The following is a 57,671-nucleotide window of genomic DNA, read 5'->3' as shown; positions in this document are numbered from 1 at the left end:
CGAAAATCCCGCTCAGCAGCGAATATCGCCACCGGCGCGATCCCCCAGATGGCAGACCGGGCAATCAGCAGCTCGTTTTTCACGAATACCGAGCGATGATCACGACCGAATTAATGCCCAGCATGCCGAACGAGTTGTTGAGAACATAATCCACCTGACAACCTTCTTTGGGCTCATTGAGAACCAAGCCGGGCAGCCGACAGCCCTCATCAAGCTGATCCACGTTGATCGTCGGATGGATCACGCCGTCGTCAAACGAAGCCAAATTCCCAGCCAACTCCAGTGCACCAGCGGCACCCATCGCGTGACCGATGTAGCTCTTGGTGTTGTTGATGTGCACCGTTTCACACTCGCCAAAAACCTTTCGCAAGGCGGCACATTCCTGGAGATCACCGCTGCTGGTGCCGGTGGCGTGCGTGCTGACAATGTCGATGTCTTCGGCTTGAATTCCAGCACGCTGAAGCGCCATCTGCACGCACTGGGCCTGACGTTCGGGATTCGGCAGGACAAAGTCCGTCGCATCGGTGTTCATGCCATAGCCGACGAGTTCGCCGATAATAGTGGCCCCGCGTTTCTTGGCGTCGCTGAGACGTTCCAACGTGTACAAACAACCTCCTTCGGAAACCACAATGCCGTTGCGATCAACATCGAACGGGCGTGATGCCTTGGTTGGATCCTCGTGAGTCGCCAGCGCGTTCTGGCTGTTGAAACTGGCAAAAATGCCGAAGGTGTGAACGCTTTCACTGGTACCACCCGCGATCGCCAAGTCACATTCGCCAAGACGCAACATCTGTGCACCCTGAATCAATCCTGCGTTACCCGCCGCACAGGCCGCTCCGATCGTATAGTGCGGCCCGGTGATGCTCATGTTCAAAGCAATTTCACCGGCCGGATTGTTAGCGACCGTCCGAGGGTTATGGTGATGCGACCAGCAGCTGGTGTCGTAATCAAAGCCTTTGATGATGTAGATTTCGTTCTCGGTTTCCACATTACCGTGCTCGGTCACGCCAACATAAATGCCCACGCGCGACTTATCGGTATTTTCCCAATCGATGCCGGAATTCTTGACCGCCTCATTGGCAGCGTAGACCCCCACGCTGCCAGCCCGTGTCCCGCGACGGATGTCTTTTTTGGACTGATAACGCTTGGCGTCAAAATCACAGATCCCAGCAAGCGTCTCGCCAAAGTAGCGAATTTCGTACGGCTGCACGCCACTTTGCTTGTTCAGCAGCGCTTCGCGATAGCTTCCCCAATCGTTGCCGTTGGGCGCCGTCAAACCAATTCCAGTGATGACAATGCGTTGTTCGTCAGGAAGCTTGGAGGCCAAATTTGGTGCGATCACGGATGCGATTTTTCGTTAGATGGGTCAGTTCGGTCTGCTGCAGGCATTGAGCACACGCGGAAATCCAAATGCAGCCCGCAAAACGCCGCCTAAACAGGGCCGAAAGCCCCGGAATTGGCCGGTTCTGCAGTCGCTCGCGATGCTTTGCACTCATCAACCGTGAGCCTACCAACACGGAAGCCTGGCAGCAAGCGCCACTCGCCACTCGCCACTCGCCACTCGCCACTCGCCACTCGCCACTCGCCACTCGCCACTCGCCACTCGCCACTCGCCACTCGCCACTCGCCACTCGCCACTCGCCACTCGCCACTCGAAAGCACTGACGGCGCTCTAGCCGGGGCGACTATACTAATACCATGGCATCGACAATTCCTTCCACCGAAATGACGGCTCTCGGGCAGTCGCCCCCTGGCGCTGACCCGCCCCAGCAAACATCAGCCAGCCAGAATCATCTAAATGACGCCCGCGATGAAGCTCGCCGAGCATTGGATGTCGTGCGTCACGAACTGCTTATTGAGCGAAACGAACAGGGCCACTGGGAAGGTGAACTGGCCGCCAGCGCACTGAGCACCGCGACCGCGATCAGCGCCTTTACTGCTGTACTTTTATCTGATCAAACCGCTAAAACAACGACTGATCAACACAACGATTTACCACATCTGATCAGCCGAGGCATCGCCTACCTGCAACAGCAACAGAACGATGATGGCGGCTTTGGCGATACCGATCGCAGCCATTCCAACATTGCCACCAGTTACCTCGCCGTCGCTGCATCGACGCTGGCAGAGAAGATTGGCCGACCAGGGCTCAGCGAGCAGAGTTTAAAACGACTGAACGCCTACATCGAACGCGCCGGGAAACTCGATGGCCTAAGGCGACGTTACGGCAAGGATAAAACCTTTGTGGTTCCGATCATGAACAACTTGGCGATTGCCGGGTTGATCTCCTGGGATCAAGTGCCAGCGCTGCCCTTTGAAGCCGCCGTGTTCCCTCAAAGTCTGTATCGCTTTTTAAGCATGCCTGTGGTTAGTTACGCGATTCCGGCTTTGGTTGCCATTGGCCAGGCTCGGCATTTACTGGGCCGCAAAACTTGGTTCCCCCTGCGCGTGATTCGCAACCTGAGCATCAACCCAACGCTCAAGGTGCTTCGTCGGATGCAGCCGGAAAGCGGTGGTTATTTAGAAGCCACGCCTCTGACCGCGTTTGTTGTGATGAGCCTCGCGGCCACCGGACGAACATCGCTGAGCGTCGTTCAGGAGGGCCTGAAGTTCTTGCGCGACTCGATGCGCGATGAAGGCAGCTGGCCCATTGATACCAATTTGGCAACTTGGGTCACCTCACTTTCGATGCATGCCCTGGCGTGTGACCCAGAGGACGATCGAAGCTGGTGCGATGAAGCACTTATTCGCTGGCATCTGTCGTGCCAGCATCTCAAACCGCATCCGTTTACGGGGGCAAGACCGGGCGGCTGGGGATGGACGGATCTCTCGGGCGCCGTGCCCGACAGCGATGACACTCCGGCGGCAATCCTGGCCCTGCTGTTGTCCAAACCTTCTTGCTCAGCAGAACTCAATGCCGAAATCGATCAAGCCACCCTGCTGGCCGGGCGCTGGTTGTTGCAACTCCAAAATCGCAACGGAGGCTGGCCTACGTTCTGTCGGGGCTGGGGCAAGCTGCCTTTTGACCGCAGCAGCACGGACTTAACGGCACATGCCATGCGAGCGCTCCAGCAACTTGCCCCGGACGCGTCGCTGCGATCGCACAAAGCAGTCCAACAAGGCATTCGTTTTCTGGATCGGCAACAACAAACAGACGGCAGCTGGAACCCACTGTGGTTTGGCAACCAAGATCGGGACGACGAATCAAATCCGATTTACGGCACGGCAAAGGTGCTGATGGCGTCTCAATTGCCACCTGCAGCACAGCAACTGGCGGCAGAATTCCTGATTAAAAATCAGAATCCCGACGGCGGCTGGGGGGGCGGCAATAGCATGGTTGAGAAACTCGCCAGAGCATCCGAAAACCAGGCTCCCGACGAGTCCTCTGCCCACACACTTATCCCAGAAGGCCTAATCAGTAGCGTTGAAGAAACCGCGTTGGCGGTCGACGCCTTGGCAACCGTGATTCTGCGGCTGAGAGACAAATCCCAACAAGAATACCGGTCCGATGTGTCCGCCAAAGGGTTTGAAACTGCTGAGCGCAGTCGACCGCCTGAAACGAACTCGCTGGAAACCTCGGGATTTGCCTGGCATCCAGGCGATGACAGTGAGACTCAGGCATTGCTGGCGGCTATACTGTCCGGAGTGACATTTTTGGTACAGAGTGTTGACGACCGGCGCCACCGGATCTCGTGGCCCATCGGTTTTTACTTTGCCAAATTATGGTACCATGAGCGACTTTACCCCAGCATTTTTACTGCCGCTGCGTTGGGAAAGTTCCTGCGTTGTACCGCCCCGCAACACGACCCCGAATGGCCTCAATAACAACTCCGCAGCGATCGCCCCGCAACGTCTCAATCGGCGCTGCCGATCGGTCAATGGGGCCACGAGCGCGTCCGCGATTGCCTGAACATCACTGAACGCTGCTAGAGCACTCAAAACGTTTTACAAACTGTTTTGACGACACCGCGCGCCACACACCCACCTTACTGCCCAACGCAGCGACCACGACTTGTCCATCGCTGCTCGGGCTTGTCACAAACAGCATCACCAAGTTCACCGCCCAGAGGTCATTGGTTTGTCGACAGGAATCAGCAACACCGCCCCCAGTGCTTCTTCAGGTAGCAAGCGACGTCGCAAGACAAGCCACTTGAAAGAAGTCCCGCCAACGCAAGAACTGCGTGATTCGTTACGTGCACGTTGTGAAGCGGTCGCTGATCGTTTAGACCGCAGTGTCCCCATGAGCAAGGACGAATTGGAGCAGATCTCCCGTCGCACCTTGGAAGAAGCCGATCTGCCAGAAAGCTATCTCGGCTGGATCATGGTCATGATCAGTGGCTCATTTTGGCGGCACGAGCTTCAGGCGGTTCCCCCGGAACGACGTCTGTTTCTGTTACCGCACTGCTTGAAACATGCCGAAGGCTGTCCAGCGGAATACGACGAATTCGGAATGAACTGCAAAGAGTGCGGCGCGTGCAGCATCGCGGACTTTCGCGGACTGGCCGAAGACATGGGCTATCGCGTTCTGGTCGCCGAAGGCTCTCCAGTCGTGATGAAAATCATTGTCGGTGGCTATGTGGACGCTGTAATTGGTGTCGCCTGCTTGAACGTTTTGGAAAAGGCCATCGATAAAGTCTTGTTGGCCGGAATTCCCTGCATGGCGGTTCCATTGCTGAGCAGTGATTGTCGTAACACCAAGGTGGACGAACCTTGGGTCGACCAAATGATTCGCACGCCGTATGTGCCAGCCAAGCAACAGACTCGTAGCTATGTGCACTTGATGCGTGCTGCCAGCGATCTGTTTCAACCCGAACATCTGGACGATGTTGTTCCGCGTGTGCGAGAGAAACAACCCGTCGGCGGCGATCCATTGACTGCCCAGGCGGTTGCCGAGATGGACGCTGTCAGCGCGACCGAACACATCGCCTATGACTTCCTGACACGGGGCGGCAAGCACTCCCGTCCCTTTATCACGCTAGCGGCCTACGATGCAATGGCCGGCGGTGATTGCACGGGTCACGAAGCGGCCAAGTCGCTGGCGGAACTACCCGAGAGCGTTCGCCGGGCTGCGATGAGCATCGAAACGTTCCACAAAGCCAGCTTGGTCCACGATGACATCGAAGATGACGATGCGTTCCGATATGGCCAACCCTCGCTGCACAAGACCTTTGGTACGCCGACGGCAATCAACGTGGGCGATTATCTGGTTGGCCTGGGTTATCGCATGATCAGCGATCGGCCGGGAATGTCTGCTTCAAGCTCTGAAGCGCAACTCGATGTGCTCGATTGCTTGGCTGCCGCCCACATGCGTCTGGGTGAAGGGCAGGGCGCTGAACTGCTGTGGCGTGACGGAACCGAGCTCCACCTGACACCGCTCGATGCGCTCAAGATCTACGCACTCAAGACCTCGCCGGCCTTCGAAGCCGCCCTGTTCAGCGGTATCCGCTTGGGTTGCGATAAGGTGCCAGATGCAGATCCCAAAGAATACCGTGACGCGATTCGCACCTTCAGTCGAAACCTGGGCGTGGCTTTCCAAATCCTGAACGACTTGGGCGACTTTGCCGGTGACGATCACAACAAAATGATGGCCGGCCAAGACCTCTTCGGTGGACGCCCCACCTTGCTGTGGGCGTTGGCGCTGGAATCCCTGAATCCAACGTCCAAAGACAAACTGCTCGCCCTGGCGTCGCCAGAGTGTGAGTTGCCAGCCGCAGCACGATTGAACCAAGTCCGAGCGTTGTACGACAAAGCAGGCGTCTTCGAAACCGCGCTGCGACTGGTCGACAAACACCAGCAACGCGCCGAACAGGTTGCCGATCAAATCGAACCCGAGGCACTGCGGCGTCTGTTATATTATTTGGTCGATACCGTCCTGGAACGTCTTGAGATGCCAGCCCCCGCCGTGGTGCCCTTGCAAGTCACCGTGCCGTTGGCCTGATTCACTGCGGCTGAATCACCGCGTACTCGCCGAGTGGCTTCAGCAGCCACATTCCATCTCGGGACTGACTGACACACGATTCACTGCCTGCGCGAGTCAGTGAATCCATCCATCACGTTGACTTGGTTCCTGAACGCAGATTTTTTTTATGGCTGGCCTGATTCCTCAAGACGATGCACGCGTTGACATTCAATTGTTGCTGGCCGAATTTTATGATGCGGCAAATCAATTCAGTCAGCTAGGCAAGTGTGAGGCAACCGATGCACCGCCAGAGCCTTACAACAAACTGCTCAATCATCACGCTCATATGACCGTGACGGTCGAGTCCCATCATCAGGATTCAGTGGATGTCGTCGTTCACCGACACCATCGCCATCAAGATCAGGGACACGACTGGTACTCGCGCGAAATCACGCTAAAAACGCACCGCAGCGGGAAAGTCGTCCAGTACGGGATCGTCAGACTGGACGTCAACACCTTGGCGCCACAAGTCTGGGCGGAAATTGAATCCCGCCAGATTCCTCTTGGCCGAGTGTTGATTCAACACAACGTGCTGCGTGAAGTCCAGTTGTGCGGGCTGTGGAAATTTTCCGCTGGCCCACAATTGGCAACCCACCTTGCGTGCCAGGAAGGCGATACACTGTTTGGCCGCACGGCCCTGATTTATTGCGATGGTGAACCGGCGATCGAGTTGCTGGAAATCGTTGCGCAATAAGCAACATCGCTGAGTTCAGGGACCTCCGCAGTACGCCAGCTCCCGCGCACCAACACGTAGGCTGCCGTGCACCCGCGCACCAAAACGTCGACTGCCGTGCTTGCACGCACCCGACGAACCCACCTCACCTCCTCCTCAGGCTCTTTCATGACAGCCCCCAATAGCCACTTCCCTACTGTCACGTTTTGCTTTTCTGTCCTGCTAGCCACGACCAGCATGGTGCTGCCCTCGGCAACCTGCCTGGCTCAGGAAGTGGGCGAAGCGCAACAGGAAGAAGCGGTGCAGGATTTAGCCTCCCAACTGGTCATGCTGCGTGATGCTCAAAACCTGTTGCAGAAACGGGAGTATGTCCAGGCCGGTGCCCTGGCAAAGAAACTCAGCGAGACCACAAAGAACGAGCGTCTCAAACTGAACGCCAGCGATCTTTTGTTGCAGTGCGGCTTGGTGGAAGAATCGTTGCCGGGTTTTGATGCCTATGCCAAAGCGCACCCGGATCGCAAACCGTTTCTCTGGCAACGCGGGATCGCACTGTATTTCGTCGAGCGATACAAGGACGGCGTCGAGCAGTTTGAAATTCACCGCGAAGTCAATCCGAACGATGTTGAGAACGCCGCTTGGCACTATCTGTGCTTGGCCAAGCATCAATCACCCGAAAAAGCGGACCAGGAGGTCTTACCCGCGCCGAACGATCCTCGCCCAACCATGGAACAAGTGTTGCAAATGTTTAAAACGGGCAACACTCAGGCGGTTCAGGATGAAATCGATCGGCTCAAAGACTCGCCACGCAGCACCACGGCTCAGTTCTATGGCTATTTTTACTTGGGCCTGTATGCCGACGCCCAGGGAAACACAAAGCCCGCGTTGAAGTACATGACCCAGTCAGCGGAGGTTGCACCGGCGAACTACATGGGACATATCGCCGAGCAATACAAGCGATTTCTGGCGGCCCAGCTAGCCAAGTAGGGCATCTGCTTGCTTTGCCCATCAATGCCTACCATTGTCCTCTATTGCAAAGCCGATCTTTGATTTATCTTGTAGGGACGTAGACTACAATTGTCCGCAACCGCCCCGCCAAACCGAGCGATCCGCTGGCCACCCTCCAGGCAGCCAGTTCCCATGATCTGCTCGCTTGACCATCGCACTGAAAGAGAGAACCGGTCGCATGAAAGCGATGCTGCTAACTGAGTACAAGAACCTTGAGGTTACTGAAGTCGACGATCCGACGGTCGGTGAAAAGGACTTGCTGATCGATGTCCGTGCCTGCGGGATCTGTGGAAGCGATATCCACGGCTACGACGGTAGCAGCGGACGGCGCATTCCCCCCTTGGTGATGGGTCACGAGGCAGCCGGTGTTGTCAAAGCCGTTGGCAGCGAAGTGCAAGACTTTGCCGTTGGCGATCATGTGACCTTCGATTCAACGGTCTCTTGTGGTGACTGCTTTTATTGCCGTAAAGGTGACATCAACCTGTGCGACAATCGCATGGTCCTGGGTGTGTCGTGTGGCGAGTATCGCCGTCATGGCGCGTTTGCAGAACTGGTCTCGGTGCCGCAGCACATTTGCTACAAGCTGCCCGAAGGCATGCCTTTTGAACATGCGGCCTTGATTGAAGCCGTGTCGATTGCCGTCCATGCCGCCAACCGAACACCTGTCACACTTGGTGACACAGCGGTGGTCGTCGGCAGCGGGATGATTGGCTTGCTAACCATTCAAGCGATTCGGCTCGCTGGATGCAGCAAGGTCATTGCAGTGGATCTAGACCAAAATCGTCTCGAGACAGCGCTGTCTTTGGGTGCTGATCATGTGCTTAAGGCGGACGAGGTCGATGTACCGGCCGAGGTGAAGAAGCTGACCGGTGGTCGCGGTGCTGATGTTGCCTTGGAAGTCGTGGGCGCCACGGTCACGATCGAGACGGCAATCGAATCGGTGCGCAAAGGCGGTTCAATCACGCTGGTCGGCAACCTGGCGCCACGAGTGGAAGTCCCGCTCCAGGCGATTGTTACCCGCGAATTGAGCGTTTTCGGTACATGCGCCTCCAAAGGCGAGTATCCTGCATGCATTGATTTGATCGCTAGCGGGGCCATCAAAGTGGAACCACTGATCACCGCCACAGCGACGCTGGACGAAGGACCGGAATGGTTCTCGCGTTTATACGCTGGCGAACCCGGTGCCATGAAAGTGATTTTACAACCACAGTGATCGCTGACGCGACCTGTTGGACACCAGTATTGTCTCCGTACGCCGCAAGCACAGCGACTCGCGGCTCATCCTTTCACATCATCCCACCCCCACATCCCTGCCATGATTGCTCGACGCACACTGACTGTGTTCTCATTGCTGTTTGCACTCTTTGCCGGCCAAACGCTTCAACAGGCGGCAGCCGTCGAAGTCGAAACCAGCGGTGACATTCAGTATTACACCCTGACAAACCAACAGGGCTTGAAAGTCAAGCTCACCAACTTTGGCGCCATCATCATGTCGATCATGGTGCCAGATCGCAACGGAAAACTGGGCGACGTGGCACTTGGATACGACAACATGGCATCGTATCTAAACGCCGTTGACAAACCGTACTTTGGTGCGATCGTTGGTCGCTATGGAAACCGCATCGCCAAAGGCAAGTTCGTGATCGCCGGCAGCGAATACAGCCTAGCGATCAACAACCCACCAAACAGCCTTCACGGTGGTGTCATCGGATTCGACAAGGTTGTTTGGACTGGCAAAGTCGCTGACGAAGGCGAGGCGGTTGTGCTGTCTTACCTGTCAAAAGATGGCGAAGAAGGCTATCCGGGGAATTTGAATTGCCAAGTCACCTACACACTCACCGACGACAATGAGATCGTGGTCGACTACTTGGCAACAACCGATAAAGCCACGCCAATTAACTTAACACAGCACACTTACTTTAACCTCAAAGGTGAAGGCAACGGCAACATCCTTGGCCATCAACTGATGCTAAACGCCAATCGTTACACACCTGTAAACGAGACGCTGATCCCAACCGGCAAGACTCCCGAGGTCCAAGGCACGCCCTTCGACTTCACCAAGCCAAAAGCGATCGGCAAAGACATCAACAAGGAAAACGAGCAGTTGACCTTTGGTGGCGGCTACGACCACAACTGGGTGTTGGATAAAGGTGGCAAGACCGGCGAACTGACCTTGGCCGCCAAGGTGTACGAACCAACCACCGGACGCCAACTGGAGATCAGCACCACAGAACCAGGGATTCAATTTTACTGTGGTAACTTCTTAGACGGCCGACTGAAGGGCAAGTCCGGCAAACCCTACGTGCATCGTGGTGGATTCTGCCTGGAAACACAACACTTTCCCGACAGCCCAAACCAGCCCAGCTTCCCAAGCACGATCCTGCAACCTGAAGACGAATACGTCAGCCAGACGGTCTTCAAGTTCTCTGCCAAGTAGCCAATCGGCTAGTCTTGTAGCCAAGGCGTGATGTCGGCTTTCATCCGATTGCGGACCGCCGGTGGCATCGGCACTTGATAATCTGGCGGCCGCATTGATCCATCATTGTGGCCGATGTCCCCTTGGGGAAAGGGATCATGAATGGTGGCATTTGCCTGCTGATACAGCACGGAACCTGGGGGCGAGATCAAATTTCGCCCATGCAAAGCCTGGCAACCGCCGACCGCCAACACGCAGATTCCAGCGAAGGCACACTGCGCCCAATGGACGCCAGGCTTCTTCAGCCCGCGTGGTTCAGTAGTGCTTGCTTTTGATCCATCCGGCATGGTGCAGCTGTCCAACGAGAATCCTTGATCGTGTCCGTTCACAGACGAACGGTCCAACTACTAGCAAACTCTGGTTGACGGCCGAAAGTCCAATTCACCCGGCATTCACTTCCCCATCGCCTCGCGCCGCTGATTCTCACACCCGCGGGTCCAGATCGAGGGCATCCAGTCAAATCTCTTGGATTGACGATCGAGTGGTTTATAGTTTCGCAGACGCTGTTGTTTCCTGTCTGAATGCAGACGGCATCGTGTCTGATTTGAACCAACGACCCAAGTCGTACTAACCAGGAAAGAACAGGGCCCAAGATGTCAAACACAAGCAATGACGGCAGCGCGCTGATTCCCAGCTCAGCCCCCCTCGCCGAACTAGCCCACTGCCAACGCCAGTGGTGGTGCTTGGTGGCTCTGGGCGTCTTACTTTCGATTTGCGGTTTTATCGCCATTGCCTTTCCGCTGGCTTCATCGGTTGGCGTGACGGTTGCTTTTGGCGTTGTGCTGATGATCTCCGGATTAGCGCTGATTATCAGTGCATTCTGGACCGGGAACTGGAGTGCGTTTCTGGTCCACTTGCTGGCGGGCATCATCTACACCGTCACCGGTTTCATGGTGTCTGAAGCTCCTCTGCAATCGACGGCGGTCATCACCATGCTGGCCGCATCGATGTTTTGCGTGATCGGGGTGTTTCGCATCGCCTCGGCAATCAGCATGCGTTACTCGCAGTGGGGCTGGGGACTGCTAAACGGCTGCGTCACCTTGCTGCTAGGGGTGATGGTTTTCAAACAGTTCCCAGAAAGCGCGCTGTGGTTGATCGGCACGTTGTTCGGCGTTGACATGATCTTTAATGGGATCACCTGGAGCGCGATCGGGTTGGCCTTGAAAAACGCCGACGTCGATCAAGATGCGGCGACGGGAACGGTTGCGGCGACGAATTAGCGAGCACTGCAGCACTGCAGCACTGGCTGAATTCCGACGCGCGAACGTCTATAATGAGGGCTGATTGTTATCATCCCTCATTCGTTCGGTAGTTTCATGAATCGCTCCCCGTCTCGTCGTGACTTCTTACGCAACAGCTCACTGGCTGGCTTTGGCATTGCCACCGCCGCCTCTTCACGAGCGTTCGGATTTCAAAACGCGAACGATCGCCCGCGCGTCGCCGTTGTGGGTTGTGGCAGTCGTTGGGATCAGCGCGCCACCGGCCTGAAAAGCAGCTATGGGCTTGGCAAGGACTTCCCCAAGTTCGCTGACATTGTTGCCGTCTGCGATGTGGACTCTGACCGCACGGAGCGCGCAGCAGGTTTGGTCAAAGACTGGCTGGGAACCGCACCCGATCAGTCGACTGACTATCGCAGCATCATTGATCGCGACGACATCGACCTCGTGCATATCGTAACGCCGGATCACTGGCACGCCAAAGTGTTGATCGAAGCAATGCTGTCGGGCAAGGACGCTTACTGCGAAAAACCGATGACGCTGACGATCGAAGAAGGCCAGCTCGTTGACAAGGTTTGTAAGCAGACAAACCAGATCGTCCAAGTGGGCACCCAACAACGAAGCATGCGTCAAATCCTGACTGCAATCGCGTTGATCCAATCCGGTCGCTTGGGCAAACTGACGCGCGCAACCTGTGCCATCGGTGGCGGCCCCACTAGTCCAGCGCTGCCGATCGCAACGCCACCGAAGAACTTTGACTGGGATCGCTGGTTGGGACCGGCTCCGAAAACCGACTTTCGCCTCCTGGCCGGCGCGCCGAACGAGGTCAAAGCTTGGTCTCGAACGCATTACGATTTCCGTTGGTGGTACGAATACTCCGGTGGCAAACTGACTGACTGGGGAGCTCACCACGCTGACATCGCGACCTGGGGCTTGGGCAAAACAGAAACCGGCCCCGTCACCGTTGACCCAATCATGGTCAAACACCCGGTGGAATTCAAAGATGGTTATCCGGTTGAAGCTGATCGTTACAACACGCCGACGGCATTCAATATCAAATCAACCTTTGCTGATGGCGTCGAATTGGTGCTTCGTCACGACACAGACAATGGCATTTTGTTTGAAGGCACCGAGGGAAGAATTTTCGTCAACCGTGGTCGCTTGACCGGTGCCCCGGCAGACGCACTGAAGACCAATCCGCTCCCCGATGGCGCACTCGACGAAGTTTACAAAGGCAAAGCGTTGACCAGCCATCTGGAAAACTTCTTTCAATGTGTCGCCGATCGTAGCGAACCAATCTCCGATGTGTTCAGCCATCACCGAGCCCTGTCCACCTGCCATTTGTCCGGGATCGCAGCCCGATTAGGACGCAAGCTGAAATGGGATCCCGAAAAGCAAGCTGTGATTGACGATGACCAAGCCAACGCACTTGTCAATCGCCAGAAACGCAAAGGTTACGAGATCGAACTCAGCTAGCCTTACTGCTTAGGCGTCACTGCATAGTTGTCAACCTTTGCCGACGAACGCGGTGTTCCCATCGTGGACAAGGCCGCCTTCCGCGACGCTCGGCGATAGTGCCGACTGAGCGCGAAGGTGGCAAAGAAATACAGCGAGCCAAACATCAATGGCGAAAACTCCGGGTACCAAATGGCAAGCGGTGACATCAGGAAAAAGACGACGCCAATTAGCGCCGACCCCGCCCAAATGTGCCCCGCCATTGCGATGAACGCAAACCCGCTCAACGCACAAGCCAACGGAAACATTGTGACCTGGGGCACATCGCTAATCATGATCAGCACGTTGATCACCGCCAACGCTGAAAGGTAGCCAATCCAAATGGACCACACCGGTCGCTCCGCATTGCGACGTGGTGAGATGGTTCCGCCGCGAACATGGTAGATCGTTCCAGCGATACTCAGAAACATCAACGCTCGCGGAACCCAGTAAGCCAGCACGTGCGGTGCACCAAGTTGTATCAGTCCAAAAATGGTTAAGTGCGTGGCAAAAATGATGCTACCAAGGATCATCAATGTCGTGTGCCAAGGCTGAAACTGCTTGCCATGCGTGTCTTTATTGAATGCCGAAGCGAGGTTGCGGAACAAGTTCTTGCGGTTGCCGGCGGAGACGGGTTCGCCATCCAGAAAGCGGTCCAATTCGTCGGCTAATTCCGTACCAGACTGATACCGGCGTTCAGGTTCACGCGACATCGCCTGCATACAGATTGCATCAAGGTCTCGGGCGATCCCGGGATCGTGTGACCGAGGTGGAAAGGGATCATCGCAGAGCACGCTGTTAAGGATTTCGGCGGTGTTCTCCCCTTGATGCGGTGGCACGCCGGTCAACAGAGCAAACAAGATCGCTCCCAACGAATAGATGTCTGCACTGGCCCCGACGTCGTCCGCTGCTCGCGCTTGTTCGGGACTCATGTAATGAGGCGTCCCCAGCAATTGCCCCGTTCGCGTCAACGTTGCGCCATCACGTTGCCATTTGGCCAACCCAAAGTCCACAACCACGGGACAGTCGTTCTCTTTGATCAAAACGTTTTCGGGCTTTAAATCGCGATGCACAATCCCGACTTGATGCGCCTGCCCAACCGCTCGAGCGATGTCACGCACCATGCGAGCCGCATCTTCCTGACTGAGAGACAAGTCGCCAACAAACTGATTCAGTGACGGACCTTCGATCAACGGCATCGAGTAATACTCGTGACCATTCCACTGGCCAATGTCATAAATCGCAATGATGCCCGGATGATCGAGTTTGGCAACCGCCTCGGCCTCCTGCCGAAACCGTTGACGCTCCTCGTCGCCAGCTAACACGCCGGTACTGATGACTTTGATGGCCACGTCGCGATGCAGTTCATTTTGCTTGGCGCGGTAAACCACCCCCATCCCACCGCGTGCCAATTCACTGATGACTTGATAAGAACCGATCGTTTGCCCACACAATGATGCCGGCTCGGGAAGTTCCTCACCCGCCATCCAAAAGTGATTGCGAAAAAACGAACGGAGCTCTGCCTGGTGTTGCGGGTACTGCTTGACGAAGGTTGCCGGGTCGGGATCTTGTCCGCCGTCTACTTGGTCAAAATATCGCGTCAGCACGCTATCGAAACTTGGCGCATCCGATGCTTCGCCGGCTTTGTCGCCTGTTTCAAGACTGCCCTCCGCTGAACCAGAAACCGGTACATCATCTGACGGGTCCTGCTGGCTCATTCAACTTTCCTTAATAATCCGCTCCACTGCAATGTCGATGCCGCGAGCGGTCATCAGCTCCGCCAACACTGGCCGCCGGCACTGGCGCCGGCACGCTCAGAGACTAGCCGCTGGCAAAACCAACCACTGGTCGCTGGCAACGTCGCCCCTTCTGCTAGAACAAGACAGCAGCATAGGCAAGATGCATGCCCGGCGACTCAATCTGCCAACGCTTAGTGTAGCAAATCACCGCCTCAGGGGGCGACCGATTGCAGGTATCCCATCAAATCCAAGACCTCTTCTTTGCTAAATTGATCCATCAAAGCCTTGGGCATCAGGGAGGTGGGACTGCGTTTGATGAACTCAATCTCATCCTGCAACACGATGGTCGGCTCTTTGGCGTCAGGACTGGTCAGCAGCGTAATCGTCTCGTCGTCCTCTTGGACAACGATCCCGCTGTAGGTCTGTCCTTCAATTGTCAGCACCGTTTGGGTGACATACTTAGGGTCAATCTGATGCGAGGGATCAAGGATTTCACGCAGGATGCCTTGCTTATTGCCCTTCCACTTCTTGAAGATCTCAGTCAACTCAGGTCCGACGGCACCACCAGCGTTCTTGATTTCGTGACAGGCAACACAAGACGCCTCGTTGAACACCTTTTCGCCCGCCGCAGCGTCTCGCGACGCCAGCGACTCTTGCAGTTCAGCCTTGAAATCATCAACCGTCCAGGCCTGTACGAAACTACGGTTGCTGCCCAGCGGATTGGCGGGCTCCACCGGATTCTTATTCCACGCATCCAAGTCTTCGACGACAACCATGACGCCATACATACGATACCAGTGCTGGGGAAAGGTACAGACATACGGATATTCACCGGGCTCATCGGGCGCGGTAATCGTCAAGCGAATCGATTGATCCGGCGCGATCATTTTCGTGGCTGCCAAAACCGCCTCCGATTCTGGCACATAGGGCAAGCCATCGGTGCCCGTTGGTCCAGCGGTCAGCCCGGCCATGGCAACGCTTTTCAGCGAACCTGGCGTCGTAAAGACCAAGTTGTGCGGCATCAGGTCATGATTTTCCAACAGAATTTGCACCGGACGACCCGCTTCGACAGCGAAGTAAGGGACGTCGTAACGCATCTCCTCTTCAACCGTCCCAATCTTGATTACACGGACATAGACATCACGCAACCGAGTCCGCATGGCTTTAGCATCGGCTGAAGCCAGCACAGATAAGCATCGATCGACCAATCGCATTTGATCAACAAAGTCATCACTCGTCCGTTGGTTGGCCGGCGTACTTTCAGCCATCACCAGCAACTTCTCGGCAATGGCTTTGGAGACAGCAGCGTCAAACCCTTTCGAAGGCACGCGCAGCAAGGCCCGTGCAACTTCGACTCGCAACGTGTCTTCAGCTAGTAAGGGCTGCAACAACTCAAAGGTGCCCGCTGGATCCGCCGCGATCTTGGACAGTGCATGCAACGCAGCTTTTCGGACAAGATCCGACTGATCGCCGCCTAAGTTGGCAACGGCGAACGAACGCAACGCTTGCTGTTGATCCTTGGGCAATAACTCGATGGCATCAAGCAACGCGACACGCTGCGAATCGTCGGTGGCAGCCGCTTTCGCCACCTCGGTTTGCTCCGCACGCAACAACGCTGCCATTGCGGCAACATTCAGAGGTGCATCCTCGCTCTCTGCGGCTTCAACCAGTTGTTCTTTAATCGCCACCAATGCTTGGCCGTCTTGTTTTAGCAAGTCACGGATCAGATAGTCGGCCAGACGATCACCGTCTGAATCACTGGACTTGATCGCTGCGACTGCCTGCAGAATCTCGGCCGCGACAGAGGTCTCATTCAGCGTTGCCAACGCCTGAAATGATTCCTCGCGAATCCCGCTTGGAATCGCCAAACGCCCGACAATCGCCTGATAAATCGGAACGTATTTCACATCATCGGAAGAACGTTCCACCAATAACAGACGCTCATCACTGAGCCGTTTCAACTGGTACTGGATCACACGTGGTGATTTATCCAAATAGATTTTGGGAGCCTGCGAGTCGTCGGCAATCGCGGCCGCACCCGGCAGGACACAAGTCACAACACAGGGCATCACCCCCGCTGTAACGACCAGGAAAGCTAACAAGTTTTTCAATGAGAACAGTGGCATGGTCGCGGTCAAAATCATTCACAGTGTGATGGGTTCAAAACCGGCAGGCGATCACGCCTGCCGGGACATCGCTCGATTTGATGCTGCACTCGTTGACACAGGAGATCAACACGGGCAGCATCCTCCCTGAGACCGCAGCACACTAACCGGCGTAACATGCTGGGCGAAACAGACAGGGTTAAACAGACAAACTGGCGTTCAGCGATTACTGTTCCAGTTGTCGCATGGTTTCATCAAGGGTGTACTGTAAGTAATCGTCCATCTCATACTCAAGGACTCCCAAGACCATCTCAATCGCTTCTTCGCCGTCCAGGAAGCTCGCCGCGCGAACGCCTTCCAGGCGTACCGTGGGGTGCTGATCATGGATAGCCTTTTCGAAGATCGCCGGGGCATCTTCAATGGCATCCATCATGTGGCAAGCCAGACGAACACAAGCGGCTCGAGCCCGCCAGTTGTCGCTCTTGAGCAATTGATCAAGCAATGGACGGTTCACTCGGTTGTGGGTTTGATACATCCACAGAGCTTCCATCTGCTGGTGCTCAACATTGGGATCAGAAGCATCCAGATCAGCGACCCATTTGTCCAACCCGGCTAGCACGTCTTTGCTGGGCCGAGCGGCCAGTTCGCGACGGGCACGGTACCGAGTTCGGTCTTCTGGAACCTTCAAAAGTTCCAACAAATCATCAATGGGTTGACCATCGATCTTGGCAGGTGTGACCAATGGATTGCCTTTGTAGGTCACTCGCCAGATGCGACCATGGGAATGGTCACGACTTGGGTCACGCAGGTTGTGCTGCAAGTGTCCAATCAAAGCATTGTGCCAGTCAACGATGTAAAGCGAACCATCGGGCGCGAATTGCAAATCGACCGGTCGGAAATTTCCATCACGGCAGGAAAGCAATGGCTTGACCTCCTGGCCAACGAAGCCGCTTCCCTCAGCTGGTCGAACCTCGTGATTCAAAATCGCTCGCTCGCCGATCACGTTGGTGACCAAGAAATTCCCCTGCATGCTTTCGGGGAAGTGTCGGCTGCTAACCATGGCACAACCGGACAGCGGCCGAATGCGTTTTTTGTAGAACGTCGGGTGACGATACTTTGGATCACCACCTGCCATCGCAGCGACGCGGCGATGCTGGCTACCACCGGGGTGCTTATTGGGAAACTCGACATGACCGGTAATGGGCGCGGCCCAGTAAGCGTTTCCTGGAGAGGCGTCACCGATAAAATCTTGTCCCCATTTATCGTAGACGTAACCCCAGGGGTTTGCGAATGCAAACGAGCAGTGAACATCCATTTGCTGCGTTCGATGGTTGTATTTCCAGATCCCCGCTTCAGCCAAACGACGAGCCCCTTGGGGAGTTTCAACCGCACTGAACTTAAACGTGCCTTCTTCGAAGTACAGATTACCACCGGGGCCCCATTCAAACGCAGCGATCCCGTGGTGCGAGTCGGCGGAGTCCAAGCCGATCATTTGGCGTGTGACTTCATCGGCTTTGTCGTCGCCGTCGGTGTCTTTCATGAACCAGATGTCAGGTTGACGTGACACGAACGCGCCACCAAATCCCAATTCAAAACCGGTTGGTTGGTGCAGATTGTCAGCAAATACTTTGCACACGTCTGCTGCATGGTCGCCATCCTGGTCTTCAAAGATCAGCAACTTATCGTTCATCGGCGACTTGGGCTTCCAGTGTGGGTAAGACTTCATCGTCGCAACCCATAAGCGTCCCTTGCTGTCAAAGTTCAAGGCAACAGGATTGCTAAGCTCTGGAAACTGTTCCTCGGAAGCGACCAGTTCGATTTCAAACCCTTCTGCGAGATCAAACAACTTGATCTGCTCCGCTGCCGGCAAGTACTTCAGATTCCCAAGCTTGCCAGCTTTGGCGTTACGATCACCTGGAATCCCAACGTTCGTGATTGGTTCGTAAAAGGGCAGGGTGGTGGAATCGTCAATCACTGCCGGAACTGATTTGCCAGCCGCCACGGCCCAAATGCGCTGATCGCGCGTCGCTGTCATCTGGTCCAAGATTGCTCGCTCACGCTCCATCACGTCGCGGTTGTTGTACTTGCGTTGACCATCTTGTCCAGCTAGGCCTCGGTCCCCGTAAATGGAGAAACCGTTGACGGCGCGATAGCGGTGAAACCAATGGAAGTTTTTGTTGTCAATTTCGTTCTTCAACTCGGCGGGTGCCGCCTCAGCCAATGCATCACCGAAGAGTGCCTGATCTAAAACCGGCGCCAACGCTTCGTAGCCCAGATCATTCAGCTGAAAACCGTTGATGGTCAGCGGTTGTTCGGTCGCCGCATACAACGCTGCGGTTGGGGCAAACAGATCGACAAAGACTGCGTCGGTGGCTTCAGCGACCTCTTGCATCGCTTGTGTGTAGAGCTCCAGATTCTTGTTCTGCTCAATCCCGTCGCTAAGGTTCGGGTCGTCTGAACCTTCAAACGCAATCGGAGAAATCAAGACAACTTGTGGATTGCCTTTGCCGTAATCGGCAGCTTGAGTTTCGGTCACCAGCTTGGTCAAGTCAGCAACGTATTTCTTTAGCCCCTTCTTACCAGCGAAGGATTCGTTGTAACCAAAAAAGTACATCACCACGGATGCTTGGCTGTGCTTTAAGTGACTGGTCGGGTCACCGAAGTTCTTCGAACGAATTCGCAGATAGGGCTCATCGCCGGGAAAGCAAAGATTGCGCACGACCAGTTGGTGATTGGGGAACCGAGTGTGCAGCAATGTTTCCCATTCGTTCTGTGTCTGCATCCGCTCGCCCAGAGCGTTACCCACCAGGCAAAGATGGTCACCCTTCTGAAGCTTGAGGTCGCCAGCATCGGCCAACGACGCCAAACCGGTGACGCCTAAGAACACAGGGACCGCCATTCGCAAGGCGGTGCGGAGCAGGGATTTCATGGTGACTCTGGGGATTCAAGGAGCTTGGTGGGAGGCGGGAGACTCGATTACTCTCCCATTATGCACCGATGAAATCGGATCGGGTACCAACCAAGCTGGTTTCGCCGCAGGATCATGACAATTGAGACATTCAGTGTGAAAAATCGGCTCAGCCGAATGCGGGCTGGCTTGCCAGCGACCAGACTTGAACGCCAGAATCTCCAGCTGTTGGTAGCGAATTGCCGTCAATCCCTGGCCGCCAGAAAGCCCCTGACCTGCGTCCCTTCAGAAAAAGCGTTGGACACAGGCGTTGGAAAGCGATCGCCAAGATGACACGAACGATTGCCTAGACCAGTGACTTGTAAGCGCTGACCAGGCGTTCGACGGCGCTGTGAATCTCGTCGTCGGTGTTTTCTTTCCCAAGCCCAAAACGAACGCTCTGCCGGGCAAGCTGTTCGGAAAGACCGATGCCCCGCAGGACGTGACTGGGCATGGGGTTGGCACTGCTGCAAGCGGACCCACTGCTGAAACAGACATCCGGACAGGCAGCCATCCAAGTTTCACCTTCCACCAACGGAACGCTGAAATTTAGGTTGCCCGCCAATCGAACGAGCGCGTCTAACGGCGGCCCATTGATGACCAGGCCATCAATCTGATCCTGCAAGCCCTGCCAAAGCTGCTGTCTCACTCGAAGCAACTTCTCTTGCGTGGCCTCCATCTCTGCATCGGCCAACTGCAAGGCAGCGGCACAGCCAACGACTAACGCTGGAGCCATCGTGCCACTGCGCAGATTAGATTGCTGGCCACCTCCGATGATTAACGGTTTGATCCGAATACGACGCTGATCACGCCCACCACCGAAGGTCAACAAGCCAACGCCCTTCGGTCCATAGAACTTATGTGCCGAGGCACTCAACAAGTCGACGTCGCTGTCATTCAGATCAACCGCAACACGTCCAACCGCTTGAGTGGCATCGCTATGCAAGAGGGCTCCCTGAGCATGGCAGATGTCGGCGATCTGTTGCATGGGTTGCAGCACGCCAATCTCGTTGTTAGCCCAGTGTACCGACACCAAGGCAGTGCGATCGGTGACCGCTGCGGCCAAGGCATCTAAATCCACCTGCCCCGCCAAGTCATGGCCCTGCTGATAAACCGGGACACGCGTGACCTCAAACCCATCTCGTTCCAATCGATCGACGACGTCACCGACGGCGGGATGCTCGATGGTCGTGGTGACCACGTGCTGGCGGCGCTGTCTGGGATGACGCATGATGCCATCGATCGCCAAGTTAATGCTTTCGGTCGCGCCGCTGGTGAACAGAATGCGATCCTCAGCAACATGAATCGACTCAGCAATGTTGGCTGTCGCGCGCGCGATCGCGTCGGCAGCAGTCCGCCCCAATGCATGCGAGGAACTGTGAGGGTTGCCAAACTGCTGGCTAAACCAGGGCAACATCTGATCCACAACCCGCTGGTCACAGGGTGTTGTGGCATGATGATCCATATAAATCATGTGCAATCACTGAACACGCGATGAACGTCGATCAGTTGTCCCCATACAGTGCCTTGATCGCGATCTGGCTCCAGGTTTCCAAACGATCGAAATCCGATCTCAGTTCATCGACTGTCAAAAAGCCTCCCTCCGCTAAATCGTCTTCGTTACTGGAGACGTTAGGAGCGTCTAGAAAGAACCGATGCAGAACGCCTAGGTGAACTTTGCCAACTTCATTGGAGTCGTCATAGATCAAACCTTCCACCGCTTGCTCATAAGCAGTGTCCAGAACGATCTCTTCCTCAAGCTCGCGGGCCATGCCCTTTTGATAGGCATCGTGATGATCATTGGCATCACTGCTGGCGTCATCCAGTGAGATGTGGCCACCAATTCCAACACTGCGTTTGGCGTGTAGGCGAGTTTCTCCGCCACCGCCGCCACGCGTGTACGTGAAGACGGCGAGCTTGCCATCGGGAGTGACGCATTGCAGCACCACGTAGGGGATCAACTGCTTAAACTGCGGATCCACCTCCATCGCACTGCGTGGCTTGTAGGACAGCTGATCACTTTGCAAAATAGGATTCAAAAAGCGATCGGCATCCGCCTCAAATTGATCAATCTGACCAATCTGATCGATCACCGCAGCGGGGATAACAAGCACATGTTCTTCCGAGCCAGACATCAGGTTGTCCTGAATGAAAAAGTAAAACGAGCAGACCGAAGATCACTTAAGGATTGCGTTTGGACTGCGATCTGTCGAGCCGTGAAACGCGACCGGAATCATTTTGTATCAGAGCCGGCAGCAACCGACAAACACAGCACCTTTTCATCACCACGAATCAGCATCCGGTTGCCAACAATGATGGGAGCAGACCAGCAGGGGGCCTTCAGTTGGTCGCCAAAATCATAGCGGTGCAGGACCTGCTTGCGTTCTGGGTTGGGCTGCAAAATTTCGATCACACCGTCCTCAGAAAGCACCACCAGTTTCCCATCAGCGGTGGCGACACTGGTTCGGATTTGGGAGGCGTCTCCCCACATCACTTTCCCGGTGGACCACTGCACGCAACGGAATTCACTATCGGGATTGTTTCGTCCACTGCATCCGTACAAATAGTCACCGACCAGCACGGGTGTGGACCAATGGCAACGCATCGCCTGTTCACGCCGTCGACTGGGTGGATCGACCCAAACCGGTGTGGGGCCATCCAAGCGAACCTGCAACAGGGCACTTCCGACCTGATAACATTCGCTGATGAAGACTTCGTCCTGCTTCACAACGGGCATCGACGCATTGACACTTTCTAGGATGCTCGCACGGTGCGGGTACTGCCAAAGCACTTTTCCGTCGTCAGGATCGATCACCAACAGTTGATTTCGGGCCAGCTGCAGAACGACGGTTTTGCCATCGATCGTCGCCGTCCGCGGACTGCTATAACTTGCAAAGTCTTCGCCGCAATGCCACCGCTCTTCGCCCGTTTGCAAATCAAAGGCAACAACTGCGGAGTCATTAGATCGAATCCGGTCCAGCCTGCCCGGCGCGACTTGCTGGCTTTCTTCTGGACTGCCCCCGACGGGCACGATCACCAGAGAATCATGAATCAACGGGGACGCACCGACACCGAAGAAGTTTTGCACCACGCCGTACTTGGACTTGGTGTTCACTTTCCAGATCAGATCACCATTGGTCAATTGTCGACAACACAACATCCCATCGACGCCGAAGGTAACGATCCGATCCCCGGCCACGGTTGGTGTACCGCGTGGTCCGTTGTCATAACCATAGAGGTCTTGATAACTAAACTTACGTTCGGCCTTCCAAAGCTCTTTGCCGGATTGAAAGTCAAGGGCGCGCAGTTGTTCGACGCCACCTTGAAACCGAGCCTCGGCATCAAGCTGATAGTAAACACCATTGACGGCGCTTCCCAAACCATAGCCGGCCCCAACGGGCAATGTCCAAGCAACCTGAGGCTTGGAGGACCAATCCAGCGCAACCTGTCCGACGGCGCGGCCATCAAAATGATCGCCCAGCAAACGCGGAAAACTGCCATCGATCGACACCGTTTCGGTCGCGGGTTCGGTCGCGGCAACCGGCTGAGGTTCGTCGCTATCGGCGCAGCCGCTGTGCAGCGCCAGGCAAACCAAGGACAAGCAGATTAAAGGGGTTCGCCACTGGCACATCTCATTTGCCTAACGGTTCTCAGGAGGAAGCGGATTCGGCCCCTAGGATACCCCAAATCAGCGACCAGCGGAACAGACCGAAAGCCCTCCACCACAGAGCACCTCCACGCCGCGAGCGATGAGAACAAGCCGCATGGCACGAGCGACTTGGCAACTTCTGTTCGCCGGCGGCAGGATGAATTGCCGGTGTGGCTGGCGCTTGCTCAGTTGGACACGTGTGGTTTCATTCAGAACGGGAACGGCCGGCCCCCTGGACAACGCCAGAGCTTACTCCCCTAGAGCCGCTGACCGCACTTGAAACAGTACACGGCATCGCCGCGATGTCCTGGCGTTTCGCAGCGAGGACACGCCTTGTCCATCCCCCGATCCCCAGCAGCTTTGCCACCGACGCCTGATTCGGACGCCGGACCGTCTTGGGTTCCGCCTTTCAATTCGGCACCGACAAACGAACTGGGAACGATGATCAGGCTGTACCCCAGCAGAATCAGCGTCGCAGCAATGATTTTCCCAATCCCAGTTGTCGGCACCACATCTCCATAACCGACGGTTGTCATCGTCACGATGGCCCAGTACATCGATTCGGGAATCGATTCGAATTGTACTTCGGTAATGGGCTCTAAACCGCGGCGCTGTGCGATAACGTTTGGCACCACGGTTTCGACGAAATACATCAGCGTCCCGCTAATGACCACAGCGACCAACACGACCATCAAGAAGACGACGATTTTATGCTTGGCACGTGCCACCGCGCCATACAGATCATCGGCATCGTCAACCATCCGCCAGATCTTCAAGACTCGAAATGCACGCAGCAATCGAATGCTGCGAAGCATCATGAATGATTCCGTCTGACCATCGGGAATCAACAAGCCAACGTAAGACGGCAAGATGCTGAGCACATCGATGACACCCCAGAACGACAACGCATATCGCAGAGGCCGTTTGGCACAGGACAGCCGCGCGATGTATTCAATACTAAACAGAATGGTCAGAAACCATTCGGTCTGATGAAAGATCGGCAACTCCAGCTTGGCGATGTTGGGAACGGTTTCCAGCGAGGTCACAAAGACGCTGATCAGGATCGCGATCAGCAGGCCCACATCGAAGATCCATCCGGACCTTGTATCGGACTCAAAGATCACGTCGTGCATCAGCACGCGCCAAGGAGGCCCATCGGGTCGCTGATCGGCCTTAGATTTTCGACTGTTCGCTGCGTTCAAAACGGTTGCTTTTCGTTACAGGGACCGCCCCAATCCAACGCGTCGTGGAGCCGGGGTCTTGGGTTGAACGGGCGGAACACCGAAAGATTGCCCGTGGGTTGGCAACGCACTATTCGCCGCGTTCGTCGCCGCGTTCGTCGCCGCGTTCGTCGCCGCGTTCGTCGCCGCGTTCGTCGCCGCGTTCGTCGGTGCATTCGTCGGTGCAGGACCTGTTACAGGCTGGTTTTGGGCTGGAATCTGGGCGCTCGCAGTTTGAAACACACCTTGCTGATTCGTCTGCGGCCCCAAAGGGCGACGCGATAGCTGTTGAGATTGAACATCAGCATAACGCTCGCCCCGACTTTGCTGGCGAGAACCGGCTAGATGTTCCATCCGTTGACGCAATTCAGTTCCTTGCAGAGAGCCTTCGGGACCTTCGGTGCTACGGCGGATGGTGGTTGTCACTAGGCCACTGGGACGCTTGGTTTCGCCGGCGATGGCGTTGCGGTACTCATGATACTGTGGTGACCAATCACTGCGAGCGACTCGTTCTTCGGACTGACGTTTCGGCCCAGGCAACATGACCGAGGTGGGTGATCCCTGAACAACTTTGCCTTCGATGGTCTGAAACGTAGGCACCAACGAGATTTCTTTTTCGAATTGGCCAACGGCGTCCCAGGGAATCCAAATGCTGTAGCTTGCGCCAAAATCGCTAGTGCTATAGTGTTGTGTAAACTGGTCGGGAGAGAATTTAAAGGGTTTGATCTCTGAATCGCCACCGTTCTCACCGACCTGAAAGCCGTGAATGGTCAGCGTTCCCGCCACAGGCACAACACGAGACTTTTCATCAAAGAAGAACAGTCGGCCGCCAAAGCCACGGGTCGGTGTACGTCCTTGCTGAATCAAAACATCCGGTTGCCAGGTCGAAGCCATTTTCACTGGATTCGGGTACGGCTGAGGGTGCTTGTCGTCCTCTTTTCGTTTGCCCTTTTTGGAAAAGTTCAAGAAGTCGTTGACTCGGTGTTCGGTCAACATTTGGTCATTGGTTTTGCTGATTGAACTACAGCCAACAGACAACAGACCGGCGATCAAGATCAGGAAACTGATCAACGCGTTGAAACGAAATACCTTCATCGAATTCACTACCAAACGAAAGGAGAGGACCTACATTGACTGCCAAGCGGCTCGAAAGCCGCTGCTAACATCAGCTATCGACGAAAGGACGCCGGCTGAGCGAACCCAGAGTCGGGCACAGCAAAACCTGATGAACGCTGATTCACGTTGCGTGTCGACGGATTGAATTGCCGAGCAACAGGAGTGGCATTGGGAACTTGAGAACCAAGATTCAGCTCGGGTTGCAAGTTCGGGATATTCTGCGTCCCCGATTGAGCTGGTGGAATCACCGACTGTGGTACAGCCTGTGGAGGAATCGCTTGACCAGGCAAATCGCCCTCCCGAACGCCCTCCGACTGCGGAAGCATTTCAGCTGGCGGCTGAATTTCAACCCCGCCGTCCATCACGGTTGGCTGCAAGTCAGGATAGATGGTTGGACCAATGGCTGGTCCCCACAATCCATAGCCACCGCTCAGCCCCACGTCACCATGAGCTTCAATCACATCGGCCAAGCACCAGCTCATGCGGGATGATTCCACTTGATTGATGTATTCGGTGTCTTGCTCGCTGGAGACCAAGATGGGTGTCAACACGATCAAGGTTTCCCGACGCCCTTCTTCCTCGAAGTCGTACTTGAACAAGTTGCCAACAATCGGCACGTTCGCCAACAACGGGAACCGTCGTGATCGATTGACACGATCTTTCTGAATCAGACCGCCAATGATCACTGTTTGACCGCTCTTAACCGACAGCGTTGCTTGAACCAACGTTTCGATGATGTCATCGATGAACACTGTCCCGCCGGTCCCGTCAGTCACGGTCGTACCGCTGCTGGTGTCTCGGTCAGATTTTCGCACGTCAACTTCCATGATGATCGTGCCATCACGCCCGACACGTGGGAACAATCGCAGGTTAATCCCCACATCAACGTCGTCGATGTTCTGCGAAGCTCCAACGTTAGTCACGTCCGAACCTCCGAATCGAGCGATCTGACGACCAACATTCAGAAATGCCTCGGCACCATCAGCTGTCATCAACTGAGGGCGACTCAGGATCTGTGCTCGCTGAGCATCTTGCAGAGTACGGAACAGCAGACTGAAGGAGTCACTGGCCGCATTCAAGACAAAGCCACCATAACCCAGATTCGAATTCGATGTGCCCACGCCAAAGGTTGACACGCCAGCCGCAGCCACGGTGCTCTGAGCCAAGTTGTTCACGTTAGACACATTGGCATCGTTGAAGTTAAATCCAGGTGTCCCTGCACCAACCGTTCCCGGAACATCACTCACTGCCTTGCCGCGATCGAACGATAGTGAATCTTGCAGGCCCAATTCAGTTCCGATCTCGAACACATCGTTCAGGAACACTTCAGCGATCATGACGTTGATCATGACCATCGGACGCGGGCGGTCCAGGCGATCGATCAGCATTCGCACTTCTTCGTACAGACGTGGCGAGACGCTCAGAAGAATCGTGTTGAAGTTCGGTTCGGCAACCGCAATGATGTCACGGTCTTCGAAGTCGTACGGTGCGATTCCATTCTGGGAAATCTGCTGGACGAACTGAGAACTCTGCCGCGAGTTAACGTATGCCGTGATGGCGTCAGCCACCAACGAGGCTTGGTTGTTTCGCAGCCAGATCACCTCCGTGATTCGCTCTGAGAAACCTTCGCCATCAAGACGCAACAGAATGCTTTCGACAACTTCCAAGTCTGCCAACGAGCCGCTGGCCACAATGCTATTGGTTCGAATGTCACTGGAGAATCGCAGTGGAACCAAGCTGCTTTCTTCAGCGGCCGTTCCACCAGGCAGGTTTCCTGCACCAATGGCCGTTCCGTCGGTGCCGGCACTTGAACCGAACAGAGTTTCCAAACTGGTCAGCAACGCCTGAGCGTCACCATATTCAATCGTGAACACTTTGACCATGGATTCGACGCCAGGGGCGCGATCCAACTGAGCGATCAGTTCCGCAATCAGCGGCATGCTGGCCGATGGAGCTTTGACAACAATCGCGTTCCCGTTGGGATCGGACGAAATGGTCGCTCCGGCCAAGATGCCTGACTCGACCACACGCTTGGAAGCGTTGTCCAACGCAACAATCTTGAGCGATGTTGACGGGACCGTGGTGTCGTCGCTGGCACCAAGCGAGTCGCCTGAGAATGCTTCTTGCAGAGTCACTGCCAAGTCATCGGCGACGGCATTGGCAAGTGTGAAGACACGAATCTCGCTCGAAGCGTCGGTCTTCTCAACGTCCAGTTCATCAATCAGACGCGTCACTTCAACCATGTCGCGAGGCGCGGCACTGACGATCAGCGAGTTTGTCCGAATGTCTGCGGAAATGCGGACCCTTGGGCCCAATCCATCCCGGTATTCCTGATCCACGGTGGGCCGATTGGTAAAGTGATCCAGAATCGTTTGCTGGGCATCTTGAGCGGACGCGTTTTGCATTCGGAACACTCGCAGACGACTGTCACCATCGATATCAACATCGATTTTCGCAATCAACTCTTTCAGTGCAACAATCGCTTCTTCGCGTCCAATCAACAGCAAGGCGTTGGGAGCATCCAGCGAGGTAATGCTGACGTCTCCCTGACGAGCCGAAAGCACGTCCTCGTACAGTTGAGTCAGCAAAGCCGAAACCGCGTTGGCATCCGCAAACTTTAACTGCACCACTTCTGAAAGCGGCTGAGTCAGTTCGGCCTTGTTTTCGATTTCACGGATCAACTCCATGACTCGGGCCACGTCACGTTTGTTCCCCTTGACGATAATCGTATTCAGATCGGGGCTGTATTCGATCTGGACATCGCCCAGCGGGCCAGAGGGCTCGGAGTCAGCGGCGACAATGTTCGCACCGGGCTGAGTCTGGCCTTGAGGCTGACCGGGTGGCTGTGCCGCAGGGTTTTGGAACGCGGCATTGGCGGTCATCGCGGGATTGCTGCGAGCATCGTTGCCCGGCAGGCCGCGTAGCAATCGCATGGTGCGCTGAACGGGAGCCATTTCGGCTTTGATCAAACGGTGCACCATCGTGACATCATCAAATCGCGTTGGCTGACCGTCTAATGACTCCAACAATTGTCGCCAACCACCGGAAGCCGTGCGAGGTGCCTGAACGGTGATCAGGTTTTGGCGGCGGTCGACATTGACCGTTGAACCTTGCATGCGACCAACGTTCATTTGATAGGCAACCTGCCCACCGTTGTCGCGCGAGGTCATTGGCAATTCTTGACCGGCGAGCTGACGCAGGTCTTGCTCGAACTTCTGCCAGCTGATGTTTTGCAAACGCCAGACAACCGGAGCGTTGACCGCGCCGTTGGCTTGACCCATCAGATTTGCAGCCATCTGCTGAACTTCACCCGCGATGGCCGCCTGCATCTGTGGCGGAGCCAAAACGACCAGTTCACTGGTGCGCGGATTGGACGCAATCGTGATTTCTTTTTGTTGCTGATAACGCAAGCTCAAACTGTCGGCGATCAAGGTCGCGTAAGCCTGTGGAACGGGCAGCATGCGTAGCTCGGGGCGGCCTTGCTGTGCCACAGCGCCATGCGCGGGAACGCCGTTTTGCAGCTGCACCGATGCTTGCTGAATCGGAACTTGCTGTGTCGGTACCGGATAGTTTGCCGAAGCACCGTACCCCTGGCCCGCGACAGGTTGCGTGGCCGGGACGTATTGCTGAGGCATGCCTTGATTGACAGGCGGCGCATAACGCGATGAGGCCGCTGGCGGAGATTGCTGCTGCACCACCCCTCGCTGCGGCAAATTCGACCCGTTTGGATAATATCCAGGCTGGGCCTGCCGCTGCTGATACTGAGGCACGCCCACCGAGTAGTCCTGTGCCAAGGCACTGGAACTTGCAGCCATGGCCATGATTGTCAAGGCTGCGGGGGCGATCCGTTGACGTTTGGTCATGCGGGCTTTAATGATTGATTTCAATCGGTGCACAACAACACCTGTAGGTCTAATAAGGTTCGCAGGGAATTTCCACGGAGCTCCACGAGCGCTATCTCCGATAACCCGCTTCATCGTCCGCGGCGATAAATTCGCTACAACGAAATCCACAGCCACCAGCGTCTTAATCGCGTTTCGCTCGTCCGCAAGCGCCGCTCATGCCGAAATCAACGCCTAGGAAAAACTGGTAAGCTATGACGTCAGCGATAGCCGTTTTTCCTGCCTACCTTCACACCCGATGCATTCAGCCACTCAGCGCACGACCTTATCAGGCCAAATCTTGCAATCTAGCCCGCAAGGTTTCGCCTACTTGCGCACAGGCACTCTTGAAATCGTTGGACAACTGGTCAAGCAGATCAATTGGGGCGAGATTTCCGGTCAGGCTGACTTTGGTGACGCAGACACGCTGATCATTCCTGGCTTGATTGACTGCCATGTGCACCTGCCTCAGTTCGATCGCATCGGCGTGCTGGGCATGCCGCTGTTGACTTGGCTGGAGAACAGCATTTTCCCGGCCGAGATTCGCTGGAATGATTTGGACACAGCCCAGATCCTGTGCCAACAGGTTGCTCAGCAACTGCTTGCCATGGGCACGACAGGTGTTTGCGCCTTTGCTACGTCCAATGCAATGGCGACGCAAAAAGCCCTGGAGTGCTTCGGCAACCGTGGCTTGCGAGGCGTTATCGGACAGATGTTGATGGACATCAATGGCCCCGACGAACTTTGCCACCCAGCCGAAGCATTGATCGACCAATCAGCGACGTTGCTCGATCGCTTCCCACCCGGCAAACGACTGGCCGCTGCCCTGGCACCTCGATTCGCCCTGGCATGCAGCGAATCGCTCATGCAAAGCGTAGGCCAGCTCGCCGAACAACGTCAAGCCGTGATCCAAACGCATCTGGCTGAAACCACCGCCGAATGCGATTGGATTGAAACGCATCATCCAAGTCGTTCGTACACCGAGGTTTACCAGCAATGCGGGCTGCTGACCGAACGCAGCCTGTTTGGACACGGCATCTACCTGGAAACTGCCGACCTTGATCGCTTACTGAAAACAGCGAGCATCATTACCCATTGCCCCACAGCCAATGTCTTTCTAGGCAGTGGTCGCATGCGATTGGCCGAATACCAAGCGGCCGGCATCAGCATCGGCTTGGGAAGCGACATCGGCGCCGGTTATGAACGCTCCATGGTGCGCGTCGCACGCTCCATGATTGAGACCGCGATTCACGTTGAGCTAACCGAATCACAAGGCAACAAGCATGCGTTTCGATGGGACCGAGTTCCCACCGCTGCACAGGCCTGGCACCAAATCACAGCTGGCAATGCCGATGTTCTGAACTGGCCGGATGCCGGACGCATCGCAGCGGCTGCGCCGGCCGATTTAGTCGTCATTCGGCCTGATGTCCCATGGTGCGAAAGCGAAAAGCCACTGCTGCTGGGCCCAGACTCACCAGTGGCAAGCCAGCGACCACTCAGCCAACTGATGTTTAGCTGGGATGATCGCTGGATCCAGAGAACGTATTGCTTGGGCGCCAACTGCTTAGACACCAGTGACTTAGACACTAAGCAAGTCCCAAGGAAGCGTCCCGCTGATTGTTAAAAGTTGAAAGATGGTCTCCCGGAAGGCAGAATACTGCCCTTCGCCATTTGTCAATTTTCGTTGGCTGCAACCGAGGGACGTCCCATCTGCTGTTAAAACTCTTGATGGTCTCTCTGGTGATTACTTTGTTGAGCTTACAGGGGCCAAGCCGATCAGGTGCCGACGTCCCCGGGACGTGCCAGTGCCTTGATCAAAGCCCGTAGTGGCTGGTGACCAGCAAGTTTGCGGAAGCTCTTTTTATCGTTGGGCAAGGGGGACGGTGGAATGTCGCGTTTCGCTCAGTGGCTCACGCTGCCCCCATGCTTCACGCTCGTCGTACAAGAGACGGAATGTTCGACGTCTCGAATCGGGAACACCAATAGGCACTAATCAAGGCTAATCGATGAGAGCCTATTAGTGCTTATTAGCGTTCTCCATTTCCAGCAACTGCCTCCATTCGCATTCGAGGCAGTGGACTTGACTTAACAGGCCATCAACCGAGTTCTGAAGTGAAGACGGAGTTTGAGCCCTGATGGGTTGCCTGGTTTTACTTGGGTGTCCAAGGCGTTTTTGATTGGGCGGCTGGGTTAGAAAGGCCGTGCGTTTGACTGCTTGGAGATGTGTTGACGCAGTAAGAGTGCGTTTGATTGGCCCGGTGATTGAAATGGCTTGATTTTGAGGCCTTTAGATTTGGTAATGGCATGCCGCTAGCCGGATCGAGTTTGAACGTCTCGATTTTCCGCTCATCAGTCATGGCCCCGTTGTTGTCGATTATGGGGGTGGCCGCTCCTGGTTGGCTGGCCGCAGCTCGTCGAGCAATTCCATCGTTTGTAGCACTCGGCTCAGCCACTGGTCATCCAGTATCATCACCCCGCGTTGAAAACTCTCAATCAGCGTGCTCGAGCTTTCCGCCTGCACAATCGCCACTCCGACCGCCTGCCGTCAGTGCTCCCAGTCTTCGGTGTCCTGCCAACGCTGAAGCTGATCCAGCGCCCGATCGGCAATTTCCAGCAGCGGGTATATGTAACTGCACACGCCCATCACCGTTTTTGCAGCGGAGGATGATTGTGATTCCCTTCTTCGTGCTCATCGTGTCCTTCGTGGTTTATTGCCGGCTTTGCGACGATTGCAAGTTTCGGTGGACTGTCCCCGGCAGATTCTCAGAGTTTGCATGGCCAGCGGCGCTGGTGTCAGTTTTCTAGTGCAAGGGTTTGGGCAAGATGCCTTGGCGTTCCTTGCATTCCAAGCGACTCTCCCGAACCCGTTGTAGAACACCTACGGCGTTCGGAGACGATGTGTGTGGGGCCTGTCCCCAGGGTGCGCTGCGCGACCCTGGGCTTTGGGGTAGAACACCTTCGGCGTTCGGAAATCGGGATGCGATTGTGAAAGCCATCGCCTTGGCTTTGGCAGGTTACTTGGGCGTGTTTCTCTGATCATGTGGTTCGAAGGAACGTCAGCTTGGCCTGCCGAACGCCGTAGGTGTTCCATTTTCACAGCCCAAGGTCGCGAAGCGCACCTTGGGTCACTGGAACCATCAAACCTCCGAACGCCGTAGGTGTTCTACATGCGGTTTGGGGCACACCGACCGGAGAGCAAGTGTTCTCTGCTGCACAGGCTTGCGCCGGAGGTTTCTCTGTCATACGTTGTCAGCGGCGCTGGCTCATGTGGCAAGCCCTCTTAAGAGGCGCAGAGCAGTTGTCTCTCATGTGATCATTGAGAGGCAAGCGAATCTTCTGGGTGTGTAACCAGTCCTTGATCCTGACGATCAAGGCCGGTCAACCTTGCTAACCGTTGGATCAGCTTTTGGGGAGCACGCCAAGACCATCAAGAGTTTTAACAACAGATGGGACATCCGCCAATCAATTGGACATCCCCAGTCCCAAACTGACTCGCTCGACTGTTCCCGCGAAACCGGACTGCGTCCCCAAACGGGCAATTACATGCGGTTAGACGGCGATGCGTTTGGCGCAAAAAAACGGATCAATGAACCATCGCGTTCATCGATCCGCTTGTTTGAATTCGTTTGCTTAGGCAGCGATTAGACCAAGTTCTTGCGAACGGCCCAAACAGCTGCTTGCGTGCGGTCGGTAACACCGATCTTTCGCAAGATGTGTTGCACGTGCTCTTTGACCGTTTCGTAGCTGATGCCGAGCATCTTGGCGATTTCTTTGTTGGTCAGACCTTGAGCCATTTGACGCAACACTTCGCTTTCGCGATGAGTCAACGGCACGTCCAGCTCTTGGCTCAAACGTGGCGTAGCCAAGGCACCAGTGACCCGACGCAGTTCTTCACGAGTCCACGCTGACTCGCCGCTGGCAGCGGTGTTCAGGGCATTGATCAGCTTCTCACGAGGAGCCGACTTCAAGATATAACCCGCCGCACCGAGAGCAACAGCGCGAGCAATGTAAGTGGGGTTATCGTAGGCCGAGTAAAGCACGATGGGCAGATCTGGGTGATCCAGCTTAATGCGCCCCAAAGTGTTCAAGCCATCACCACCTTCCATGCGGATGTCCATCAGCACGCAGTCGGGGACGGAACGCTCTACTGCAGCAAGCGTTTCTGCTGCATTACAAGTTTCTTCGGCGACCTCTAGATCGGTCCCCTGAAGCATCGACCTGAGCCCCATTCGAATCACCAAATGGTCATCAACAACTAGTAGTTTCTTGCTCATCGATTGAAATTCTCCTGCGATTCGTAGGCCGCATGCTGCCTTTAGAAATCGTTGCTCTTTTCAGCTTGTTCGAATGTTTAAATTGGTATCCAACCTCACGCGGCGGTGCCTCCATTTCACGACCAAAATGCCCGACAGAGTCCCCGACCAACCGACAGGGGTTCCTGTGAGACCATTCACTGCTACCTGGAAATGCCGTAATGACTGATCACTGGTTAAGATGACCTAATCATCCAGTTTGACAACCACAAACGAAGCCTAACCAGCTCGTTTGTCACTATCCCCTTCCGAGACTAGTCCAGTATCACCCAGCCAATCATACCATTATGGGCTATTGACAACCGGCTAAGTAGAGAAATTCGAGGGAATTTCGCCTACGTCAGACACAGGTTACCAGACCCCCTGCCTGCAGAGGGAAGTACAGCCCACACAGAGTCTAGTGGTGGCACCATGGGAGATTAACACCCGAACCTGCAGTTTTGACCTGTTTTAAAAAATTGCGGTAGCAAATGTCGATCCACCGACAGTGCCAGAGCGTTTTCTTGACTACTCGCCGCCAGAATCATCATGACTAGCCGATAGCCCCCTCGCCACACCGGGAACACACCCTCCCCCACAGAACTGGGCGCCGACGCACAGAATTGGGCACCGACCTACAGGCTGACTAACGCCCCACAAGTTTCGCCAGCACCTCTTTGAAGGAAGCGGAAACGTTTTTAGCCGCTCCAGCGTTGGGAATCAGAGAACGCGGGTTAAAGGGTCCGCCGCCGCCGGCGAGACAACAAGGCAACGGTTCAAAGTTCAGTCCGACTGTTTTTGACAACCGAAGCGCTCTTGGCATGTGGGTGGCACTGGTCACCAGCCCTAATCGATAGCCAGCCGCATCTCCCCCGCTGTCATCACCAGCCTCTTTCTCACCTCCGGTCAGCGCCAACCAATCATCCGGCGGCTTGCTGAAGAACTCCTGCAAGGACTGCATTTCGGCATCAGTATTGAACCCCGGGGCCTCAAAGATCACTCCAGGATCGCCCCCCAATGACACCAGCATCTGCTTGCCAATCGCTGAGGGATGCGATTGGCCACTGGCTGACGTGCCCGTGCAAATGACGGTCTTGGTCTTGTTTGCATGGAGCAACTGAGCCGCCAACAGCAGCCTTTGTCCATCACTCCCTAACTCAGCGACATTGAAGCGATTGGGATAGGCATAACCACCTAGCAACACGATCGCATCCAACGGTTGCTCAATTTCCGACGCGGGATCGGTCTGCGGAACGTACCTCACATACTGCCCCAAGGCATTGGCGATGTAGTTGCTGCTACCGAGGGTCAACAACAACCAAAACAGCAAACAGATCGATCCAATCAGCCAGCGACGACGACGCAGACAAAACGTGACAGCCCACAGTCCCGTCAGCCAACACAATCCCAAGGGCATGGCAAAGTCCGTGATGGCCCGCTCTGCAGTCGAGCGACCGCCGAAGATGGCTGACCAAATCACCATCACTGCGACAACAAGCAGACTGGGCGTCACATCCCACAACCCTTGCCGAATCGAAGAGCTTGCCGATGACGGGAGCTCGCTCACTGTCCCTGTTTTAGGCGACTGTTTCTCAGACATCTTTGCCATCCCAATTTCCCCTCGGACCTGAATGATTCACCTCACCTAGTGGCTGCGACGCCCGTTGACGACGAGCATCACGCCTTGCTTTTCAGCGTTAGTCTGGCAGGTCAACAGTCTGGCAGGTCAACAGTCTGGCAGGTCAACAGTCTGGCAGGTCAACAGTCTGGCAGGTCAACAGTCTGGCAGTCCAACAGTCTGGCGAGCCTAGCAGTTCGCACATGAAACAAGACATCATGAGTATAGATTGCGAAGGTACAGCGTGCCTTGTTCCAAATCCACTGGCTGGGATTCTGCGCGACCGACGACGCAAGGTCCGTGAAAATCAACATCTTCCAATTGAGCAAAGATCTGCGGAAAGTCTGCGGTGCCTTCGCCCACCGGCACCGAGATGCCGCGTCCGGCGGCTAGATCCAACACACCGTCCGTGACGCACAAGAGTCCAATTCGCTGTTTCAACGCCTCCAACGCTTCGGAAACGCTGAAGCGATTGACAATCAACTGTCCCGGATTGAAGGCAACTGCAACATAGCCTTCTTCATCACCGGCGATGGCCTGCATCAAGCGATCGCCCGATTCCGCTCCCGTTTCCGCAGCCAGGAAGGCACCGACTTTGGCTCCATATCGCCCCAGATCGCTGATCACCGATTCAAGCGTCTCATGACGAGGATCAGAGGCGTCTTCAGGAATGTATCCAATCTGATTGATGACATGGCTGGCTCCGAATTCATAGGCCAGCTTCATCGCGGCTTTGGTTGCCTCCACACGGCGCTGCAATCCGTCGGCAACCTCATAGCCCCGGCGGGTCTGAAAACGCAGTGCAGCAACCTTTAAGTTGCGTTCATCGAGCCAGTTTTTGATCTGCCGCAATCCCGTTTGCGTCATCGAATCCGGGTGAATTTCACCGCGGCCATCAAGTTCAACCATGGAAACACCCATCCTGGCGGCTTGATCCAGTGCTTTCCGCAACGGCAAACGCAAACAATCCAAACGAATCGCGACCGAAAGATGACTCACGACAAAACACTCCAAGAACAGACCAATGATCAGTCAGCGATCGAACCAAACAACCTTCGCTGCACAGCCACTATTCATACATCAGATCCGGTCCTCTGGCGAGGGTTCGCACAAGGCCGAGCCAAATTGGCAAACAATCCATGGCCACAAAGCCCGCCGGTGGCGCTCGCAACACGCAGTGGCGTCAAAGATATTTCGCCAAGGCATCCATCGCCTGCTGGCCGCCAAAGCAACATTCCGCGTGCCAACCCTGATTCCGCGCCGCGGCGACGTTTTCAGCTTTGTCATCAAGAAACAGAATCTGCTCCCCAGCGAGTCCACAGGCCTGCTGCGCCAACCGATAGATCTCAGCGTCCGGTTTCATCGACGCGACCTCGCAACTGAGCAGGGTGACTTCAAAGTCGAGCTTCGAGACCGCCCAATTCTGTCGCCGAATCCAATCCCAATGGGCGAAGCACGTATTGGACAACAGCCCGACACGCCCCAATCGCTCACGCACATCTTCAACCACACCGGCCATCGATTCGATCGGCGTGAACATTTCGCTGATCGCGTCAAGGACATCCTGCTGGGCAATCGTTGACCGCCCAGGGGCCGTCTGCTGAGCACTGATGAAATCACTGCATAAATCACTGCAGAGCTGCTGTGCAAATTCCTGGTCGCACAGCTCGCCATGTTCATACGCGGTTTGCAAGCCACTGCCATACAAGGCCTGCTCGGCACGCTGCTCGCTGACGGCAAACAGCGTTGCCAAATTTCGGCAGGCCAGGGCAGGGTCAAAACGGACCAACACGTTACCGAGGTCAAAATAGACGAATTCAATGTTTGCCATCGTGATGCAATCCCGCGACGGATCAACTCAGTTGGAAGGCCCAGCTTGATAAGGATAGTGTTCCAAAGACACGATCCTAGCGACCTGCTCGTCTGTTGCCGGACACCGTGGCCGCTTGCCCCCGCAACGATTCAGCCCGCAACACGGTGATCGCCGGGAAAGGGTGATCGCCTGGAAAGGGTGATCGCCTGGAAAGGGTGATCGCCTGGAAAACGGTGATCGCCGCACACCACTCAGTCCCTGGCACGGTTGCCGCGTCTTAAAAGGCAACACGGCGCGTCGCAACGATCATACCAGTTAGTTGACCGCTGCGCACTGGGACAACCGTAATTGCTGGGGATTCTTTGCGGGTCAACGCGCAATCTGGCCGAATGAAGACAGCGTCTGAATTGAACCCGCGTTGATTCAACCAAGAAAGGGAAGAGCACTAGTTGCGTCGTCTTTTCCTTAAGCTGGCATTGTTGGTCAACAAGCTTCCGTCATCCCGTAGAAGCCTGTTGCGATGCTTGAATTTCCTGGAAATTCGCGTAACACTGCTAGTGAGCTTGGCACTCGATCCAACGTCCCAAATCGTCAAACTTTCCCAGGCAGCCGCTTTACCCAGGCTGCCCCCAAGGCGTGCACAACATGCCCGACCGTGCTTGGCGGCCCAACGAGCGACGATGCAATCGTTTGGCTGCCGGCGAGCATTGAATCTAACCACCACACTGAATGGTCAGTTGGCCTGCTAAACGTTCGAATGCGTTGGCAACTGTCTAACAAGCGCTAGGAATACGATGTCAAATACGATGGAACCCCACGTTTCAAACGATCCGAACGATTTGAGCGAAAACGCATTGCTGGGCAACATGCTGCAAGGCATACGCAGACACATGCAGTATTCGCTCGGATGTGACTCGCAAAGCGCCAACAACGAATACAATTTTCGTGCGACGGCTTTCTCGGTCCGAGACCGGATCATGCACAACTGGCTGCAAACGCGGCAGCGGATGCAATCGACTCCAGCGCGGCACGTGCACTATTTGTCGCTCGAGTTTTTGATGGGGCGTTCGCTGAACAACGCCGTGATGAACCTGGGCCTGGAAGGTGACTTGCGATCGGCATTGGTGAACCTGGGGCTTGATCTCGAAGACATCGTCGAACAGGAACACGATGCGGGTCTGGGCAACGGTGGTCTGGGTCGTTTGGCGGCCTGCTTCTTGGATAGCTGCGCCAATCTGCGTTTGCCTGTTGCTGGTTACGGGATTCGCTACGAATACGGCATGTTCAAGCAGAGCATTGAAAAGGGCCGTCAAATCGAAGCTCCTGACCACTGGTTGCGTGACGGTAACCTTTGGGAAGTCGAACGGCACGAAGACACCAAGCACATCCAGTTCTATGGCCGAACCGAACGCTACGTCGACGAACATGGTCGCCCGCACAGTCGCTGGGTTGAAACGCAGGACATCCTGGCCGTCCCCTTTGACATGCCGATTCCTGGGCATGATAACGGCACCGTCAATACGCTGCGACTTTGGAAAGCGACCGCGACTGACGAATTTGACTTAGGCGAATTTAACGCTGGTGATTACACCGAGTCGGTGGCAGACAAAAACACCGCCGAACAAATCTCGATGGTGTTGTACCCCAACGATGCCAGCGAGAACGGTAAAGAGCTCCGTCTGAAACAACAGTACTTCCTGGTCTCATCAAGCATTCAGGACGTGCTCAAAGACTGGGTCGGCCGGAACGGCGCTGACTTTACTAACTTTGCCGCCGAAAACTGCTTCCAGCTCAACGACACCCACCCTGCCTGTGCCGTCCCAGAATTGATGCGACTGCTGATGGACCAGTACCTGCTTGGCTGGGATGAAGCCTGGAAAATCACCAGTCAGTGCATGGCGTACACCAACCACACCTTACTGCCTGAAGCACTGGAGCGTTGGTCGGTCAGCATGTTTGACCGGCTGCTGCCACGACTGCTAGAAATCGTCTACGAAATCAATGAACGATTCCTGGGCGAAGTCGCTGAGCGTTTCCCCGGCGACAGTGAACTGATCAAGCGTGTCTCCATCGTCGAAGAGGGACATGACCCTCACCTACGAATGGCCTACTTGGCAATCGTCGGCAGCTACTCGGTCAACGGCGTTGCTCAGCTGCACACAGATCTATTGAAACAAGGCTTGTTCTCTGACTTTCATAAAATCTGGCCTAGCAAGATCAACAACAAGACCAATGGTGTCACTCAGCGCCGCTGGTTATCGCACTGCAATCCCGGCATTCGAAACCTGCTGAATGAAACCATCGGAACCGGCTGGACCGATGACTTGGAACAGCTCTCTGATTTGGCGCCCTATGCCGATGACGAAAACTTCCTGCATCGCTGGAAAGGCGTGAAGCAAACCAATAAAGAGCGTCTAGCCACTTACGTCAAAGCCAACACAGGCATCAGCATTGACAGTTCATTCATGATTGACGTCCAAGTCAAACGGATCCATGAATACAAACGTCAACTGATGAACATCCTGCATGTGATCCATCTCTATGATCGCATTCTTCGCGGTGACACCGAAGGCATGGTGCCACGTTGCGTGCTGTTGGGTGGTAAAGCCGCGCCCGGTTATCACATCGCCAAGCTGATCATTCGCTTTGCCAACTCGGTCTTCCAAGTAATCAACGACGATCCTCGCAGCAAGGACCACTTGCGCTGTGTGTTCTTCCCCGACTACCGCGTCTCGGCGATGGAAATGATCTGCCCTGGGACCGAGCTCTCCGAGCAGATCTCAACGGCGGGGAAAGAAGCGTCGGGTACCGGAAACATGAAGTTCATGATGAACGGTGCCTTGACCATCGGCACCCTGGATGGTGCGAACATCGAGATTCGTGAAAAAGCTGGCGCGGAAAACTTCTTCTTGTTCGGCTTGAACGCACCAGAAGTTGCCGAGACTCGCCGTCAGTACGATCCCAATGCAATCATTGCAGCCGATTCCGATTTGCAACGCATCATGGAATTGATCGAAGGCGGTCGTTTCAACCAAAACCACCCCGGTGTGTTTGGTGAACTGGTTGCCGGGATGCGGAACCCGAACGATCAGTGGTTAACCATTGCCGACCTTCGCAGCTTCATCGACGCACAACAACGCGTCAACGAAGCCTACAAGGACAGTGTGCAATGGAACCGCATGAGCGTGCTGAACACCGCCAACAGTGGTTGGTTCTCCAGCGATCGCACCATTCAGCAATACGCCGACGAGATCTGGCAGACCCAAGCGTTGCCTCGCAACCAAGGTTAATCCTGTCGCCGGCAGCAAGCTCGCAAGCCCCCCGGCGCCCAACGCCGGGCAAGTGCCCAATCGGTTCCTCGATTCCTCGATTCCTCGATTCCTCGATTCCTCGGTTCCTCGGTTCCTCGATTCCTCGATTCCTCGATTCCTCGATTCCTCGATTCCTCGATTCCTCGATTCCTCGATTCCTCGATTCCTCGATTCCTCGATTCCTCGATTCTATTTGCCTTCTTTGCCAATCACGACGGATAGATAGGGTCGTTTGGCGTCTGCAAACAACCACGGCTTGACGCGATACTTGACTCGCGCTCGCTGTTTGGCGTTCATCCAATATGCCGACTCGACCTCCTGCCGCACCCGTTTCAGTTCGTCCATTTTTTTGTTCAAACTGATGGCCGCTGGCATGTTAGCCCATAAAATGACCTCCATGGTGGTATTGGGCTGTCGCAGTCGCGTGATGGCGTCGGAGATCAACTGCGAAGCATGCGAACTTAGCTTGCCTGTCTCGCTGTCAGGTCGTTCAAACGAGTCGATCACGACTTGATCGGAGAGTTGTGGCAAGGTTTTCAAGTCGACCTCCTGCTCCAATTGATGCAAGAAGTTTTGAAACTGCTCCTTCTCACGATCCAGCACGCGCTCGTTCTTGCCCTTTTCGTCTGGGCCGACTTTGCCTTGATTTTTATCCAAGTTCTCCGACAAAGCATACAGCGGCGCGCGTTCATTCTGCGCAATGACTCGCTTGGATCGTCTGGATTGAAACGGCCCCACATGGCCTGCGGATGAAAACGCTCGAATGAAGGCACCGGTACCGGAGTAGAGGTGTGCGCCGGTTTGTTCATGAGCCAGCGAGTTAAGCGCGATAAAGAACGCCAGCAGGGCCGTCATGGTATCTCCAAAGGAGATCAAGTACGCGCGGCTTGGCGGACTACCTTTACGTTTCTTGGGTTTGCTCATCGTTGCGGCTCGTATTTTTCAAACACGATGCGAAGCGAACCAGAATTTACATCTGGGACGAACCCAATGCCAACCTGACCGGGTCGCACATTCAGGTTGTGATACAAATAATCTGCCAGCGCACTGACTTTGCCGGAGCCGGTCTTGTCGGACACTTCCAGCGCACAATGCAGTTCCAACGAATCGAGTTGTTTCGCCAAACTCGACAAGGCTTGAATGCCCTTGCGTGTGGGCTGCAAGTTTTGGTTGATCAAGCGATCGATTGGCAGCTCGAAAGAATAGGTCTTCACGACGTCCTTCTTCTCGGCCTCTTCGGAAGGTCCCGCGATGCCCTCACCGCTGGGGCCACCGGCGTATTCTTTCACGATCGGCGGCATTTCGCTGCCCTGGATCGCAATCCGTGCGGCTCGAGGACGCACGCGAGTGCTCCATGAATCCCGGTCCATCATCAGTTGTTCAGTACCGATGTGACCGGTGGAGCCATCCGAGCCGAACACGCTTGCGGTGATCTGTTCAAAGCGTTCCGGTTCGGTCGTAGAAAACGTCAGCAGCAAAATAAAGAACGTCATCAGCAACGTGATCACGTCACTGAAGGTCATGAACCACGCTGGGACGTCATCGGTGACTTCTTCTTCTTTTTCTGCGGGCATGTTAGGCGGCCTTCAGCTGGAGAGCCTTGCGTGACTTCGGCGAGATAAACGCCATCAGCTTTTCCTCGACCACGCGAGGGCTTTCGCCTTCGCCCAGCAAGCCGATGCCGCGAATCATCATTTCTCGCAGCAGGCCTTCCTCGGCGTTGCGAGTCTCCAGCTTGCCGGCCAGCGGAATACAAACCACGTTCGCGATCAACGCACCATAGAGCGTTGTTAACAGAGCCGTCGCCATCCCGCCACCAATCTTGCTGGGGTCATCCAATGCCCGCAACATTTGCACCAGACCGATCAGCGTTCCAATCATTCCAAAGGCCGGAGCCGACGCACCGGCCGAGTCCATCATTTTCTTGCCCACAAGGTGTCGCTGTTCGAGATACGCCAGCTCGATTTCCAGCGAGCGCGAGACATCCTCCGCCGGAACGCCACTGATGAGGGCTTCCAGTCCTCGCCGCATAAAGTCATCGGGTAACTCTGAGGCTTCATCCTCAAGTGCTAACAGTCCATCTTTACGAATCACTTCGGCAAAGTGCTTGAACTGACGAATGGTTTCGATGGAATCGGGCAGCTTGAAGAGGAAGCACTTCATGACGACGGTCGCTGTCCCCAAAACATTCCGCAGGGGGAAGTTGATCAACGCCGCTGCAATCACACCCCCGACGACGATCATCACACTGGCTGTATCAATAAAGGGTTCAAGCCCTGCGCCACCCAAGAGGATGGCGATCAAGATCAAGCCAAAACCGAGAACCAAACCGATGATGGTTGCGATATCCATGAAACCCGACTGCCCCCAACGATTCCAAATCTACGTACGATTCCACGTCAATTCATGCCAAGTCACAACGTGCTTGGCTGACATGTCCGTTCACCCTCACGCGACCAGGAAACACATGTCGTATCCGTTGCGTGAGGCACTGCATGATTCGTAGGTTACAAACCAACCGGTACCTTGAGCGAGTTAATCAGAACCGATCGGTATTCATTGAAAGAGGGAAAACAGACAGCACTAAACCACATCATTCGAGGCTTTCTTTTGACATTGCCAGAGGCGTAGTGAACCCCAAGGTGCACGATCGCCGAAATAAGCGGTATGAACGGAATAGATTACCAAATCGGATATCTCGGTGATGCTCTGCGAGCGTCGGAGATGACACATCGTGTCCTGAGCCAAAACATCGCCAACGTCAATACGCCGGGCTATCACACCCAACGTCTGGACTTTCAGGCGGCAATGAAACAACTACGGTCCACCGACTCGGCTAGACAGGACCCCGACAATTTGCCTATTGAAAAGATGACAGGACTGAAGGAGCGCGTTGACGGCAACAACGTCAACATGGAAAAGGAAGTCGCAGCTCTCAACAAAAATGCAATCGCTTATCAAGTGTTTGCAAAGTTGATGGCCTCGCGACTGTCCACCATGCAGCGGGCCATTTCAGGATAACGAGCAGACAAGCACTGACAGCCAGGATCAAACGGGGCGTTTGATTTTGGCTTATCGACCAAACAACGACTGAACGTCAGACAACTGACAAACAGGGAACTGGGGCAAATGATCAACTTTCCGGCAATCGATATCGCGGCAAGCGGCCTGTCCGCTGAACGTTTTCGGATGGAGGTGACGGCGAATAACATCGCCAATGCCAACACCACCATGACCGAAAACGGCGAACCCTATCGACGTCAGGCAGTCGTGTTTTCTTCACTCGCCGACCCGCTATTCGGCTCCAGTGACAACGAAGAAATGCTTGGGGTGAAGGTCATGGGCGTCCAAAGTGACCCCACTGAATTCCCGACGATCTATCAGCCGGGTCACCCGCATGCGGATGCCGACGGCTTTGTGAAGCTCACCAACGTTCGAATCCCGGACGAAATGGTTGACATGATCACGGCCACTCGTGCTTATGAAGCCAACACACGCGCCATCTCGGCGTTCAAGGAAATGGTTGAACAAACTCTCTCGTTACTACAAGGAGGCCGCTAATGTCGTCGATCAACGCCGCAATGGGTAGCATCTCGATGGGGACTTCCAAGTCCGTCACGGGATCACTTTACAACGCCACCTCCACTCAAAACATCGCTGCCAACCCGGCAACCGGTGGCATCAGCACTGAGGGAAGCTCGGCACCGCAAAATGCCTTCATGGATGTGTTCAACTCGATCAATCAAGATCAACATTCAGCGCAGAACGCGATCAATGACGTGGTCAGCGGCAAGACCAATGATGTCCAGGCCGTGGTGATGCAAACCGTCAAGGCAGAAATGTCCTTCCAGATGTTCATGGAAGTGCGCAATCAAATGATGGAATCCTATAACGAACTGTTACGAATGCAGTTCTAACTGAACCACGACTGCCTCTGTTGCAAATGGAATCATGCCTTGGAGTGTTGACACACGGTCAACGCACCGGTGTGAACGGCAAACAACGCCTCCCCACCTCCACCTGTTTTCGCCTCCAGCGAAATCAACCTCCGTTGATGAACCGTGAACACGATACAACCCTACATAGACGCATTGCTAAATCTGTGGCGCGACAGCTCGCCCACGGCACGATTCGGCATGGCACTGTTATCGGTGCTGTGCATCCTTGGCATTGGTGGCGTCGGTTACTGGTCGCTACAGCCCGACTACGTGATCCTCGTTAGCCAGGCAGAAGCCGACAAGATCGATCGTGTGATTGATTCACTCGATAGCCAGGGCATCGATTACCAACTGTCCGGTGCAGGTGGCAACTTGCTGGTCACGCAAAAGGATTATGCTCAAGCCAGCATTGCAGCGCGGCGTGCAGGGGTCTCCGGCAAACCTCAAGTCCAAGAGATGCCAATGGGCGGCCTCTTCGGAACGCCTCGCGAACGCCGCGAACATGCCCGCCGGATCGACGAGATCAATTTGGCTCAAACGATCGAAAACATTGAGGTTGTCGACAAAGCCGTCGTCCACTTAAGTGTGCCAGAGCGAGGCGCCTTCGAACGTGAAACCGAAGAGCCCTCGGCCAGCGTGATGCTGACGCTTGTCTATGGCCAAAAGCTCAACCAGCACCAAGCGGACTCCATTGCCTCCTTGGTCGCCTACGCCGTCGAAGGACTGACGGAAAGCCACGTCAAGATCACCGACCGCAATGGATACACCTATCAAACCGGTGATGAAGGCCTGAACGCCGTCAGCGATCAAATGACCTACATCTCTGCACTCGAAGAGCGTCTGTCCAACAAAGCCTTGGATCAATTGACCCGTTTTGTCGGCTATGGCAACGCCAGCGTGGAGGTCAACTTGGACGTTAGCTTTGACCAACAAACCGTCACCTCGACGACCTACGATCCAAAGCAATCGGTTCGCAAATCAGAAAACATCACCGAGATCAAAAAGACCAATGCGGACCAGTTGCCGCTGGGCGCTGCGGGAGTGGCTTCCAACATCACGCCCAATGATCCCGAGAACGATCCATTCACGCTCTCTCATGAAGAAGAGACCATTGACACCGAATACCTTAACGGCGAAGTCAAAGAGACCAACACCTCGGTCACTCCCGTACGGGAACAGATGACCGTCAGTGTGGTCGTCAACTCCGACGCCGACTGGATTGCCAGCACAGGCGGAGTCTCCCCTGAACTGGAAACCAAAATTGGCAACATTGTCAAAAACGCCATCGGCTTTCGAGACATGACCGATGGCATCACGGTCGATTTCCAGCCGTTCGCAGCTCCGGCCTTTGCCATCGACACCGCCACCGTGGTCCCGTTTGACTGGTCACGAATCACGTCCATCATCGAGAAAGCTTCGCTCGCGATCGCCGCCACACTGGCGTTCTTCCTGGGGCTGATGTTGCTTCGCAAGTACGCTCCAAGAACGTCCCCATCCAGTGGCGACGACCAATTGCTGCTCGAACGCAATCGTCGGGAAAGTGTCGAAGAACTCTCTCGACTGATCAATCAAAACCCTGAAGTGTTTACCCAAATGGTTCGCTCTTGGTCGCATAGCGACGAATACGCCACCGTTGATTCCAATCCACCCAGTAAGGCAGCTTAACCGCGCCACAGGAGACATTGGATTCAACCATGCTTACACGACCTGAACGACTTGCACTGCTACTGAACCTGATGGGTGATGAAGCCACCGACTTGGCCCGCCAAGGCGTCAACGGTGACGCTTTAGACCAACTCGAAAGCGCGCTGGAGGACTTCCAGAGCTATCCACCGACCAGCGAAGAAGTGGATCTAGTTCTGGACGACTTCTCGCTGTTCTTTCGGATGGCCCTGGACAACGCTGAACAGGAGGCAGATGCCGAAGAAGAAGAACAACCTCACACGCTGCGCCTGATGCATGGCACCGAAGAAGCGTTTGAGATGGAACATGTGCAACTGAAACGCTTTGAATCCCCAGAGCTTGTCGGCGATGTGGTCACTGACTTGAATCAGATGCACCCCTATCAGGTTGCTCGCGCACTGCGTCACGAATCACCGATCACCGCCGCGATTGTATTGCGTCGCCTTGCCGACGAACACGCGGCCAAGACGCTGGAGTTTCTTCCCGAACTGAAGCGGCCGAGCGTGTTCATGGAACTCGCCACGCCCTGCACAGCCAAATCGTTGGTACAAGAACGCGTGCTCCGTAAGACGCTGGAAATGGCCATGGCGGTCGAGCAACGCGACCACGACAAAGACGCTACCGATCAAATGTCGAACCTGGTGCGTTCTCTGCCTCGGAAACTTCGCAAGCCGATGCTGGATGAACTCGGCGAACGTGACGCTGCGTTAGCCGAAGCTGTCCGCCGCAAACTGTACCGTTTCGAGGACATTGAAAAGCTCGGCAATCGCGACCTGCAAAAACTACTGGGACAGTGCCAAACCGACACCTTGGTCTGTGCCCTGCAAAAAGCCAGCGAGGAGATGCTGGAGTTCGTGCTCGCCAACATGTCACGCCGAGCCAAGGAAACACTGCAGGAAGAAATGGAGTTCAAAACCGATGCCTCCGAGGACGAGATCGACGAAGCTCAGTCCGCCTTGGTGACCGTGCTGGCCAACCTTGCCGAATCCGGAGAGGTGCGACTGGATTAACATGCTGGAGTTTACCATCACCTTCACCGAAGCTCCTCTCGCGATCACCGTTCAAGACGGCGAATTGATCGATCCGGATCGTGATGCGCAGCCGGCAAATACCGGTCCGTCAGATGGTGCTCCAACCCCGGTGAAGCTGCATGAACTGAGCGCCTCGCCACTGCCCGCTGAAGTCACTGCCAGCTGGCAGGATAACGAAGCCAACGACTGGGACAACTTGCACGAAGATGCCTCCGCTGCCAAAGAACCGCTGGCCACTCGACAAGCCAGCCCAACAGAACTTGCCGCCAGCCTCTCAACGACCACCACGGAAACATTGCAACCCGAGCCACCCAAACAGCTTTCGCTCGAGCCAGCATTGATCAAGAAACTGGGCGAGATTGACTCAATGATCAATCATGCAATCCAGGGCCTCGAAGATCGCGCGGTCTCCTTGGCCGTTGGCCTGGCTCGCCAAACCCTGGAAAGCGACGATGACTTAATCACCGAACGCGTTCAGCACTTTGCACAAGTCTTGCTCAAAGAATGCGAAGACACCACGCTGGCAACTCTGTTTGTGCATCCAGTTTGCATTCCCGCCATTCATGAAGCACTGGCGGATTCATCTCATCAACATGTCGCGATCCAACCGGACCCCTCGCTGCTACCAGGGGACTGTCGCATTGAATCGGGAGACAAAGGCTTCCTCGCCTCTCTGGATGCACTGCTGGAATCGTCCGTCAGAACGCTCGTTCCTAAGGCGGAGAACCAGACATCATGAGCACCATCGATCACGAGTTAACAACAGGTTGGAGTACTGAGATCCCAGCAACCAATTCGCACGAGCCACCGCCGTGGCTACGTCGTACGGGACGCCTGCAAAGCGTCGAAGGCACAATGTGTGCGACCATCGATGCACGTCTCGGTGAGCTGGTGGAGGTCTATGCCGCCCGTAACCAAAAGGTGCTCGCAGAGGTCATCGGCTTTACCGATGACAAGGCCCAACTGATGCCCTATCAGACTGGAGTCGATTTCCAGCGCGGAAACGTCGTGGTTGCCACCGGCAATCGCATTCGCGTTCCTGCCGGCTGGGGAATGCTAGGCCGAGTCGTCGACGCCTTGGGTCGCCCCATCGACTCCAAGGGACCCTTGCAAATTGAAAACTCCGTGAACCTTGTTTTCAAAACGCCGCACCCGTTGCAGCGTCCGATGATCCGCAAGCCCTTTGTCACCGGCGTTCGCTCGATTGACGGCATGCTGACCCTCGGCCAGGGACAACGCGTCGGTCTGTTTGCGGGCAGCGGAGTCGGCAAGAGTACCCTGTTGGGTGAAATTGCGAAGTATGCCGTTTGCGATGTCAATGTCGTCGCCATGATCGGTGAACGCGGCCGAGAGCTCCGCCCGCTGATCGAAGACACACTCGGACCACAGGGTTTGGCGCGCAGCGTTGTCGTTGTTTCCACGTCCGACCAGACGCCACTGGCGCGCGTGCGGGCCAGTGAAACCGCGGTTGCGATTGCCAGCTGGTTCCGTGATCAACAAAAGAATGTGTTGTTCATGCTCGATAGCCTGACACGTCTAGCGCATGCCCAACGCGAATTGGGGCTACTGCTGGGCGAACCGCCCACTGCGCGCGGTTATACACCCAGCGTCTTCGCCAAGATGGCACAATTGTTAGAACAACTGGGCACCAATGACGCCGGAGTCATCACCGGCCTTTTGACGATCCTTGTCGACGGCGACGACATGAACGAACCGGTCTCAGATGCCGCTCGGGCGATCCTGGACGGGCACATCATTCTGGACCGAAAGCTCGCACACCAAGGACATTTCCCAGCCGTGAATGTCTTGAACAGTGCCAGCCGCCTGTTCCAAGAAGTCACCTCCAACGAACATCAGGCCGCCGCCTCCAATATTCGTCGCGCGTTAGCCAATTACAGCGAAATCGAAGACCTGCTACAGATTGGTGCCTACCAAAAGGGCAACCTACCGGAGACCGATCGCGCCATCGCGATCCACCCCGAACTGAACCGATTCCTCCGTCAAGCAATGAACTCACCAAGCGACTTTCAGTCAACGATGAACGAACTACAGCGTCTACAACAAATGATCACCAAGCCGCTCTGATCTTCATCCCGCTGGAACATGAACCACCACGACGACCATGAAAGAGCATCGCAAGCGACATCAACGAATCTGCCGCATCCGAGACATTGAACAGAACCGGTTGCTGGCCTTGCTGGGCGAACTCGCCAAAATCGAAAACACGTTGCTGCAACTGCAATCAAAACAGAAACAACTGATTACAACCCGCGACAAACAACTGGAAACGTCCCACGCTCAGAGCGTCACCTCCCAACAAAACATCCTCGTCTGGCTGGAGCGAACTTCCGAAACCATCCAGAGCCTGGATAACGAAATTCAACTGAACGACAAACAACGTCGACAAGCAGCCGATCGCATCAGTAAGAAACAGACGCGTATCAAAAGCTTGGAACGCCTTGCAGAACGGATTCAAGAAATGATCAAGGCAGAATTTGAGAACCAACAAATGCTGATCGCAGACGAAAACGCCATGAAGGATTACGCAAGGAACTAAACCAATGAAAACCATCATCGCAGCAATCGTCACCTGTGTTGTGATCTTTGGCTTGTCGGCTGGCACAACGCATTATCTGATGAATGATCCCGATGCCAACCAGGATCCCGTGGCCGACACCGGCGCGGAAACCAACACTGCCAATCGTCCTGACGCGCAAGCAGGCGGATCCAATGAGCGCGTGCCCGTCGCGTTTCGCCCCGAATCGGGTGTCTCCATCGAAGCCGTGATGCAGATGAGCGACTCGATCAAACGCATGGAACAGGAGCTGGTCGAGCGTGAACGCAAGCTCAAGAAAGAGGAGATCCGGATCAAAATGATGCGTGATGACATGCAGCGTGAACAAGATGAAATGAAAGCCCTCTCCGAAGGCATTGACGCTCGCATCGCCACGCTGACTCAAATGGCCGAATCCATGACGGCAGCGGGGCAACAAGCCACCGCCCCAGCGAACCCACGATCTGCGGCAAACAATCCGACGACGAACCCATCCGAAGAAGACGCCACCGATGTCGTCTTGAAATTCCTTGGCAAAATGGAACCCCAGCAAGCTGCCGGGATCATTGAATCCATGGCGAATTCAGGGCGGCTTGAATTAGCCGCTCAGGCACTTAGCCAAATGGAATCCCGCGACATGGCGGACATCTTGGCTCGGTTAGACAAAACGCTTGCCCAAGAATTGATGGACGCAGCGATCCGCCGACAGGGCTACAACTAACACCGATTGAAGACCGAGTCACGCTCGTTTGCCCCAATCAACGACCGTGCTCAATGCTCCCCCAAGCGCGACAGCGCCACTCCGTTGCCTCCCCTCCCCACACTTAAACTCACGGAAGTCCAAGGATGGACATCGAAGACATCGTCCTGATGGGACGCGAATTTTTCTCCATGGCGCTGCTTCTCACAGCCCCTGTGGTTGCGATCAGTTTGATCGTCGGTCTGGTGATCAGTATCGGCCAGACCGTGACCAGCATTCAGGAACAAACGCTCTCCTTTGCCCCGCGGATCATTTCCGTGGTGCTGCTGTTGATCTTCATGGCCAACTGGTATCTGACGACGTTGCAAAGCTACACAACGTTAATCTTCACTCGGATGATTGAGTTGATTCGATGACCGCAGAAGTCATTGGGTTCCTGCTCGTCCTGGCTCGCGTCTCGGTCCTGGTGGCCCTGTTTCCGCTGTTTGCTCGACGGCAGCTCCCTAACCTTGTCAAGCTCGGCTTGGCGACTGCGCTGTCCCTTTTCTGGACTCCCGCTGCGGTCACCGAACTGAACTCCATCGACCTGCCGAATATCAGTGGCCCGCACTTTACGTTGCTGGTCATTGAACAGATGTTCATTGGATTCCTGCTGGCGATGCTGATGGGGCTGTTCTTTTGGCCTGCAAAAATTGCCGGTGCATACGTTGCCCAAGAAATTGGCTTGTCGCTGGCTTCCATCAGTGACCCCAACAGTCAAGATTCGTCGACTCTGGTCAGTCGCATCTTTGAATCGTTCAGCGTGCTGCTGTTCTTTGCCTTGAACTTACACCACTTCATGTTGCTGGTCATCGACCTGTCGTTCAAGCGAGTGATGACACATGTTGGACTCATGGAACTGCCCACCGAAGGCTGGGTGCAAGCCTACGCCGCCTGCACCGACTGGGGATTGCTGATCATCGCCCCCATCTTAGTTCTGTTGATGCTGGTCACGGTCATCTTGACCTTCTTGATTCGTGCTGCGCCTTCGCTGAACTTGTTCTCGATTGGAATGCCCCTGCGAGTCGGTTTGGGAGCCCTGCTGCTGTGCCTGTTTAGCCCGATAATCTTTGCTGCGTTGGAACACTACATGTATCGCGCTAAAGAAGAAGTCGAATCCCTGCTTTCGTCAATGATGGGATAAAACAGTGGCTGAGAATCAATCGCAGGAACAAGATCAGAAAACCGAACAGGCCACTCCTCAGCGTTTGCGTAAGGCACGCGAGGAGGGCCAGATCGGTTACAGCTCTGAAGTCCTGGGCGGCGTGATCGTCCTGACCTGCGTGCTGTTTTTCTGGCTGTCCGGCTCCTGGTTCTTTGGCACCCTTCGCAATAGCATCGCCGATCGCCTGACCTGGTTTGAGCTGCCAATCGAATCACCGACCATGCTGATCCAGTTGCTCTCCGCAGAGACCCTGCGTGTCGGTGGCGCAGTATTGGGATTGCTGATCCCGGTGTTTATAGCCGCCACCGCCAGCGGATTGCTGCAGACCAACTTTAACTTCAGCACCAAACCGCTGGAAATCCGCACCGACAAGTTGAGTCCTGTGGAGGGATTCAAACGCATCTTTTCCAGCCGCAGCGTTGTGCGTGGAGCCTTATCGATTGCCAAGGCAACGTTGATCATTGTGGTCGCACTGGTCGTGAGCTACAACCAAATCAACAATATTCTCAACAGCGGCCTCGGCAGCATCTCGCAGTTGTTTTCTTTTCTTGCCACGATGGTTCTCTATTGCTCGCTGGCGATTGCTGGAACCATGGGCGTGACCGGTTTGATCGACTTGGGTTTTCAAAAATGGAAACACCTTCAAGACATGCGAATGAGTCGTCGCGACTTGAAAGACGAAAACAAATCGACCGAAGGTGACCCGCTGATTCGTGCTCGGATCAAGCAGATTCAAGCGGAAATGGGACGCCAACGCATGCTCAGCAAAGTTCCAGAAGCTTCCGTTGTGATCACCAACCCGACTCACTTTGCAGTTGCCTTGAAGTTTGACCCCGAAAACATGGATGCACCCATCGTGGTTGCCAAGGGAGCGGACCATCTAGCCCAGAAGATCATCGAAATCGCGAAAGAGAATCGCGTCGCTGTGGTGCAGCGCAAACCCATCGCTCGATTCTTACACGCACATGTTGAACTCAACCAGCCGATCCCCTACGACTTGTATCAAGCCGTCGCAGAGATCCTGAACTTCGTTTACCAGAGTCGCTCGCTAGTCTAATGGTCCGCTAACCTGGGCTCGCGCTCGGCCAGAACCCATGCGTCAGTTCTGGTAACGCAGCCAAGACGCAAACTCGGTTCAATCCTCGTTGTCGCGTGTCAGATGCCCGCTCTTGGCAATCGCGATCAACAACCACACCATCACGGACATGCTGCCAACGACGCCAAACAAACCCAGCATGCTCATTGGCCCCGAATCAAACGACAACACCCTGAGATGCATCAGCGGTTTCACGTCTCGTGCAAGCATCAAGGCCGATCCCATGAAGACCGCGCTGGCCATCATCCCCAACACCAATCGGTTAATCGATGGACTGAGACGTTTGTGTTCCAAGTGAATGCTGGTTTCACCGCGACGCACCATTTGCAACAAAGAGACCACTTCGGCTGGCGCCGTCGCCAGGAACTCTTCTGCTTCCAGATAGATTCGTCGCACTTGTCGAAAGCGGCGTCGAGGGCTCATCCGCCGCAAGGCTGACTTGCGGGCCATCTCCTGGATCACTTGCAGGGAATCAAAACTAGCCCCCAGCTCGCTCATGGTGCCTTCCAAGGAGATCAACGTTTTTAACAACAGCGCGGACTGATTGGGCAGTTTGATCGAGTGGTAATGCAACAGTTCCGTCAAGGCAGTCAACGCTCCGGCAAGATCGAAGCGATCCAGAGATTGCTGCCCGTAAGTAGCCACAAAGTCAGCGACATCGTTGGCCAGCGCAGACTGATCCAACTGGGCCGGAGTCTCGCCGACGCGTTGAATCAAACGCGTCAATCTGGATTGGTCTGCTTCGCTGATTGCGATCACCATGGACTCGATGGTTTCGCGCAAGTTCTCATCCAGACGCCCACTCATCCCGAAATCCAGAATCCCCAAGCGCCCATCCTCCATCAGGATCAAATTGCCCGTGTGGGGATCAGCTTGATAGACGCCTTCATCGAAAATCATGGACACGTAAACGCTGGCAATCTGTTCTGCAATCTGCTCGCGCTGTTGCTCCGACAAACCCTGATCGAATTCAAAGGTCGGCGACTCGTTAGCTGGCGACTCGTTAGACGTTGACTCATCCGTGGGTGTCTTTTTAGCTGGCGACTTTTGGGCCAGACAGGAAGCTAGGGATCGACCGCGCAACTCCTCCATCACCAAAATCCGTTTGGTGCACAAGTCACTCAATGGCTGGGGCACCACGACGACTTCGGAATGCTGCTGCATCCAACCGGAGAAGAACTCCAAAGACTGGCGTTCACGTTCAAAGTCAAGTTCACGATGAATGATCGGAGCCAACTGCCGAACCACGTCCGTCGGTCGCCACGCGGCCATCACATCCACACGCTCTGCCAGCACGGCCAGTCCCCCCAGGACTTCGATATCCTGCTGCACCGTCCGCTCAATCCCGTGGCGTTGCACTTTGATCACCACCGCTGTTCCATCATTCAACGTCGCGCGATGCACTTGCCCGATCGATGCTGTGGCTAATGGCTCAGGATCAATGAATTGAAAGTGCTGCTCGTAGTCGTCACCCAATTCACCGGCCAGCGTCTGACGCACTTGCTCGATGGTGTCCGGTTGCACGTCCACCCGCAAACGCTTTAGCTCTTCACTTAATGCAACCCCTACCAAATCAGGGCGACCGGCCAAGACCTGGCCGAGCTTGATGAAGGTCGGTCCCAGTTCGGTCAGGGCCAGCCTGACTCGCGTCTCACGAGTGTATTCAGCTAACGGATGACCACCCTGATCTTTGAACCAACGACGAAACGGAACGCGGTCATAGTGACTCAACCAGTCCGCCAGCCCATAGCGACGCAAGACGGCCAAGATCTCACGCCAGCGTCGCAGGTTTCTGTACAAGCTGGGGATGGTGGAAATTTTCATCGAGTACGCTGCCAAAACCGGCGGCTAAAACACTAAAAACGGACGACAACGGGGATCGAACAGGACAGAGTCAGCCAAGCATTCGCCAAAGGTCGCTCTCTGGACCGCTGGACAGCATCATAAGCTAATCGAACCAGAGAGCCTTTCCAAAGGGTCTATCAAGCATTGCCTGCTGAATTATTGGCTGCTGAGCGATTGCTTAACGCATGAGCAGCGATGAATTCCGGGAAATCCGAGCACGCGGTGCTTTTTGCTAAACAACTGACTGTTCGAACAGAATCAGTTACACTGGCTTCGCTTGATGGCCGAAACCATCCCGCACAGGACTGCCTACACTGTGCTGCCTACAATGTGCTGCCCACACAGGACTACCAGCGCTGCACTACCAGCGCTGCACTACCAGCGCTGCACTACCAGCGCTGCACTACCAGCGCTGCACTACCAGCGCTGCACTACCAGCGCTGCACTACCAGCGCTGCACTGCCAGCGCTGCACTGCCAGCGCTGCACTGCCAGCGCTGCACTGCCAGCGCTGCACTGCCAGCGCTGCACTGCCAGCGCTGCACTGCCAGCGCTGCACTGCCAGCGCTGGGACCGGCGGCTCCCTCGTTCCGTTGTGGCGACTGCCGATCGCATCGAATCGCTCCAGACGGACCACGCCAAGGCTTGGTTTCGCTGCCCGTTGAACCCGTTTGCTCTTGTCGCCAGTTCGTTCTTGTCGTTCTCCCCTCATTGACGCACCTCATGACCGAAGCTCCACCCGTCGCAAATCAAGACGCCATGCCACCCGATCCAGCCGGCAATGGGAACGCAGCGGAAGGGACTGCGTTGGTTGCTGAACTCTCCAAACGAATCATTGGCAATGTAGAACATGCCATCGTGGGAAAACGCAAGCAACTGGTGCTTTCATTGGTCGCCTGGCTAAGCGGTGGTCATGTGCTTCTGGAAGACGTTCCCGGGGTCGCCAAAACCATGCTGGCACGAGCCTTGGCCAGTAGCGTCGGCTGCGATTTCAAACGTGTGCAGTGCACGCCCGATTTACTGCCCAGCGATGTCACCGGCACATCGATTTTTAACCAGAAGAAGTCCGAGTTTGAATTTCGCCCCGGACCCGTGTTCACGCAAATCCTGCTGGCCGATGAAATCAATCGCGCCACACCACGGACTCAAGCTTCATTGCTCGAAGCGATGGCAGAAGGCCGCGTGACCGTGGACGGCACCACGCATGATCTGAAACCACCGTTTCTTGTCATCGCCACGCAAAACCCGGTCGATCACGAAGGCACGTTCCCGCTTCCCGAAGCCCAGCTCGATCGCTTCCTGATGCGTTTCTCGCTGGGATACCCAAACCTTGAAGAAGAAATGCAGATGCTGGAGATGTTACAGCATCAGCATCCCATCGATCGCTTGCAACCGGTGGCGACGGCCCAGCAACTGATTGCCGGCCAGCAAGCGATCAAGCACATCCATGTGGCGCCCAGTGTGCGACAGTACATGCTGGAGTTCATTCAGCAAACCAGGCAGCATAGCGACCTGGCGCTTGGCGGCAGTCCCCGCGCGAGCGTTGCACTCTTTCGCTGTGGCCAAGCCATGGCAGCAATTCGGGGACGCAACTTCGTCGCCCCCGATGACATCAAACGCATCCTGCCCGCAGTCATGAATCACCGCGTCATTTTGCGTCCAGAAAGTCGCTTGCGGAAAATCACTGCCGACACCATTCTGCAAGACATCATCAGCGAGATCGCCGTTCCAACGGTGTGATCTCGGCTGTGGTGCCGAGACTCCGTTCTGGCCGGCATGCTCGGCGAACGATCACGCCAACGCTGGATGTTTTGGCGCGCTCTTCAACGGCTAACGCGACGCTTATCAGCTCACTTTCCCGCCTTCTCTGCGTTGAAATTTCTGCAATCGCGGCGGTGGCTGTCATTCGCTAAACTGACTGATTAGACCTCGGCATTGATGCCGCTTTTCGTCGCTCTTGGCAGATGGAACATGACTCCGACGCTTCATTCTCGCACGGGCAGCCCCAGTGGTGGCATTCCCAACCCTCGCGGCCCCAGTCGTGGCAAGCCCGTGAAGGATTCCCCCGCGATTGACAGGCTGAGTTTCCTAGAACGCGCCCTGTTGTTCGCCAAGCTTTCCAAGATCGCCTATTCACCACCCGCGCAGGCCGGGCTGCAAGCACGGGAACTGGGCTTCGGTGACACTCTGTTCTTTGATCGTGACGGGGCTCAAGCGTACCGTTTTCAGAACGCAGTGAACTGTGTCATTGCCTTTCGTGGCACCGAACCCAAACAGTGGAATGATCTGGCCGCGGACGCCAAAGTTCGCACCGTGCTCAGTGAACTCGCTGGCAAAGTCCATCGCGGCTTCAAGCGCGAAGCCGACGACCTGTGGCCATTGGTTGAAACCTCGATGCTGCGCAATTCCAAGCAGTTGTATCTCTGCGGTCACTCACTGGGTGCTGCGATGGCGACCATCTGCGCCCTCCGCTGCGTTGAGTCACACATCCCCAGCCATCCCGCGGAACTGTTTACATTCGGCAGCCCACGAATTGGCAACAAACGCTACCTCGCCAGCGCGCCCCTGAATCACTTTCGCTTTGTCAACAACAATGACATCGTTGCTCAGGTGCCGCCCCTTTGGCTCGGCTATCGGCATTCGGGCTGCGAAGTCTACGCCAATCGTCAAGGCAAGCTCATCCGCTTGGACGACACCGCGCGACGCCGCGACCATTGGCATGGTTTCGTACGCGGTTTAAAGCGAGGCAAGTTGGACCATTTCGCTGATCACTCGATCGACCACTACATCACGATCATTGATCAAGCGCTACAACAGCAAACCAGCAGCCAAGACCACCCCATCAGCCACCGTCTCCATCCGCCGCATTGACGTTTGCCACGGTTTTGACGGGCCACAACGGTGCGTCCCCAAATAGCCCTTCCCTCCGAGAGGGCCGGACGGCATGTCGTGGTGGCCCGCTGATGATTGAGACGATGGGCGAGCCCGAAACCGGGTCGAATCTCAATGGCCGGCCGGGGAGGGTTTCGGTGTGGCTGCATTGCAGTTGGCGTTGCCAACCACTTCAGTCACGGTAGGAACGGCCGTTTCCGGCCGCCCCCCGCAT

General features: G+C 55.4%; 44 protein-coding genes. 24 read left to right on the top strand and 20 right to left on the bottom strand.

Annotated elements, in window-relative coordinates; translation table 11 throughout:
- Window positions 1-79: 79 nt before the first annotated feature.
- The gene (locus tag SV7mr_RS09800) at window positions 80-1,342 is read right to left on the bottom strand and encodes a beta-ketoacyl-[acyl-carrier-protein] synthase family protein (protein ID WP_145271512.1); all 1,263 of its coding nucleotides are present in this window, start codon (window positions 1,340-1,342) and stop codon (window positions 80-82) included.
- Window positions 1,343-1,698: 356 nt separating this feature from the next.
- Between SV7mr_RS09800 and SV7mr_RS09795 the strand changes: the two genes are divergently transcribed.
- The 6 genes from SV7mr_RS09795 (at window position 1,699) to SV7mr_RS09770 (ending at window position 10,074) form a co-directional block, all read left to right on the top strand.
- Complete coding sequence (locus SV7mr_RS09795) at window positions 1,699-3,825, top strand: prenyltransferase/squalene oxidase repeat-containing protein (RefSeq protein WP_419188335.1); 2,127 nt, start codon at window positions 1,699-1,701, stop codon at window positions 3,823-3,825.
- A 253-nt stretch (window positions 3,826-4,078) separates the two neighbouring features.
- On the top strand, window positions 4,079-5,938 hold the full coding sequence (locus SV7mr_RS09790) for a polyprenyl synthetase family protein (RefSeq protein ID WP_419188334.1): 1,860 nt from the start codon (window positions 4,079-4,081) through the stop codon (window positions 5,936-5,938).
- Between the two features lie 148 nt (window positions 5,939-6,086).
- Window positions 6,087-6,653 carry a hypothetical protein gene (locus SV7mr_RS09785; protein WP_145271510.1) on the top strand — a complete coding sequence of 189 codons (567 nt, stop codon included), beginning with the start codon at window positions 6,087-6,089 and terminating at the stop codon, window positions 6,651-6,653.
- 147 nt (window positions 6,654-6,800) lie between these two features.
- Window positions 6,801-7,616 carry a hypothetical protein gene (locus SV7mr_RS09780; protein ID WP_145271508.1) on the top strand — a complete coding sequence of 272 codons (816 nt, stop codon included), beginning with the start codon at window positions 6,801-6,803 and terminating at the stop codon, window positions 7,614-7,616.
- A gap of 166 nt (window positions 7,617-7,782) precedes the next feature.
- Window positions 7,783-8,850 (top strand): galactitol-1-phosphate 5-dehydrogenase, encoded by a 1,068-nt coding sequence (locus tag SV7mr_RS09775; protein WP_473163682.1) that lies wholly within the window; start codon window positions 7,783-7,785, stop codon window positions 8,848-8,850.
- Window positions 8,851-8,952: 102 nt separating this feature from the next.
- Entirely contained in the window at window positions 8,953-10,074 is a 1,122-nt protein-coding gene (locus tag SV7mr_RS09770) for an aldose epimerase family protein (protein WP_145271506.1), read from the top strand.
- An 8-nt stretch (window positions 10,075-10,082) separates the two neighbouring features.
- Here SV7mr_RS09770 and SV7mr_RS09765 read toward each other — a convergent pair whose 3' ends face one another.
- The gene (locus tag SV7mr_RS09765; protein ID WP_419188333.1) at window positions 10,083-10,400 is read right to left on the bottom strand and encodes a membrane or secreted protein; all 318 of its coding nucleotides are present in this window, start codon (window positions 10,398-10,400) and stop codon (window positions 10,083-10,085) included.
- Window positions 10,401-10,706: 306 nt separating this feature from the next.
- On the opposite strand from SV7mr_RS09765, the gene SV7mr_RS09760 reads away from it, so the two are divergent.
- Complete coding sequence (locus tag SV7mr_RS09760; protein WP_145271504.1) at window positions 10,707-11,333, top strand: HdeD family acid-resistance protein; 627 nt, start codon at window positions 10,707-10,709, stop codon at window positions 11,331-11,333.
- 96 nt (window positions 11,334-11,429) lie between these two features.
- Window positions 11,430-12,806, top strand: coding sequence for a Gfo/Idh/MocA family protein (locus tag SV7mr_RS09755; protein WP_145271502.1), 1,377 nt, complete (start codon window positions 11,430-11,432; stop codon window positions 12,804-12,806).
- Window positions 12,807-12,808: 2 nt separating this feature from the next.
- On the opposite strand, the gene SV7mr_RS09750 is transcribed toward SV7mr_RS09755, so the two are convergent.
- From SV7mr_RS09750 to SV7mr_RS09710, 9 genes are all read right to left on the bottom strand, one after another.
- Complete coding sequence (locus SV7mr_RS09750; RefSeq protein WP_145271500.1) at window positions 12,809-14,542, bottom strand: serine/threonine-protein kinase; 1,734 nt, start codon at window positions 14,540-14,542, stop codon at window positions 12,809-12,811.
- Window positions 14,543-14,775: 233 nt separating this feature from the next.
- Window positions 14,776-16,689 carry a plastocyanin/azurin family copper-binding protein gene (locus SV7mr_RS09745; protein WP_419188332.1) on the bottom strand — a complete coding sequence of 638 codons (1,914 nt, stop codon included), beginning with the start codon at window positions 16,687-16,689 and terminating at the stop codon, window positions 14,776-14,778.
- A 205-nt stretch (window positions 16,690-16,894) separates the two neighbouring features.
- Complete coding sequence (locus tag SV7mr_RS09740) at window positions 16,895-19,597, bottom strand: PVC-type heme-binding CxxCH protein (RefSeq protein ID WP_419188331.1); 2,703 nt, start codon at window positions 19,595-19,597, stop codon at window positions 16,895-16,897.
- Between the two features lie 325 nt (window positions 19,598-19,922).
- Window positions 19,923-21,089: a cysteine desulfurase family protein gene (locus SV7mr_RS09735; RefSeq protein ID WP_145271495.1), complete on the bottom strand. Its 1,167-nt coding sequence runs from the start codon at window positions 21,087-21,089 to the stop codon at window positions 19,923-19,925.
- A 31-nt stretch (window positions 21,090-21,120) separates the two neighbouring features.
- Window positions 21,121-21,750, bottom strand: a complete 630-nt coding sequence (locus SV7mr_RS09730) for a phosphoesterase (RefSeq protein WP_145271493.1) — start codon at window positions 21,748-21,750, stop codon at window positions 21,121-21,123.
- Between the two features lie 98 nt (window positions 21,751-21,848).
- Window positions 21,849-23,216: a PQQ-binding-like beta-propeller repeat protein gene (locus tag SV7mr_RS09725; protein ID WP_419188330.1), complete on the bottom strand. Its 1,368-nt coding sequence runs from the start codon at window positions 23,214-23,216 to the stop codon at window positions 21,849-21,851.
- 305 nt (window positions 23,217-23,521) lie between these two features.
- The gene (locus SV7mr_RS09720; protein ID WP_145271489.1) at window positions 23,522-24,397 is read right to left on the bottom strand and encodes an ion transporter; all 876 of its coding nucleotides are present in this window, start codon (window positions 24,395-24,397) and stop codon (window positions 23,522-23,524) included.
- 84 nt (window positions 24,398-24,481) lie between these two features.
- Complete coding sequence (locus SV7mr_RS09715) at window positions 24,482-25,579, bottom strand: hypothetical protein (protein WP_145271487.1); 1,098 nt, start codon at window positions 25,577-25,579, stop codon at window positions 24,482-24,484.
- A gap of 74 nt (window positions 25,580-25,653) precedes the next feature.
- Complete coding sequence (locus SV7mr_RS09710; RefSeq protein ID WP_419188329.1) at window positions 25,654-29,463, bottom strand: secretin N-terminal domain-containing protein; 3,810 nt, start codon at window positions 29,461-29,463, stop codon at window positions 25,654-25,656.
- Between the two features lie 277 nt (window positions 29,464-29,740).
- Between SV7mr_RS09710 and SV7mr_RS09705 the strand changes: the two genes are divergently transcribed.
- Complete coding sequence (locus tag SV7mr_RS09705) at window positions 29,741-31,105, top strand: amidohydrolase family protein (RefSeq protein ID WP_145271484.1); 1,365 nt, start codon at window positions 29,741-29,743, stop codon at window positions 31,103-31,105.
- A 2,017-nt stretch (window positions 31,106-33,122) separates the two neighbouring features.
- Here the strand turns inward: SV7mr_RS09705 and SV7mr_RS09700 are convergent.
- The 4 genes from SV7mr_RS09700 to SV7mr_RS09685 all read right to left on the bottom strand — a co-directional run bounded on the left by SV7mr_RS09700 (window position 33,123) and on the right by SV7mr_RS09685 (window position 37,222).
- The gene (locus SV7mr_RS09700; protein ID WP_145271482.1) at window positions 33,123-33,755 is read right to left on the bottom strand and encodes a response regulator; all 633 of its coding nucleotides are present in this window, start codon (window positions 33,753-33,755) and stop codon (window positions 33,123-33,125) included.
- Between the two features lie 664 nt (window positions 33,756-34,419).
- Complete coding sequence (locus tag SV7mr_RS09695; protein WP_419188328.1) at window positions 34,420-35,373, bottom strand: YdcF family protein; 954 nt, start codon at window positions 35,371-35,373, stop codon at window positions 34,420-34,422.
- Between the two features lie 234 nt (window positions 35,374-35,607).
- Complete coding sequence (locus SV7mr_RS09690; RefSeq protein ID WP_145271478.1) at window positions 35,608-36,390, bottom strand: sugar phosphate isomerase/epimerase family protein; 783 nt, start codon at window positions 36,388-36,390, stop codon at window positions 35,608-35,610.
- A gap of 184 nt (window positions 36,391-36,574) precedes the next feature.
- A complete protein-coding gene (locus SV7mr_RS09685; RefSeq protein WP_145271476.1) occupies window positions 36,575-37,222 on the bottom strand; it encodes an HAD family hydrolase in 648 nt (215 codons plus the stop codon).
- A 776-nt stretch (window positions 37,223-37,998) separates the two neighbouring features.
- Here SV7mr_RS09685 and SV7mr_RS09680 point away from each other — a divergent pair.
- Entirely contained in the window at window positions 37,999-40,494 is a 2,496-nt protein-coding gene (locus SV7mr_RS09680) for a glycogen/starch/alpha-glucan phosphorylase (protein WP_419188327.1), read from the top strand.
- A 210-nt stretch (window positions 40,495-40,704) separates the two neighbouring features.
- Here SV7mr_RS09680 and SV7mr_RS09675 read toward each other — a convergent pair whose 3' ends face one another.
- Genes SV7mr_RS09675 through SV7mr_RS09665 form a run of 3 tightly spaced genes read right to left on the bottom strand, consistent with a single transcriptional unit; the run spans window position 40,705 to window position 42,867 of the window.
- Window positions 40,705-41,439: a flagellar motor protein MotB gene (locus SV7mr_RS09675; protein ID WP_145271475.1), complete on the bottom strand. Its 735-nt coding sequence runs from the start codon at window positions 41,437-41,439 to the stop codon at window positions 40,705-40,707.
- Complete coding sequence (locus SV7mr_RS09670; protein ID WP_145271473.1) at window positions 41,436-42,089, bottom strand: flagellar motor protein MotB; 654 nt, start codon at window positions 42,087-42,089, stop codon at window positions 41,436-41,438. Before SV7mr_RS09670 ends, SV7mr_RS09675 begins: the two co-directional genes overlap by 4 nt.
- 1 nt (window position 42,090) lies before the next feature.
- Window positions 42,091-42,867, bottom strand: a complete 777-nt coding sequence (locus SV7mr_RS09665; RefSeq protein ID WP_145271470.1) for a motility protein A — start codon at window positions 42,865-42,867, stop codon at window positions 42,091-42,093.
- Between the two features lie 315 nt (window positions 42,868-43,182).
- Here SV7mr_RS09665 and flgB point away from each other — a divergent pair, with 315 nt between their 5' ends.
- The 12 genes from flgB to flhB all read left to right on the top strand — a co-directional run bounded on the left by flgB (window position 43,183) and on the right by flhB (window position 52,682).
- On the top strand, window positions 43,183-43,536 hold the full coding sequence (gene flgB, locus SV7mr_RS09660; RefSeq protein WP_145271468.1) for a flagellar basal body rod protein FlgB: 354 nt from the start codon (window positions 43,183-43,185) through the stop codon (window positions 43,534-43,536).
- 108 nt (window positions 43,537-43,644) lie between these two features.
- Window positions 43,645-44,076: a flagellar basal body rod protein FlgC gene (gene flgC, locus SV7mr_RS09655; RefSeq protein WP_145271466.1), complete on the top strand. Its 432-nt coding sequence runs from the start codon at window positions 43,645-43,647 to the stop codon at window positions 44,074-44,076.
- A complete protein-coding gene (gene fliE, locus SV7mr_RS09650; protein WP_145271465.1) occupies window positions 44,076-44,432 on the top strand; it encodes a flagellar hook-basal body complex protein FliE in 357 nt (118 codons plus the stop codon). Before flgC ends, fliE begins: the two co-directional genes overlap by 1 nt.
- A gap of 219 nt (window positions 44,433-44,651) precedes the next feature.
- The gene (gene fliF / locus SV7mr_RS09645) at window positions 44,652-46,118 is read left to right on the top strand and encodes a flagellar basal-body MS-ring/collar protein FliF (protein WP_419188326.1); all 1,467 of its coding nucleotides are present in this window, start codon (window positions 44,652-44,654) and stop codon (window positions 46,116-46,118) included.
- Between the two features lie 29 nt (window positions 46,119-46,147).
- Window positions 46,148-47,146 (top strand): FliG C-terminal domain-containing protein, encoded by a 999-nt coding sequence (locus tag SV7mr_RS09640; protein WP_145271461.1) that lies wholly within the window; start codon window positions 46,148-46,150, stop codon window positions 47,144-47,146.
- A 1-nt stretch (window position 47,147) separates the two neighbouring features.
- Window positions 47,148-47,906 (top strand): FliH/SctL family protein, encoded by a 759-nt coding sequence (locus SV7mr_RS09635; RefSeq protein ID WP_145271459.1) that lies wholly within the window; start codon window positions 47,148-47,150, stop codon window positions 47,904-47,906.
- Entirely contained in the window at window positions 47,903-49,252 is a 1,350-nt protein-coding gene (locus tag SV7mr_RS09630; protein WP_145271457.1) for a FliI/YscN family ATPase, read from the top strand. The genes SV7mr_RS09635 and SV7mr_RS09630 overlap by 4 nt, the downstream gene beginning before the upstream one ends.
- 37 nt (window positions 49,253-49,289) lie before the next feature.
- The gene (locus SV7mr_RS09625) at window positions 49,290-49,724 is read left to right on the top strand and encodes a hypothetical protein (protein ID WP_145271455.1); all 435 of its coding nucleotides are present in this window, start codon (window positions 49,290-49,292) and stop codon (window positions 49,722-49,724) included.
- A gap of 4 nt (window positions 49,725-49,728) precedes the next feature.
- The gene (locus SV7mr_RS09620; RefSeq protein WP_145271453.1) at window positions 49,729-50,442 is read left to right on the top strand and encodes a MotE family protein; all 714 of its coding nucleotides are present in this window, start codon (window positions 49,729-49,731) and stop codon (window positions 50,440-50,442) included.
- A gap of 125 nt (window positions 50,443-50,567) precedes the next feature.
- Entirely contained in the window at window positions 50,568-50,837 is a 270-nt protein-coding gene (locus SV7mr_RS09615; RefSeq protein ID WP_145271451.1) for a flagellar biosynthetic protein FliQ, read from the top strand.
- Window positions 50,834-51,604, top strand: a complete 771-nt coding sequence (locus SV7mr_RS09610; protein WP_145271449.1) for a flagellar biosynthetic protein FliR — start codon at window positions 50,834-50,836, stop codon at window positions 51,602-51,604. The genes SV7mr_RS09615 and SV7mr_RS09610 overlap by 4 nt, the downstream gene beginning before the upstream one ends.
- Window positions 51,605-51,608: 4 nt before the next feature.
- The gene (flhB, locus tag SV7mr_RS09605; RefSeq protein ID WP_145271446.1) at window positions 51,609-52,682 is read left to right on the top strand and encodes a flagellar biosynthesis protein FlhB; all 1,074 of its coding nucleotides are present in this window, start codon (window positions 51,609-51,611) and stop codon (window positions 52,680-52,682) included.
- A gap of 78 nt (window positions 52,683-52,760) precedes the next feature.
- Here the strand turns inward: flhB and SV7mr_RS09600 are convergent, their stop codons facing one another.
- Both SV7mr_RS09600 and SV7mr_RS09595 read right to left on the bottom strand, forming a co-directional pair.
- Window positions 52,761-54,545, bottom strand: a complete 1,785-nt coding sequence (locus SV7mr_RS09600) for an ABC1 kinase family protein (RefSeq protein ID WP_145271444.1) — start codon at window positions 54,543-54,545, stop codon at window positions 52,761-52,763.
- A gap of 438 nt (window positions 54,546-54,983) precedes the next feature.
- A complete protein-coding gene (locus SV7mr_RS09595; RefSeq protein WP_145271442.1) occupies window positions 54,984-55,277 on the bottom strand; it encodes a hypothetical protein in 294 nt (97 codons plus the stop codon).
- Window positions 55,278-55,288: 11 nt separating this feature from the next.
- On the opposite strand from SV7mr_RS09595, the gene SV7mr_RS09590 reads away from it, so the two are divergent.
- Window positions 55,289-56,305, top strand: coding sequence for an AAA family ATPase (locus SV7mr_RS09590; protein WP_145271440.1), 1,017 nt, complete (start codon window positions 55,289-55,291; stop codon window positions 56,303-56,305).
- A gap of 231 nt (window positions 56,306-56,536) precedes the next feature.
- Window positions 56,537-57,436, top strand: coding sequence for a lipase family protein (locus SV7mr_RS09585; protein WP_419188325.1), 900 nt, complete (start codon window positions 56,537-56,539; stop codon window positions 57,434-57,436).
- Window positions 57,437-57,671 lie beyond the last annotated feature (235 nt).

This window comes from Stieleria bergensis (assembly GCA_007745635.1).
Classification (GTDB): Bacteria; Planctomycetota; Planctomycetia; order Pirellulales; family Pirellulaceae; genus Stieleria; species Stieleria bergensis.
Note: the sequence above shows the minus strand (reverse complement) of the source record. Positions and strands in the feature narration are given on the sequence as shown.

Coding starts and splice junctions, on each gene's coding strand:
- fliF (WP_419188326.1), top strand. CDS start 44,652: ATGGCACTGTTATCGGTGCTGTGCATCCTTGGCATTGGTGGCGTCGGT.
- SV7mr_RS09755 (WP_145271502.1), top strand. CDS start 11,430: ATGAATCGCTCCCCGTCTCGTCGTGACTTCTTACGCAACAGCTCACTG.
- SV7mr_RS09730 (WP_145271493.1), bottom strand. CDS start 21,750: ATGTCTGGCTCGGAAGAACATGTGCTTGTTATCCCCGCTGCGGTGATC.
- SV7mr_RS09640 (WP_145271461.1), top strand. CDS start 46,148: ATGCTTACACGACCTGAACGACTTGCACTGCTACTGAACCTGATGGGT.
- SV7mr_RS09715 (WP_145271487.1), bottom strand. CDS start 25,579: ATGAAGGTATTTCGTTTCAACGCGTTGATCAGTTTCCTGATCTTGATC.
- SV7mr_RS09620 (WP_145271453.1), top strand. CDS start 49,729: ATGAAAACCATCATCGCAGCAATCGTCACCTGTGTTGTGATCTTTGGC.
- SV7mr_RS09720 (WP_145271489.1), bottom strand. CDS start 24,397: ATGCACGACGTGATCTTTGAGTCCGATACAAGGTCCGGATGGATCTTC.
- fliE (WP_145271465.1), top strand. CDS start 44,076: ATGTCGTCGATCAACGCCGCAATGGGTAGCATCTCGATGGGGACTTCC.
- SV7mr_RS09765 (WP_419188333.1), bottom strand. CDS start 10,400: ATGCCGGATGGATCAAAAGCAAGCACTACTGAACCACGCGGGCTGAAG.
- SV7mr_RS09695 (WP_419188328.1), bottom strand. CDS start 35,373: ATGTCTGAGAAACAGTCGCCTAAAACAGGGACAGTGAGCGAGCTCCCG.
- SV7mr_RS09780 (WP_145271508.1), top strand. CDS start 6,801: ATGACAGCCCCCAATAGCCACTTCCCTACTGTCACGTTTTGCTTTTCT.
- SV7mr_RS09750 (WP_145271500.1), bottom strand. CDS start 14,542: ATGAGCCAGCAGGACCCGTCAGATGATGTACCGGTTTCTGGTTCAGCG.
- SV7mr_RS09635 (WP_145271459.1), top strand. CDS start 47,148: ATGCTGGAGTTTACCATCACCTTCACCGAAGCTCCTCTCGCGATCACC.
- SV7mr_RS09740 (WP_419188331.1), bottom strand. CDS start 19,597: ATGAAATCCCTGCTCCGCACCGCCTTGCGAATGGCGGTCCCTGTGTTC.
- SV7mr_RS09705 (WP_145271484.1), top strand. CDS start 29,741: ATGCATTCAGCCACTCAGCGCACGACCTTATCAGGCCAAATCTTGCAA.
- flgC (WP_145271466.1), top strand. CDS start 43,645: ATGATCAACTTTCCGGCAATCGATATCGCGGCAAGCGGCCTGTCCGCT.
- SV7mr_RS09710 (WP_419188329.1), bottom strand. CDS start 29,463: ATGACCAAACGTCAACGGATCGCCCCCGCAGCCTTGACAATCATGGCC.
- SV7mr_RS09595 (WP_145271442.1), bottom strand. CDS start 55,277: ATGAGGGGAGAACGACAAGAACGAACTGGCGACAAGAGCAAACGGGTT.
- SV7mr_RS09590 (WP_145271440.1), top strand. CDS start 55,289: ATGACCGAAGCTCCACCCGTCGCAAATCAAGACGCCATGCCACCCGAT.
- SV7mr_RS09630 (WP_145271457.1), top strand. CDS start 47,903: ATGAGCACCATCGATCACGAGTTAACAACAGGTTGGAGTACTGAGATC.
- SV7mr_RS09745 (WP_419188332.1), bottom strand. CDS start 16,689: ATGCCACTGTTCTCATTGAAAAACTTGTTAGCTTTCCTGGTCGTTACA.
- SV7mr_RS09625 (WP_145271455.1), top strand. CDS start 49,290: ATGAAAGAGCATCGCAAGCGACATCAACGAATCTGCCGCATCCGAGAC.
- SV7mr_RS09670 (WP_145271473.1), bottom strand. CDS start 42,089: ATGCCCGCAGAAAAAGAAGAAGAAGTCACCGATGACGTCCCAGCGTGG.
- SV7mr_RS09685 (WP_145271476.1), bottom strand. CDS start 37,222: ATGGCAAACATTGAATTCGTCTATTTTGACCTCGGTAACGTGTTGGTC.
- SV7mr_RS09770 (WP_145271506.1), top strand. CDS start 8,953: ATGATTGCTCGACGCACACTGACTGTGTTCTCATTGCTGTTTGCACTC.
- flgB (WP_145271468.1), top strand. CDS start 43,183: ATGAACGGAATAGATTACCAAATCGGATATCTCGGTGATGCTCTGCGA.
- SV7mr_RS09610 (WP_145271449.1), top strand. CDS start 50,834: ATGACCGCAGAAGTCATTGGGTTCCTGCTCGTCCTGGCTCGCGTCTCG.
- SV7mr_RS09700 (WP_145271482.1), bottom strand. CDS start 33,755: ATGAGCAAGAAACTACTAGTTGTTGATGACCATTTGGTGATTCGAATG.
- SV7mr_RS09665 (WP_145271470.1), bottom strand. CDS start 42,867: ATGGATATCGCAACCATCATCGGTTTGGTTCTCGGTTTTGGCTTGATC.
- SV7mr_RS09600 (WP_145271444.1), bottom strand. CDS start 54,545: ATGAAAATTTCCACCATCCCCAGCTTGTACAGAAACCTGCGACGCTGG.
- SV7mr_RS09615 (WP_145271451.1), top strand. CDS start 50,568: ATGGACATCGAAGACATCGTCCTGATGGGACGCGAATTTTTCTCCATG.
- SV7mr_RS09585 (WP_419188325.1), top strand. CDS start 56,537: ATGACTCCGACGCTTCATTCTCGCACGGGCAGCCCCAGTGGTGGCATT.
- SV7mr_RS09760 (WP_145271504.1), top strand. CDS start 10,707: ATGTCAAACACAAGCAATGACGGCAGCGCGCTGATTCCCAGCTCAGCC.
- SV7mr_RS09785 (WP_145271510.1), top strand. CDS start 6,087: ATGGCTGGCCTGATTCCTCAAGACGATGCACGCGTTGACATTCAATTG.
- SV7mr_RS09735 (WP_145271495.1), bottom strand. CDS start 21,089: ATGATTTATATGGATCATCATGCCACAACACCCTGTGACCAGCGGGTT.
- SV7mr_RS09795 (WP_419188335.1), top strand. CDS start 1,699: ATGGCATCGACAATTCCTTCCACCGAAATGACGGCTCTCGGGCAGTCG.
- SV7mr_RS09675 (WP_145271475.1), bottom strand. CDS start 41,439: ATGAGCAAACCCAAGAAACGTAAAGGTAGTCCGCCAAGCCGCGCGTAC.
- SV7mr_RS09680 (WP_419188327.1), top strand. CDS start 37,999: ATGTCAAATACGATGGAACCCCACGTTTCAAACGATCCGAACGATTTG.